We start from the raw sequence: 56018 nt of genomic DNA on the forward strand, positions 1-56018 counted from the left end.
CCCTGTTCCAGTCGGTCACGCAGATCCAGGAGGTCACGCTCTCCTTCGTGCCGAAGGCCGTCGCCGTCGCGATCGCGCTGGTCGTCTGCGGCAACTGGATGATCTCGGAGATGGTCGGGTTCACCCACGCCGCCTTCGACATGATCCCCAAGCTCCTGGGGTCCGGCTGATGGAGCTGTCGATCGATGCCGACCGCCTCGAGGCGACCATGCTCGCCGGCGTGCGCCTCGTCGCCTTCTTCGTGATCGCCCCGCCGTTCTCGTACCGTGCGTTCCCGGCGACGGTGAAGGTGATCCTCGGCATCGGGCTGGCGATCGGCGTCGCCCCGCGGGTCGCGGCCGGCTACGAGTCGCTCGCGATCGGGCCGTTCCTGCTCGCGCTCCTCACCCAGCTGCTCGTCGGGCTGGCCCTCGGCTTCCTGGTGTTCCTCGTGTTCGCCGCGGTGCAGTCGGCCGGCGCGCTCGTCGACCTGTTCGGCGGGTTCACGCTCGCGCAGGCGTACGACCCGCAGTCCCAGGTGAACGGCGCACAGTTCACGCGGCTGTTCCAGATGGCGGCGCTGGCGCTCCTGTTCGCCTCCGGCGGGTACCAGCTCATCGTCGCCGGGCTCGTGCGGTCCTTCGACGCGGTGCCGCTGACCGGCACGTTCGACCTCGGTGGCCTGGCGTCCGTGCTCGTCACCGCCCTGACCCAGATGTTCCTGTCGTCGCTGCAGATCGCCGGCCCGCTCGTGGTCGTGCTGTTCCTCGCCGACGTCGGGCTCGGGCTGCTCACTCGTGTGGCCCCGGCGCTCAACGCCTTCCAGATGGGCTTCCCGATCAAGATCGGCCTGACCGTCGTCTTCGCCGGGGCGCTCTTCATGGCCCTGCCGTCCGTCGTGTCGTCGCTCACCGGCGACGCGGTGGCCGCGATCACCGGACGGGGGTGACGACGTGTCCGACAGCGGGGAACGGTCCGAACAGGCCACCCAGAAGCGCATGCGCGAGGTCCACCAGAAGGGCCAGATCGGTCGCTCGCAGGACCTCGGCGCGTGGATCGGCATCGCCGTCGCGGCGCTCATGATGCCGTCCGCGATCGGCAACGCCGCCGCCGCGGGCTCGTCGCAGCTCCGGTCCGTGCAGCGCGTCATCGCCGACCCCACCATCGGCACGATGAACGCCGTCTTCCACGAGGCCCTCGCCTCGCTCGGCAGAACCCTCGGCCCGATGCTCGCCGTCGTCGCCGTCGCCGTGCTCGCCGCGGCCGTCGCGCAGGGCGGCGTGCACATCCGGAAGCTGACGCCGCAGCCCGAGCACTTCGATCCGATCCAGGGCCTGAAGCGGGTGTTCGGCACCCAGGCGCTCTGGAACGGGTGCAAGGCGCTCCTCAAGACGGCCGTCGTGGGCCTCGTCCTCTGGACGGCCGTGCAGGCGCTCGTCCCGGTCCTCATGACGAGCGGATCGCTCCCGCTGTCCGCGGTGCTGGACGCCGCGGCCGCCGGCACGGGCACGCTGCTGCGGGCCGCGATCGTCGCCGGGCTGGTCCTCGCCGCGCTCGACGTCTTCGTCGTGATCCGCCGCAACCGCAAGCGCACGATGATGACCAAGCGCGAGGTCAAGGACGAGAACAAGCACGCCGAGGGCGACCCGCTCGTGAAGTCGCAGCGTCGGTCACGCCAGCTCGCGATGAGCCGGAACCGGATGGTGCAGGCGATCGGCACGGCGGACGTCGTCATGACCAACCCGACGCACTACGCCGTCGCCCTGTCGTACGAGCCGGGCAGGTCCGCGCCGCGCGTCGTCGCGAAGGGCGCCGGACCGGTCGCCGCGATGATCCGCGACAAGGCGCTCGAGGCCCGGGTGCCGATCGTGCAGGACGTGCCGCTCACCCGGGCGCTGCACGCCGCGTGCGAGCTCGGGCAGGAGGTGCCGGTCGACCTCTACACGCCGGTCGCCCGTGTCCTGTCGTTCGTCATGGCGCTGAAAGCCAGGGGAGCGGCGGCCGGCACCCACGCCCCGCCGCGGCCGACCACCCCGGACGAGGTCGCGACGGTCATCGACCCGGCCACCATCGGCGGCGACCTCCGGCCCCGGAAGCTCCGCACGCCACGACCCGATCCCGTCCCGTCCGCCACCACCACCGCCACCGAGGGAGTCCCCGCATGAACCGCACGGACCTGCCGAAGCTCGCCGTCCCGGTCTTCATCGTCGGCATCATCCTGCTGCTGATCCTGCCGGTGCCGTCGTTCCTGCTCGACTTCCTCATCATCTGCAACATCCTGCTGGCGCTGGTGATCCTGCTCACGACGCTGTTCGTGAAGAAGCCGCTCGACTTCTCGGTGTTCCCGTCGCTGCTGCTCGTCGCGACGCTGTTCCGGCTCGGCCTCAACGTCGCGTCGACCCGCCTCGTGCTCGGCGAGGGGTTCGCCGGCGACGTCATCCAGGCGTTCGGCCACGTCGCCGTCTCGGGGTCGATCATCATCGGCGCGGTGATCTTCCTGATCCTCGTCGTCATCCAGTTCGTCGTCGTGACGAAGGGTGCCGAACGCGTCGCCGAGGTCGGGGCGCGGTTCACCCTCGACGCGATGCCCGGCAAGCAGATGGCGATCGACGCGGACCTCAACGCCGGGCTCATCACCGACGCCCAGGCCAAGGAGCGCCGTGCCGCGGTCTCCGCCGAGGCCGACTTCTACGGCGCGATGGACGGTGCGTCGAAGTTCGTCAAGGGCGATGCGATCGCCGGCATCCTGATCATCGTCATCAACCTCGTCGGCGGCATCGCGATCGGCATGGTGCAGAACGGGCTGTCGATCACCGACGCCCTGTCGAAGTACGGCATCCTGACCATCGGCGACGGGCTCGTCACGCAGATCCCCGCGCTGCTCATGGCGGTGTCGACGGGCATGATCGTCACCCGCTCCGGTGCGGAGACCGAGATCGGCGCGTCCGCGACGACGCAGCTCACCCAGTCGCGGAACGCCCTCGCGATCGCGGGCGTCGCCGCGATCGCGATGGGGTTCATCCCGGGCATGCCGATCGTCCCGTTCCTCGTCATCGGCGCGACCCTGCTCGTCGTCGCGTGGCGCCTCGGGCAGACCGCGAAGCGCGAGGCGGCGGCACTCGCCCAGCAGGAGGCCGCCGCGTCCGCCGCGCCGAACGCCGACACCCCCGAGGACCTCATCGAGCAGATGCGCGTGCACGCCCTCGAGATCCTGCTCGCCCCCGACCTGGTCGACATGGTCTCCGGCGCCTCCGACGACCTGCTCGGCCGGGTGCGGGCACTCCGCCGGAAGATCGCGATCGACATGGGGATCGTCGTGCCGCCGGTCCGCACCCGCGACAGCATCGAGCTCCCGCCGTCGACGTACGCCATCCGGATCGCGGGCGTCGAGGCCGGCCGGGGGACCGCTCCGTCGCGCAGCGTGCTCGCCCTGGGAGACCACCTCGAGGGACTCCCCGGTGAGACCACCGTCGAACCGGTCTTCGGGCTCGCCGGCAAGTGGGTGCCGGCCGAGCTCCGGCACGCCGCCGAGATGACCGGCGCGACCGTGATCGACCGCGTCTCCGTGCTCGTCACCCACCTGCAGGCGATCATCGGCGACAACGCCGCGAGGCTCCTCACCCGCGAGGACGTCAAGGTCCTCACCGAGGGGGTCAAGCAGGTCAACCCCGCGGCCGTCGAGGAGCTCGTCCCGGGGATGCTCTCGCTCGCCGAGCTCCAGCGGGTGCTGCAGGGACTCCTCGTCGAGCGGGTCCCGATCAACGACCTCGGCCGGATCTGCGAGGGACTCACGCTCCGCGCCAAGGTGTCGACCGACCCCGAAGGGCTGGTGGAGGCCGCCCGCGCATCGCTCGGCCCGGCGCTCCCCGCCCGCTACCTCGACGCCGGCACGCTCCGGGTGATCATGATCGACCCGCTGCTCGAGCAGTCGATGCTCGAGGGGCTCCGACCGTCCGAGCACGGGACCCAGATCGTCCTCGACGCGCACCGCATCGAGCAGGTCCTGGGGTCGCTCCGCGACGCCGTGCGCTCGGTGGAGGACCAGGGGCTGTCCGCCGTCCTGGTCTGCGCCCCGCAGCTCCGACCGGCCGTGCACCGCATGGTCTCGGCCCAGTCGAACGGCCTGCCGGTGCTCTCCTACCAGGAGGCCACCGCCGCGGGCTCCACCATCGAGACCGTGGGAGTGGTCCGTGCCGCCGACCCGATTGCAGCGTAACGGCGCCACGCTCGACCAGCTCCGTGACGCCGTCCGCGCGGAGTTCGGTCCGGCGGCGCGCATCGTCGCCGCCGAGCGCGTGACGACCCCCGGCATCGGCGGCCTCTTCCGCAAGGCGCACGTCGAGGCGACCGTCGAGGTCCCCTCGCCCGAGGACGTCCCGACCGCGCGCGTCGCCATCAGCGACTCGCCGGTGCAGCGGGTGGGGATCGCCGCGCTCCTGGCCGACGCCGAGGCCGCCGAGGCGCGCATCGCCGGGCACGACGGGACCGCCTCGACGCGCGCTGACGCGTTCGCGTCGGTGCTCGACGGTTTCGTCGCCGACGGGATCACGGGGAGCGCTGCGCACCCGACGCGTGGACTGCCGGAGGCGGGGACCGGCGAGCCGGGTGGGTCGCGCCTCCAGGACGACACCGGCCTGCCGGTCGCGTCGGTCCTGCCGCTCCAGCCCGTCACGTCCGTCGAGACGGGAGGCGCGGCGCGGCGCCTCGACGAGGCAGTCGCCGAGCAGGCGGTCGCCGCCAGGGCGATCGTCCGGCCCGTCCCGTCGGTGCGGTCCGCCGACGGCGACCTCGTGCTCCTCGTCGGACGGCCGAACGACGTGGACGCGGCCGCCGGGCTGTTCGCGGCACGGTACGCACTGCGCCCGACCGACGCCGCCGACCGTCGGAGCGGGATCCTCGCGCGCGCCGAGGGCGTGCGCGACGGCTCCGCGCTGCTCGCGGTCGCCGCGTGGGACGATGCCCGGACCACCGACGGGCTCGCACCCGACCAGGTCTGGGTCGTCGTGGACGTCGGACGGAAGCCCGAGGACGCGGCACGCATGCTCGCCACCGTCGCCGAGCGGGCGCCCGTGGCGGGGGTCGTGGCGATCGGCGCGGGGGAGACCGCCACGCCGGAGTCGGTCGACCTGCTGGGAGTACCCGTCGTGTCGCTAGGCTGAACGGGTGCTGGTACTCACGCGGAAGGTCGGCGAGCGGATCCTCGTCGGTGACGACATCGTCATCACGGTGCTCGACAGCCGCGGGGACGGCGTGCGCATCGGCATCGACGCGCCGCGCGGGGTGAAGATCCAGCGCGAAGAGGTCGTCCGTGCGGTGACCGAGGCGAACGCCGAGGCGGCCGCCGCGGCCGGAGCCGGAGACGACGCCGAGGCGCGGCTCCGCCGGGCGCTCGGCGACCGCGGCGCCACCGGCGACGCCTGACGCGGGGCCCGAGGCGCGCCTGCGCGCTGCTCGCGTGGTCGCTTGCGCGCCGGCTCTCGCGGTCGCTTGCGTGCGCGTGCTCGCGCTCTCGAAACGCGCCCCGTGTCGAACAGTGCGCCCCGACCATCCGGGGCGCAGTGTTCGACACGGGGCGCGGTCGTGCCCGATGCTCGGCGAGGACTAGGCCCGGGGCTTCTTCTCCTGCTCGGGCAGGCGACCCGCTGCGGCCTCTGCGGCGAACCACGCGCGCGCCTCGTCCTGGCGGGTCTGCTCGGCGCCGAGGGCGATCGGCGCCCGGACGTGACCGGGCTCGTAGCCGAACGAGTCGAGCAGCTGCGGGATGACCGGTCGGACCCGGGCCACGAGCCGGTCGATGTACGCCGACACCGCCCGCGCGCGCTGCGCCGTGATCCGGCCGTGCATGAGGTACCAGTCGAGGTGCTGTTCGAGCAGCCCGAGCGCGAACAGGTCGCGGAGCCAGACCAGCACGCGGCGGGTGTCGCCGGGCGGGACCTCGTCGATGGCCTCGGTGAACGCCTCCCACTGCATGAGCTCGGCGTGCGCCTTCGCGGCTTCGATCAGCTCGTGCTGGGACCGGTTCAACAGTCGTGCTGCGCGTGCGCGGTCCTTGCCCGCCGACGCCAGCCGCATGCCGATCTCCGTGACCATCGTGTCGACGCGTCCCGCGAGCAGGTCCCGCTGGGTCGACGCGTCCTGCAGGTCGGTGACGGAGGCGGCGAGGGAGCCGCGGTCGGCGACGGTCTGGCCGAGACGCCGGATGCCCGTGGCGTCGGCGAGCTTCGTGGCCGCCTGGGCCGCGACGAACTTCGCCGTGGAGGCCGCGTCCTTCGGGGCCTTCGCGCGGAAGTCGGTGAGCAGGCGCTTGCCGACGAGCTGGAGCAGGACGGTGTTGTCGCCCTCGAACGTCACGTACACGTCGAGGTCGGCGCGCAGCCCGGTCAGACGGTTCTCGGCGAGGAACCCGGCGCCGCCGCAGGCCTCGCGGCACTCCTGGAGCGTGTCGAGCGCCGACCACGTCGACATCGACTTGAAGGCCGCCGCCTGGGTCTCGAGGTCCTCGCGGCGCTGCGGGGTGTCCTCGCGCCCGCTGAACACGTCGTCGAAGGTCCGCAGGAGCTTCTCGTGGGCGAACGACTGCGCGAACACCGTCGCGAGGCGCGGGATCAGCCGACGCTGGTGCCGGCCGTAGTCGAGCAGGACGCCCTCGGTGCCGTCACCCGTGGGGAACTGGCGCCGCTCGGCCGCGTAGGTCAGCGCGATCTGCAGGCCGATCTTCTGCGCGACCACCGCGGCGCCGTCGAGCGACACGCGGCCCTGCACGAGGGTGCCGAGCATGGTGAAGAACCGGCGACCGGGGGAGGCGATCGGCGAGGAGTAGGTGCCGTCCGCGGCGACGTCGCCGTAGCGGTTGAGCAGGTTCGTCCGGGGGACCCGGACGTGGTCGAAGTGCAGGCGGCCGTTGTCGATGCCGTTCAGGCCGCCCTTGTAGCCGTCGTCCTCGCCGCCGACGCCGGGCAGGAACGCGCCGTCGGCGTCACGGAGCGGCACGTAGAACGCGTGGACGCCGTGGTCGACGCCCTTCGTCACGAGCTTCGCGAAGACGACCGCCGCCTTGCCGTGCAGGGCGGCGTTGCCGATGTAGTCCTTCCACGCACCGCGGAACGGCGTGTGGATCTCGAACTCCTCGGTGTCCGGGTCGTACGTGGCGCGCGTGGCGATGCTCTGGACGTCCGACCCGTGTCCGGTCTCGGTCATCGCGAAGCACCCGGGCACCTCGAACGAGACGATGCCGGGCAGGAACTCGCGGTGGTTCCGCTCGGTCCCGAGGTGGTGGACCGCGGAGCCGAACAGCCCCCACTGCACACCGGCCTTGATCTGCATCGAGGGATCCGCCGTCGTGAGCTCCTCGAACGCTGCGAGGTTCCCGCCGTGGTTGCTCGAGCCGCCGAACTCCTCGGGGTAGGGGCGCTGGATCGCACCCGCGTCGACGAGGATCCGGAGCTGGTCGAGCGTCCGGGCGCGGGCGTCGGCGTAGGGCATGCCCTCGACCTTGTGCATCGCCGGGTCGAGTGCGAGGCGACGCGAGATGCGGCGGTCCTCGGCCCACCGACCGAGCAGGTGCTCGCCGAGGAGGTCCACGTCGATCCGGACGTCGGTGTCCGTCCCGCCGACGGGGGTGCCCGCTGCGGGGTCGCCCGTGGCGTCGGCCTTCGGCGTGTTCGTGCTGTGGGCGGGTGCGGTGTCGACCATGGTCGGAGCCCTCCTGAACTGCTCTGTCCCGTGTTGCAGAACCCACGCTATTGAGCCGACCCGCGAGTCGGGTGAACGCCGTCAGGGCGGCACAACGAGCGGGCCGCTCGTGTCGGGTGCGGTGGTGGGAACCCTCCAAACCACCGGCCGGTGAATTCCTGAGCAGGGCTAGACGATTGTGCGCGACGGTCCCGCCGAGGGCAGACTGTCCGGCATGTCAGGTACCACCACACCCGAACGCCAGCGGACGTTCTTCGGGCAACCGTTCGAGTTGTCGACGCCGTTCGCCGTCGAGCTCTGGGAGCGCTTCTCGTTCTACGGGATGCAGGGCATCGTCCTCATCTACATGTACTACACGCTCTCGCAGGGCGGGCTGGGCATCGACAAGGGCGTCGCCACCGGCATCATGGGCGCCTACGGCGGCGCGGTGTACCTGTTCACGATCATCGGCGCGTGGATCGCCGACCGGCTGCTCGGCGCGGACCGGACGCTCTTCGGCAGCGCGATCGTCGTGATGCTCGGACACATCGCCCTCGCGCTCATCCCGGGGGTGGCGGGGGTCGGCGTCGGCCTCGTGCTCATCGCCCTCGGCTCCGGCGGGCTCAAGGCGACGGCGACCACCATCGTCGGCGGCCTGTACAGCCGTGACGACCCCCGTCGGGACGCCGGCTTCTCGCTCTACTACCTCGGGGTCAACCTCGGCGCGTTCTTCGGGCCGCTCCTGACCGGTCTGCTGCAGAGCTCCCTCGGGTTCCACTACGGCTTCGGTCTCGCCGCCGTGGGCATGGCGGCCGGGCTCGTGCAGTACGCGATCCGACGCCGCAAGCTGCCGGACGAGGTGCGCCACGTCACGAACCCCGTCGACCGCCGTCGGCTCCCGCTCGTCGGCGTGCTCGTCGTCGTGGCGCTCGTGGTGATCGTCGCGGCCGTCCTGACCGGGCTGCTGAACGTCGACAACCTGCCGACCGTGGTCGTCGCCATCGTCATGGTCGCGACCATCGGGTACTTCGTCGTCATCCTCTCCAGCGGGATCACCGCGAAAGAGCGGTCGCGCGTCCTCGCCTTCATCCCGCTCTTCATCGGCAGCGCGGTCTTCTGGTCGCTCTACCAGCAGCAGTTCACCGTCGTGACCGTGTACTCCGACGAGCGCCTCGACCGGTCCCTGTTCGGCTGGGAGATGCCCGTCTCGTGGGTACAGTCGATCAACCCGGTCTTCATCATCGTGCTGTCGGGCGTCTTCGCCGCGATCTGGACGAAGCTCGGCGGCCGGCAGCCCTCCACCCCGACGAAGTTCGCCCTCGGCACCGGCATCATGGGCATCGCGTTCCTGCTCTTCCTGCCGTTCGTCGGCACGGGGCAGAACGGCACGCCGCTGGTCGCTCTCGTCGGCATCCTGCTCGTCTTCACGATCGCCGAGCTCCTGCTCTCCCCGGTCGGGCAGTCCGTGGCCACCAAGCTCGCTCCGCCGAAGTTCCAGACGCAGATGGTGGCGCTGTTCTTCCTGTCGGTGTCGCTCGGCACCGCCGTCACGGGCGTGCTGTCGCAGTACTACGACCCGAAGGACGAGGCGCCGTACTTCGCGGTCCTCGGCCTCGTCGCCGTCGCGGTCGGGGTCGTCCTGCTCGTGCTCGTCAAGCCGGTGCTGAAGCTCATGCGCGGCATCCGCTAACCTGAGGGCAGCCAGACCGGCCCCGGAACCAAGGAGTCACCAATGCTCGAACTCATCGCAGGCATCATCATCGGCATCGGCGTGCTCGGCGGCGTCGGGACCTGCATGGCCTTCGCGGCCATGATGAAGAGCGGCAGCGAGGAGTACTAGCCCTCGGTGTCCGGTGCCGGCTCGACCGGCACCAGCTGACGACTCAGGACGGTCGCGCGCTCGAACGGGCCGCGGCCGTCCTTCGTGTAGACGGGCTCCTCGAACGCGACGGTCCACGTGCGCTGCGTCCCGCCGAGCTGGCTGCCACCGGGGGCCACGACGACGCCGATCGGCTCGTCGGCCCACTGCTCGCCGCCGTGGTCGGTGTCGACGACCCGCACGAGGGCGCCGATGCCGAGACCCGGCTGGTCGTCGTGGCGGGGGTTGGGGGAGCGGCGTCCGAACACGCGCCCACCGTACCGCGCCGCTCCCGCCGCCCGCTCCCGGTGGTCGTGTGACGGCCGCGCCGAGCGGTCGTGTGACGGCCGCGCCGAGCGGTCGTGTGACGCCCGCGCCGGGTCAGTCCCAGATCGAGATCCAGTCGACGGAGACCGTGCCGGCCGCACCCGCCGGGACGGAGCCGTGGTCGGTCCACGTCTCGCCCTGCAGGGTGACCCGCATCGGCGTGGTCGGCACGGCCGTGGTGGTGGAGGAGACGAGCTCGCCGTCCCAGTAGAACCGGACGATGCCGTGGTCCCACTCGGTCGTGGCGACGTGGTACTCGGTGGTGTCCGTCTTCGCGTGCACCTGCACCGAGCGGTCGTACCGCACGTGACGGTTCGCGTACGTGCCCGGGATCGCGGACGCGGGGCGCGGCGATGCCCCGAGCGTGAGTGACTCGGGCCAGTCGATCTCGCCGTCGTTCCACTGGTCGGAGGACGGCCACAGCATGCCGACGAACTTGTACCCGGCCGTGACCGAGGTCTTGTAGCGGATGCTCACGCGGGCGGTGGTGTGCGGGGCGTACCCGTCCGGCATGACGGCCGCGACGAGGGGTCGGCCGTCCTCGGCGTGGAAGTCGAAGTCGAGGTTGCCGTCCGCGACGGAGAGCACCTTGGTGGGGGCGTACGTCCCGAGTCCGCTGGTGTCCTGGAATCCGTCGTAGAAGCCCATGCCGGGGTAGACGGCGGCAACCTGGCCGAGCGCGGCGGGCTTCGTGAAGTCCTCGGCGTACGTCTGGTGCCACGTCCGGCCGTTCGAGGTGACGTCGCCGACGGGGAGCGGGGTCGTGTCCGGAGTGGGCGTCGGCGTCGGGGTGGGCGTCGGCGTCGGCGTCGACGTGGGCGTGGCCGGCGGGGTCGCAGTTGCGGTGGCCGACGCCGTTGTCGACCCCGGCGCCGTCGAGGACGGGACACACGCAGCGAGCGTGCCCACGACGAGGAGCCCGGTGACGATCGCGCCTGCGGTGCGTGTGCGAATGGTCACGGTACGGTCCTTGCTGGAGTCGGTGGAGCTCCTGGCGATCGTAGTCAAGGGATGTCCGCCATCCTGCTGCTGGCGGGACCCCAGTCCGGGGGTGGTGGCGAGGTCCGACCCGGTCGCACGACATGCCGCGCGCCCACCGTCACGGTCGCACGAGGTGCCGCCGGGGCCGGCGCGGGCGGCAGTTCGTGCGACCTCGGCAGCCCGCGACCTCGGCGGACCGCGAACCCCGCGACCTCGGCGGCCCGCGAACCCCGCGGCCCGCGACCCCGGCCCGCGGGCGGGACGGACGCGCCTACGCGTCCGACGCCACGCGGGCGATCTCGGTGATCGAGGAGTGCCCGGTGTCCGGGTGCTTCCGCATCGACAGGAGCCGCTCCATCGAGGGCTCGAGGGCGGTCACCTTGTCGAGCGGCGCACTGACGACGAGCTGGAACCCGAGGCGCAGCCACGCGGTGACGGCCCGGCCGGCGAACTCCGAGTCGGCCTTGATGAACGCCTCGTCGAGGAACACCGGCGCGAACCGGGGCCGCGGTCGGGTCTCGTCGCCGAGCTGGTACCGGAGTGCCGCGCCGACGATGAACGCCACGAGCTCCTGCGTCTCACCGCCCGACTTGTCCCCGAGCGACGAGTACACGCCGAGGTCGTCGCCGGACGTGTCGTACCGGACGGCCGTGATCTCCATGTGCCGGCGGACGTCGAGCACGGCGTCGCGCTGGGTGGTCCGGCCACCGCGCGGGACGGACGGGTCCGGACGGATGACGGCCATGAAGCGCCGGAGCCGGCGGAACCGAGTCTCCAGCACGTCGTCGGTCAACTCGGTGTCGACCGACGCCGACAGCGCCCGGAGTTCGCGGCGGAAGGCCGTCACCTCTTCTCGGGTGACCCGGCGGATCTGGATCTTGAGCCGGTCGCGGTTGGCACCGAACGGCAGCTCGCGCAGGATCTCGTTGACGGGCTCGAGTCGCTCCTCGATCTCGACGACGGCACGGTCGAAGGCGCCGGCGAGGGGGACGAGGTCCTCGCCGCTCCACTGCGACAGCCGTCGACGCCACTCGCTGCGCCGGGAGTGCAGCCCGGTCGCGACGATCTGGTCGAGGATGGCCCGGTAGTCGGGGTAGGACGCGACGCCCGTCCCGAGGTTGGGGTCCGGCCAGGCGTCCTGGTAGCGCTGGAACGTCAGCGTCAACGCCGTCGAGGCCGAGGCCGCACCGTCGAGCGCCTGTGACAGCCGTTCCTCGAGGCGGCGCTTCAGGCGGCGGGTGGCGTCGTCGAAGCCGTCGACCCCGTCCGGTGCACCGACCTCGGCGAACGTCTCCTCGAGCAGTCGGGCCTGTTCGACGTCGGGCAGCGACTGCGGGGTGTCCTCGAAGCGCGACAGGATCTCGGCCGCGGCGTCCTGACCGTCCACGAGCACGGCGTGCCGCTCCTCGAGCCGGGCGACCGACTGGCGGGCGGCGGCGCGACGGTCCGACGCCTCGTCGAGGGCGGCGCGGAGCCGACCGACGGCCGTGCGCAGGGTGCGGAGGCCGTCGTCGGCGGCGAGGAGCGCCTGGCGTTCCTGGTCGAGCCGGGCGAGCGAGTCCTCGAGGCCGGCGACGTCGATCGCCTCCCACGTGACGTCCACGACGTGCTGGTGCGCCTGGCGCAGGACGTCCAGGGCGGTGATGTCCTGCGCGACGTCGGTGCGGCGGGCCTCGAGCGTGGCGAGGTCCTGGGCGATCGCGGCGAGTTCCTGCTCGACCGAGGCGACCCTGGCCTCGTTCGTGAAGCCGATGACGTTCGCCTGGCGCCGGTCGCCGTGTGCGCCACGCCGACCGTCACGGAGCTGGCCGGACTCGGTCACACGACGGCCGCCACCGCCGAGTTCCGAGGCATCGGCGACGCACCGGGCGTCGGTGCGGTCGGACTCGATCCGCTCCCGCACCCAGGTGCTGAACGGCGAGGGCTTGATGGCGAGCTTGCCGGACACCATGGACGGGTCGCCGTCGACGTCGATGTGCGGCCCGGTCGGCACGCCCTCGAACTGCACGCGCACGGGCAGGCGGAGTGCGTCGATCGCCTCGCTGAAGTCGGCGAGGCGGTCCTGGTCGACGAGCAGCGTCCGGGCGACGGGCGCCAGGACGGACTCGATCGCGGTGCGCCAGCGCTCCTCGCCGGGGAGCACGTCGAGGAGTTCGGCGACGAAGGGCAACTCGGACGGGTCGATGCCGGCCGCGCGGGCCATGGCCAGCCGAGCCTCGTGCATCGGGAGCGGCATCGCGCCCTGACGGTGCTCGAGCGACTGGCGCTCCTGCCGTAGGGTCCGCTCGCGGTCGAGGAGCGGGTACTCCTCGCGCGTCAGTGCGTCGCGACGGTCGTCGAGGTCCGAGCGCTCGGCGGCGTAGGTCCCGAGGAAGTCGTGGGCGGTCCGCTGGGCAGCGGTGAAGGCCCGTTCCGAGTCGACCGTCGTGCCGAGCACGGCGGTCCGCTCGTCGAACGTCGCCCGGGACCGGACGACGGCGTCCCGCTCGCGGGTCCGGCGGTCGATGCGGTCCTCGAGCTGCGCGAGGGCGTTGCCGCCCTGGTCGCGGAGCCGGGCCTCGGCGTCGCGGAGTTCGATCTCGACCGCGGCGTGCCGGGCCTCGGCGGCGGCGACCTCGGCGCGCGCCGCCGTGCGCTCCCGCCCGTTGCGGTCGACCTCGGCGTCCAGCAGCGACCGCTTGCGCGACGCCGTCCAGTGCGCGAAGGGCGAGACCTCGGCGCCGGGCGCGATGCCGTCCAGGGCCTCGGCCGCCGCCTTCGACCGGGCGATCTCGGCGTGCAGCTCCGTGATGGGGGAGAGGATGCGGACCTTGCGCTCCTCGGTGTCCATCGCCTCGTACGCCTCGTCGAGGGCGGAGAAGTGGGCGAGGGCACGGTCGGCCGCCTCGTACGTGCCCGGGGTCTCGAGCACGAGCGACTTGTAGAGCGCGTCGACGGTCGGCAGGTGCTGGCCGGCCTGGATCCGTGCGAGCAGGCGCATCGCCCGGTTGCCACCGCCGGAGTCGCCGATCCCGAGCCGGGTCTGCAGCGTGTACGCGAGCTCCTGGTAGGTGTCGCGGATGACGAGCCCCGGCACGCGTCCGGTCAGCTCGAGGTGGTGGAACCGCGACGGGACGAACTCCTCGAGCCGGCGAAGGTCGAACGTGTCGTCGACCGTCGCCATGGTCATCTGGATGTCGCCGACCCCGCGCGCACGCTTCGGCACGATGTACGTGCGCAGCACCGTGAAGCGCCGCTCGTCGTCGTTCCGGAAGGTCACCGCGACGGCGCCCCAGGTGGTCTGGTCGTCACCGCGCAGGTTGACGTCGCGCAGGCTCCCGGACTCGGGGTCGCGACGGGTGTCCACCTTGCCCCGCAGGTACGTGAGCAGGTTGCGCTGGTCGGCGCTCCGCGCGCGCCCGGTGGTCGCGTCGTTCGACGCGCCGTTGAACGGCACGTCCGACGGCATCATGACGGCGAGGTACGCGTCCATCAGCGTCGACTTGCCGGTGCCGGACGCGCCCGAGATGAGCGTGGCGGTGCCGGAGAGCTCGACCTGGCGGTGGCCGTGGAACCCGCCCCAGTTCACGACCTGCATGGACTCGGCGCGCCACTGCGCGACCGTGTCGAACAGGGCGGGGATGCCGAAGGAGTCGGTCGCGGTGTCGGTCATGCGTCCGTCTCGCCTTCGTCGTCGGTGTCGGTCTCGTCTGCCGGGAGGGACGGGTCGTCCCCGTCGGTCGGCTCGCCGTCCGGGGTGGTCGCGTCGGCGTGCGCGGTGGTGGTCCGGAGCGCCGTGTTCGCCAACCACGTGTCCAGGTCGCGCAGCCGCTCCAGCGGGAGCAGCACCTCGACCACGCTGGCGATCCGGAACCGGTCCGGGTCGCTGGTCTTGAGCAGGATCCGGGCGGTCACGAGGCGTTCGACGGCCTTCGCCACGCGGCCCTCGTCACGGGTGCGGTCGGTCGCCGTCGCGGGACGGAACCCGGCGACGTGGCCGAGGATCTCGGAGCGGTCGACGACGACCTGGTCCGGACCGGGACGGGTGTCGGCGCGCAGCCGCATCCGCAGGTAGACGAGGACGATCGTCTCCTCGCGCGTGTACGGGACGTCGCGGAGCAGCGTCGGGAACCCGCGGCGCTGGCTCTCGGAGCGGGCCTGGCGCTTCCACGCCACCTCGCGGTCGCGGTCCACGTGCAGTTCGAGGAACAGGTCGTTGAGCCGCGACCGGAGCTGGTGTTCTGCGTCGAGCACCGCGCGCCACTCGTCGGTGTGGGTGCGTGCACTCACGTAGGGGCTGCGGAGCAGCGCCACGAGGGCGCGGCGCTGCCGGTCGTCGAGACGGCCCTCGTCGCCCTCGAAGAGGGCGAAGCTCGTCTCGTCCCGTTCGTCGTCCTGCTGGACGGCTGCGGGGTCGTCGTAGGGGACCGTCTCGTCGACGGGTGCCGGTGTCGTGTCGCTCACCGCGCCTCCTGTGCGTGTTCGTCGTTCGTCGTGTCCGGGGCCGGGCCGCGCCGCTCGTCGGTGAGCGCTGCCGTCGGCATGTGGAAGGTGACCGGGCTGCCGTCCGGGCGGACCGTCCGGTGCTCGGCGAGGTGCGCTGCGGACTCGAAGTCGTCGTGGCCGGTGAGCAGGTGGGCGAGGCCGAAGAGCTCGACCGGGCGCCGCTGTTCCGGCGGCAGCCCGTGGAAGGCGTCCACGCTGGAGTCGGCCGAGGCCGAGCGGAGCGCCGCGCGCAGTTCGGTGAGCAAGGGGCCACCGTGTCGCCGGATCGTCTCGACGTCGAGCTCCTCGAAGACGTCGTCGTCCGGCTCCTCGATCGCGGGCGGGACCGACTCGGCGTCCGGGTCGTAGAACCGTTCGCGCAGGGTGCCGACCTCGGCCGTCGCCGGCAGCAGGCCGAGCGGCAGGCGGTCCCGTGCCGATCCCTGGTCCATCCACGTCGCCAGGCCGCGCTCGACCGAGCGGAGGACGGCGTCGAGCTCGCGGTCGCGGGCGACGTCGTGCGCCACGATCTGGTCGCGCAGCGTGGCCGTGAGCTGCCGGCGCTGGGCGAGGACGTCCTCGATGCCCTGACGGAGGATGACCACCGTGTTCCGGAACGCCCGACGCTCCGCCGCCCCGAGGCCGTCCGCGAACGGGTGGGCGAGGATCGTCTGGATGTCGTCGCGGAGCCGGAGCAGCAGCGCGTCGTCGCGGAGCAGCTCGAAGGCACCCTCGAACGCGCGGCCCTCGGGCGTTGCCTCCATGAGGTTGTCCGTCCGCGCGAGGTAGTCGTCGAGGATCTCGCCGATCGGCCGGACCTCTTGCCGGAAGTCCTCGACGATCGACCGGTGCATCGCCGCAACCGCCTCCTCGACGCGCTTGAAGTCGCTCGGGAGCTGCCGGATCAGGTCGGAGATGTTCGTGTAGCCGTCGCGCATCCGGGCGTCGTCCACGGTGTCGACCTCGCCGTGCTCGAGCCGGTCGCGCTCGGCCTGCAGTTCGGCGATCTGCGCGTCGATCCGGCGGACCTGGATCGCGGGGTCCGGCTCGGCGCGTGCCGCCCAACGGTGCACGGCGTCGACGATCATCGCGAGCCGGCTCTCGCTGATGAGTGCGCGGTCGGACGAGAGGGCGTCGACGAGGGACAGGGCCTCGAGCGCGTGGCTCGTCAGGGAGTACTGCTCGTCGCCGTCGGGGGAGTTCGACCGGACGAGCCACTGCGCGGCCACCCACTCACGGCAGAGCGCGCGGCCGTTCGGTCGGGCGTCCGGTTCGCCCTGCTCGGACGCGATGCCCGCATCCGGGGCCGCCGAGCGGGCCTCGTTCGCGGGCGTGCGCGCGCCGGCGGCCTGCAGGCGGGCGACGTGTTCCTCGACCTGCAGGTGCATCCGGTCCGCGGGGACGTACTGCACATCGCGGTCGAACACGGTCCGGAACACCGCGAGCACGACGGCGCTCGTCGGGCGGGACATCAGCCGCAGGGTCGGACGGTCGAGGACCGCCCGGACCCGGGCGAACTCGAGGTCGACGTCGGTCATGCGCCCCTTCGTCCTTGCTCTGCTGCGTGGTCTGCGGTGTCGTCCCCGTCGCGTGGTCCGCGGGTCGTCGGCGGGGGAGATGCGAAGAGCCCGACGCTGCTGCGTCGGGCTCTTGCGGGTGGGTGGGCGATACCAGACTCGAACTGATGACCTCTTCGGTGTGAACGAAGCGCGCTACCAACTGCGCCAATCGCCCCTGCACTGTGCGTGCCAGTCGATAGTAGCGGATGCCGGGGCGTGCACCGAACACGGCGCGCGTCCCGGGTGTGGCGTCGGGGCTCGACCCGGCCCGATCCGCATGAACACGGGGGACACGCCCGGTGAACGAGGAGGATTTTGGTGGATGCCCTCGGGTTCGTATAGAGTTTACGTCGTCGCCGCGACAGCGGGTCGGACAAATGCGGATGTGGCGCAGTGGTAGCGCATCACCTTGCCAAGGTGAGGGTCGCGAGTTCGAATCTCGTCATCCGCTCGAGTGTGGTCTTCTCCGGAAGACCACGACTCACCAGAGGGTATCCCACCGTTCGGGTACTCACGGAGACGTGAACCTCGATGGTGGGGTGGCCGAGAGGCTAGGCAGCGGCCTGCAAAGCCGTCCACGCGGGTTCGAATCCCGTCCCCACCTCCAGTTCCACACTCCTCTGGGCGATTGGCGCAGCGGTAGCGCGCTTCCCTGACACGGAAGAGGTCACTGGTTCGATCCCAGTATCGCCCACAGCAGAGAGCCCCCGGGAAACCGGGGGCTTTCGTCGTCCCCGGGCTCGGACCGCGAGGATCCGGGCGCCGCGCGCACGACCGGCGCCGCTGCAGTGGGGTGACCACCGAGCGGACGGGAGGCGCAGTGCGTGCCCGCACTGCGCCTCCCGTCCGGTGGTCATCCCCTGGGTCAGCCTGCTGCCCCGGGGAACAGGGACCGGTTGGCGATGTCGATGACGAACTGTCCGCCGTACTCCGGGTAGCGCTTCGTGATGGCCGCCTTGTAGGCCGCGCCGTCGTCACCGAGCAGCTCCGCGGCGTCGGCGAGGTAGCGCTCCAGTTCGCCGAAGACCGCCGGGGTGGTGGGCAGCCCGTGACCGGCGAGGACCGTGTCGTACCCCTCCGCCTGCGCGAGGAGCGACACGGCTCGCTGCCACCCGTCGATGTCCCGCTCGCCGAAGTACAGGTGCACGTCGTGGTAGACGAGGTCCTGGGCGATCAGGACGCCGTGGTCGGGCAGCGCGATCAGGAGCTGGTCGTGCGCCTCGCCGCCGACGACGTGCTCGAAGGTCAGGAGGACACCGTCGACGACCTCCTCGCCGACCCGCACGGACCCGTCCGGCGTGACGTCGGCCACCGGGACCAGGCCGCCGGTCGGCAGGTGGACGTCGCCTCGGGCGAGGATCGCGTCGCGGACCTCGGGCAGCGACACGAGCGGGGCACCCCACCGGGCCGCCGCCGCGTAGTGGTCCGGGTGTCCGTGGGTGATGACCAGTCGGTCGATCGGCTTCCCGAGGGACCGGGCGTACTCGGCGGCCTCGTCGGCGAACGGACCGAGGAACTGCCCGTCCACGACGATCAGCCGCTCCGGGGTCTCGATGATCTGCGACGTGACGTTGACGCTCTTCTCGGGCGCCATGTAGCTGTGGATGCGGACTTCGCCCTTGTCCAGGACGGTGACGGTTCCGTTCATGATTCCTTCTCTCCGGCCGCTTGCTGCTCGCGGCCACGGATCGATACTCTCCTCACGGAGTTCCGGCATCGAGGGCACTGCTGGACTCGTTCGGATCAATCCGGGACAGGTGGTCGGTGTGGGGCAGATGCAGCAGCTGGCGTTCGGGACGACCGTCGTGCCGGGCATCGAGGTCGTCGGGATCCGCGACCTGCGGCGTCGCATGCGCTTCGGCGCCGACGGACGGCAGCACCGGGTCGACTTCCACGTCCTCACGGTCGTCGCCGAGGGCGCCGGCCGGCGAGAGGTCGACTTCGAGGACTTCCCGCTCGATCGTGACCGGGTGCTGTGGGTGCGGCCTGGGCAGGTGCAGCGGTTCGAGGACGGCGACCTCGACGGACTCCACCTGCTCGTCGCCGACGAGTTCCTGGCGAGCCTGCCGGCCGCCGACGGGATCGGCGTGCGCCAGCCGGTGTCCGTCGCGGACCCGGAAGCCGCCGCCGCGATCCGTGCGGTCGCCGGCGAGCTCGCGCGCGAGCACGACCGCGAGGTCCCGTCCCGGATGGTGCTGCAGCTGCTGCTCCGGGCGGTTCTCGTCCTGCTCGAGCGCGGCGCGGCAGCGGCCGCCGACGGTGGGGTGGAGGACCCGGTCGCGGCCCGGTTCCGCAGGGAGGTGGAACGGCGGTTCACCGAGCTGCACACCGTTGCCGAGTACGCGCAGGTCCTCGGGCACAGCATCCGGACGATCTCCCGCGCCGTGGCCCAGGCGAACTCCACGAGTCCGAAGCAGCTCATCGACCGGCGGATCGCGCTCGAGGCACAGCGCCTGCTCGGGTACACCGACCTCCCGGTCGCGCGGATCGCGGAGCGTCTCGGGTTCACCGAAGCGACGAACTTCAGCCGGTTCTTCCAGCGGACGACCGGGATCAGCGCGACGCGGTTCCGGACGGAGCGTCGGCCACCCGTACGGCGCTGACCGGCGCTGGTGTCTCCCGAGGAGCAGGGCCCGGGCGGGGAGCTCCACTCCGTGGTGGAGCCCCGCGGCGAGCGCCGTCGCGACCACGAGGGCGAGCAGCGCGTGCAGCACCGCCGCGCGGCCTCTGGGGTCGACGGGGAGGACGGTCGGGAGCCGCTGCAACACGAGCAGGTGCACGAGGTAGAAGGCGAACGAGAGCTCCCCGAACCAGCGCATCGGCGCGCTGGCGAGCGGACTCCGGCGGCCCGACAGGTCGATGCGGGCCAGCGCCGTCACGAGCAGCCCGTACCCGACGACCGTGAAGCCGCTGAGGTGCCACGGGCTCGAGGGTTCGGCGGTCGCAGCCGCGTACCCGACGGCCGCGAGCGGGACCGCCAGCGCGAGCGGTGCGCCACGCCACGCTCCGGTCCGCATCAGTCGTGCGACCGCGACGCCGAGGAGGAACTCCGGGAACCGTGCGATCGGCGAGTGCCCCGCGTCGACCGGGATCGGGAGCACGGCCTGGACCGCGTGCAGGCCGAGCAACGGCTCAGCGAAGGTGGCCACGACCGCCGCGACCGCGACGACCGCCAGCGCCGTCGTCGACACGCGCCGGAGGACCAGGGTGAGCAGCGGGAAGGTGGCGTAGAACGCGGCTTCGCAGACCAGGGACCAGCTCACCGGGTTCCCGGCCTGCCACCAGTCGGGCCGCCACGCGCTGATGAGCAGGGCGTTCGCGACGACCGAGCCCCGCGACGGACTCACGATCTCCGGGACGACGGGGGCCACCACGGCGACCGCGAGGGCGAGCGCGGTGAGGTGCAGTGGGGCGATCCGAGCGATGCGCGCCCACCAGAACCGTTGTGGGCTCGTCTCGTCGCGGTGGGACCAGGCCAGCACGAACCCGGACAGGACGAAGAAGAGCGACACCCCGGTGTCGCCACCGCCGACGACGCGGGAGAGGAGCTCCTCGGACCGGCCGGAGAAGAAGCCGACGTTCCGCAGGTGGTAGGCCCAGACGGCGAGGGCTGCGCACCACCGCAACCCGGTCAGGGAGGACAGCGCGCGCGGTGTGAGGGTGACGGACATGCCGCGAGTCCACCGGAGCCGGTGTTGCGAGCGCGTCCGTCCGACCCCTTACGTTCGCCTTACCCCGGCGCTGGAGGCCGTCGACGTGCACGCGTACGACGTCGTCGTGCTCGATCGTGACCTGCCCCTCGTGCACGGTGACGACGTGTGCCGCGCGCTGGTCGCGATGCCGGAGCCGCCGCGCGTCCTCATGCTCACCGCGGCGACCACGGTCGGGGACCGGGTGTCCGGGCTCGCCGTCGGCGCGGATGACTACCTCGGGAAACCGTTCGACCTGGCGGAACTCACCGCCCGCGTCACGGCGCTGCACCGCCGACCCTCCGCGGTCGTCCCGCCGACCCTGCACCGCGCCGGCCTCACGCTGGACCCGTTCCACCGCGAGGTCTTCCGCGACGGCCGTGTCCTGCACCTGTCCCGCAAGGAGTTCGCCGTCCTCGAGGTCCTCATGCGCGCGGGCGGCGGCGTGGTCAGCGCCGAGCGACTGCTCGAGAAGGCCTGGGACGAGCACGCCGATCCGTTCACCAACGCCGTGCGGGTGACCGTGTCGACACTCCGCAAGAAGGTCGGAGCCGACCGGATCGAGACGGTCCCAGGGGTCGGGTACCGGATCGCTCGGGTCACGTCGTGACGCGGGAGCGGCTGCGGCGACCGAGCGGGATCCGACTCCGGATGACGCTGCTCGGCACCGCGGCGGTCCTGGTGGGCGGGATCGCGGTGCTCCTCGTCGTCGTCTGGATCCTCACGATCATCCCCGGGTTCACGATCACCGCGGGGCCGTTCCCCTACGGCACGACGCACGACGTCTTCACGGTGCACGGGCGGCAGGACGTCCTCACGCTGTTCTGGTTCTGCTCCGTCGTCGTCCTCGTGCCGTTGACCGTCCTGGGTGGCGTCGTGAGCTGGCTCGTCGCCCGGCGCACGGTGCGGCCGCTCCACGACGTGATCGCCACCGCCGACGGACTCGACGTCGACGACCTGCGGGCGCGGGTCCCCGTCGCGGCCGCGCAGGACGAGACCCGAGCCGTGGCGATCGCGCTCAACGCGCTCCTCGACCGGCTCGAAGCCGGCGTCGCGGCACGGAGCCGCTTCGCCGCGAACGCCTCCCACGAGCTCCGGAACCCACTCGCCACCGTCCGTGCGATCGCGCAGCTCGCCCAGCGCCAGACCGACGACCCGGTCATCCAGCGGGCGCTCTCCCGGATCGTCGCGACCAACGACCGGATGAACGAGACGACGGCGGCCCTGCTGACCCTGGCGCGCGCCGACCGTCCGGCCGACCCGGAGCGGTTCACGGTGCACGCACTGGTCGACGACGCCGTCGAGGGCCTGCAGGTGCCGATGCGGGCTCACCGTGTCGCCTTGTTGAACGTCGTCGACCCGGCGCTCGAGGTCGACGGCGACCGGGTGCTCTTCGGGCAGCTCGTGCGCAACCTCGTCGACAACGCCGTCCGGTACGCGACGCCCGGGTCGACGGTGCGGGTGTCGGGGACGCCGGACACCGCGGGCCCGCTCCTCGCGGTGGAGAACGAGGGCGCTGCGATCGACGATGCCGACGTCGCGCTGCTGGCGGAGCCGTTCCGCCGACGGGTCACCCGGGTGCGCACCGATGCCGAGGGCGCCGGTCTGGGGCTCGCGATCGTCACGACGATCGCCCGCGTGCACGGCGCCGAGCTGGTGCTGGCCGCCCGTCCCGCTGGTGGCCTGCTCGCCCAGGTGCGGTCCACCTCGACCGGGTCGCCCTGATCGGGCCGTCCGGCGGGTCGCCGAGCGGGGTCGGCCCGGTCGGTGACGACGGCCGTGGCCTTGTGTAGTATCTGCGTGTGCACGTAGACAAGCAGCCCTGCGGACTCAGCCCGGAGTCCGAGTACGTCGAACTCGCGGTCGAGGTGTTCGCGATGCTCGCGGACGCCACCCGGGTGAAGATCATCCTCGCGCTGCGGAACGCCGAGGAGATGAGCGTCAACCACATCGCCGATGTCGTCGACAAGAGCCCGGCCGGGGTGTCCCAGCACCTGGCGAAGCTCCGCCTGGCACGGATGGTGTCGACCCGTCGCGAGGGCACCACGGTGTTCTACCGGTTGACGGACGAGCACGCGTCGGAGCTGGTGATCGACGCGGTGAAGCAGGCGGAGCACGTCGTCGGCCAGGCGCCGCACCACCATCGGGGGCAGGAGTCCACGTGACGGCACACACCCACACGCACAGCGATCACCACGACCACGGCGACCACGGCCACGACCACGACCATCAGGACGATCACGGTGCGCACGGGCACTCGCATCCGCACGGTGGTGTGCGGGGGTTCCTGTACGACCTGTTCGTGCCGCACACGCACGACGCAGCGGACTCGATCGACGACGCGATGGAGGCCAGCACCGCCGGCGTTCGCGCGCTGAAGACCAGCCTGTTCATCCTGTTGGGCACCACGGTCCTGCAGGCGGTGATCGTCGCGTTCACGGGGTCCATCGCGCTGCTCGCGGACACCGTCCACAACTTTGCGGACGCCCTGACCGCCGTGCCGCTGTGGATCGCGTTCATCCTCGGCCGTCGCGTGGCGAACCGCCGCTACACGTACGGGTACGGCCGTGCGGAAGACCTCGCCGGCATGTTCATCGTGTTCGTCGTCGCACTGTCGGCCGTCGTCGCCGGGTGGCAGGCCATCGACCGGTTCATCACCCCTCGACCGATCGAGAACCCCTGGCTGCTCGTCGCCGCCGGCCTGATCGGCTTCGCCGGGAACGAGGCGGTCGCGATCTACCGCATCCGCGTCGGCCAGCGGATCGGCTCCGCCGCACTGGTCGCGGACGGCGTGCACGCTCGCCTCGACGGGTTCACGTCCCTGTCGGTCGTCCTCGGTGCCGTCGGCGTGATGCTCGGCTTCCCGATCGCGGACCCGATCATCGGGCTGCTCATCTCGGTCTCGATCATGGTCCTGCTGTGGGGGACCGTTCGGTCCGTCGGCGCCCGGCTCATGGACGCGATCGACCCGACTCTCGTCACCCGCGCCGAGCAGGCGCTCGAGCACACGAGCGGGGTCGAGGTGGTGCGCGATCTCCGGCTCCGGTGGGTCGGGCACCGGCTGACCGGTTCCGCCACCGTCGAGGTCGCCGCCGCCTCGCTGCACGACGCCGAGCACATCGCCGAGCACGCCGCGGAGCACGTGCACGAGGCGATGGGCAACGTCGATGCCTTCACCGTCACCCCCGTCGTCCACCCGCACGAGCACTGACCACCATCGAGAGGAACCCGCCATGTCCGTCGTGAAGATCAACGCCATCACCGTCCCCGAGGGCAGGGGCGCCGACCTCGAAGCACGCTTCGTCGGACTGGCCCACGACGTCGAGCAGCAGCCCGGCTTCGAGCGCTTCGAGCTCCTCCGACCCACCGCCGGTGGCACGCGGTACTTCGTCGTCTCGACCTGGACGGACGAGGACTCGTACCAGGCGTGGCGCACCGGTCAGGCGGGCGCGCACCACGGCGGGAGCAGCCCCGTCGCGACCGGTGCCGAGCTCCTCGAGTTCGAGACCGTCATCCTCTGATCCGAGCTCGGTGCACGGGTGACGGTCGATCCTCGCGTGCGCAGTGCTCCTCGGTGTCCCGCTCGAGAGCCTGCTCGGGTGGGGGTGGACCGATCCCGTCGTCGACAGTGGCGCGTCGCCACGGATCGTCTCGCGTGCGGCGTCGAGCACGTGCGCACCGGGCACCTTCCGGCGTTCGCCAGACCCAGCCCCGTGGTCCGGGCGCCGATTCGATGCACCCTGCTCGCGGTCGCGCGAGCGAGGCGGTCAGGGGACCGACTGCCGCGGCGACTGCTCGGGTCCGCGCGGTGCCCGGCGATCGATCGCGATGATGCCGAGGGCGACCAGCCCGGCGAGGACTGCCCCGACGGTGTTCATGAACCAGTCGTTGGTGTCGCACGCTCTCCCGAGGGACGGGACGAGCGCCTGCAGCAGTTCGACGGCAGCGGAGAACCCCGACGCCGCGGCCACCGCCCAAACCGGACGAGTGGTGCGCAGCCCGGCGAAGAGCGTCACGGGGAACAGGAGTGCCACGTTCGCGAGCGTGTCGATCCCTCGGAACGGGACCGAGAACTGCACGGTGCAGAAGGTTCCGTTCCCGCCATTGCCGTCGGGCGTCATCGTGAGTGCCACCGCTCCGACGACGCTGACGACGGTGAGCGTGGCGAGCAGCCACCGTGTTCCGCGGCGGTACACGAACCAGCCGAGGGCCGCGAACCCGATCAGGGCCACCCAGAAGAGGACCCGCACGGCGGCCGCGTGGTTGACGAGGAAGGTCGTGATCACGGAGTGATCCTCGCACCTGTGCGCGATGTCGAGCGCCGTACGCATCCCACGCGGTCCGGCCCGTTCGTGGGTCGCGGCCGGACAGGACGGTCCGGTGTGTGGATCGTCGCCGGATCGGGAACACCGAGGGCGCGCTCGCGTTGCACCACATGGTACCCCCGGGGGGTGTACAAGAGTCGTCGGCGCCAGCCACGTCAGATCGGAGCAGCATGGACACGCACGAGCACCACCGGACGAGCGAGCACGAGCGGGCCGGCCACGGCAGGGCATCCGGACCCGGCTCGACCACCTGGGCGATGGCGGCACAGGCGACGCTGCACTGCCTCACCGGCTGCGCGATCGGCGAGGTCCTCGGCATGATCATCGGCACCGCCGCCGGCGTCAACAACGCGGGCACGATCGTCCTGTCGATCGTCCTCGCCTTCGTCTTCGGCTACGCCCTCACCATGCGCGGCGTCATCCGGTCCGGCCTGACGCTGGCGGCCGCGTTCACGGTCGCGCTCGCTGCGGACACCGTCTCGATCGCCGTCATGGAGGTCATCGACAACACCGTCGTCGTCGCGATCCCGGGCGCCATGGACGCACAGCTCGACCAGTGGCTCTTCTGGGGTGCACTGGCACTCTCCCTCGCGCTCGCCTTCGTCGTGACGACGCCGGTCAACCGCTGGATGATGAGCCGCGGGCTCGGTCACGCCGTCGTCCACGCCCACCACTGAGCATCAGCAGCCGGGTGGTGTCCGGGCGTGGCCTCCCGCCGGGTCTCCGTCCTTCGGCAAGGCGTCGTAGAGTTCGTCGGAGACGGCCTCGAGCCACTCGTTGCGGACGCCCTCGCCGGGGGTGATGAACGCCAGGTGCGAGAACCACGAGTCGGCCTTCGCCCCGTGCCAGTGCTTCGTGCCGGCCGGGACGCGGACCGCTGTGCCGGGCGTGAGGCTGATCGGGTCGGACCCGTCAGCCTGGTACCAGCCAGAGCCGGCGGTGCACAGCAGGACCTGGTCGCCGCCGCCGTCCTCGCCGTGGTGGATGTGCCAGTCGTTCCGGCAGCCGGGTTCGAAGGTGATGTTGTGCACCGGGGTGTCGCCGCCGACGATCGGGGCGTTCCAGCTCCGGCCGGAGAAGTACTGCGCGAATGCCTCGTTCGGTTCGCCCGTGGGGAAGGGCTGGGAGAATCTGGAGTCGTTCACCGCTGTCCCTCGCGCTCGTCCTCGATGACCTCTCGCAGGACGCTGGTGGCGCTCATCCCGTTGGGCCATCCCGAGTAGAACGCCAGTTGCAGGAGGGCCTCCTGCAGTTCCTCGTCCGTGACGCCGTTGCTGCGGGCGAACCCGAGGTGGAACCGCAGCTGGTCGGTCTTGCCGAGCGCGGTCAGCGCCGCGACCGTCACCAGGCTGCGGTCGCGCTTGCTCAGGCCGTCGCGCTCCCACACCTCGTCGAACACCACCGCGTCGGTGTAGTGCACCAGCCCCGGCGCGAAGTCGCCGAACGCTTCCTTGCCGCCGGTCCAGCCGGACTGTCGATCGGAATCCGTCATCGTCTGCACGTTCCTCGGTTCGTCGTCGTGCACGCGCGTGCTCGCGCGGCGGAGCAACGGGAAGGTGGCTCCGACGGCCATGCAACCGCGCAGACCCGGCCGGAGCCAGGTGCCGCCTTGACGGGGTCCCGCAGAACCTCTCTGCCGAGCGGACCACCGTCCTACGGTGGACGGCATGGACAACCGAGCCGAGGTGCGAGCCTTCCTCTCGTCACGCCGGGGGCGCATCACGCCCGAACAGGCTGGCGTGCAGCAGTTCGGCACCCGTCGCCGCGTGACGGGGCTCCGCCGAGAAGAGGTCGCGCGGCTGGCGGGGGTCAGCGTCGACTACTACACGCGCCTCGAACGTGGGAACCTCACCGGCGCGTCCGACAGCGTCCTCGACGCGATCGCATCGGCACTCTGCTTGGACCGCGCCGAGCACGACCACCTCCACGACCTCGCGCGCGCCGCGAACACCAGCCCGACGCGGACGCGCGCGAGGCCGTCCGGCTCGGCACGGCTCCCCGCGACGGTGCAGTACCTGCTCGACGCGATCTCCGACGCGCCCGCGATCGTCGGCAACAACCGCATGGACATCGTCGCGGCGAACACGCTCGGCTACGCGCTGTACTCCGACATGTACCGGGGGAGCGCGCGACCCGCGAACCACTCTCGGTTCATCTTCCTCGACCCGCGCTCGGGCGACTTCTACCCCGACTGGGACCGTGCAGCGAACGTGAACGTCGCGATCCTCCGCCGTGACGCCGGACGCTTCCCCCACGACCCCGGGATCGCCGCGCTCGTCGGTGAGCTCTCCGTCCGCAGCGACGAGTTCCGCACCCGGTGGGCCGCCCACGACGTCCGCCGCCACTACTCCGGGGCCAAGAGCTTCCGGCACCCCGCCGTGGGCCTGCTCGAACTGCCCTTCCACGGCATGGAACTCGAGGACCTCCCCGGTCACACGCTCACCGTCTACCCCGCGGTCCCCGGCACCCCGACCGCCGACGCGCTGCGCTTGCTCGCGACCTGGGCGGTCAGCGAGCAGATCACCGAACGCGCCCGCGCCAGCACCCCGTGACGCCGCCGTACGCCTCGGTGACGTCCCGTCGCGCCGGTGACCGTGACGACCCCGGAGCGGGACCCCACACGCCCCCCGGGACCGCACGATGACCGAACCCGAAACGACCCGCGGGACCGCACGATGACCGAACCCGAAGCGACCGACGGGACCGCACGATGACCGAACCAACGACGGTCCGCGAGGCGACCCCGAGAGCAGCCCGCGCACAACGTCTGCCGATCGTCGTTCCCGTGCTCGCCGTCGGCACGTTCCTGATGATCACGACCGAGTTCGTCGTCGCCGGCATCCTCCCCGAGGTCGCTGCCGACCTCCACGTCACGCTCGGCCGCGCCGGACTCCTCATCACCGTCTTCGCGATCGGCATGATCATCGGTTCGCCGCTGGTGACGCTGCTGACGATCGGGCTCCCGAAGCGACTCGCGCTCCTGCTCGCGCTGGCGCTGTTCGTCGCCGGCCACGTCGTCGTCGCCCTGGCAGAGGACTTCACCGTCCTGCTGCTCGCACGGTTCGTGACCGCCTTCGCCACCGGGGCGTTCTGGTCGGTGGCATCCGTCGTCGCGGCTCGAGCGGCCGGCCCGCGTCTCGGCTCGCGCGCGCAGGGAGTCGTCGGGGCCGGAGGGTCCCTCGGCACCGTGCTCGGCGTGCCCCTCGGCGCGTTCCTCGCACAAACAGTCGGATGGCGAGGCACCTTCTGGGCGATCGCTGCTGCCGCGGTCGTCCTCGCCGTGCTCGTCGCCCGGTCCGTGCCGAACGACACCGCGAGCCGCGGGAGGACCACGATCCGCAGCGAGTTCACCGGACTCCGCTCGGGACGGCTCTGGCTCACCCTGCTCGCCTGCGTCACCACCAGCGGCGGCGTCGTCTCGGCGTACTCGTACATCGCCCCGCTGCTGACCGAACGCGCCGGCGTCGCGACGACCGTCGTCCCGGTCGTCCTCACCGCGTTCGGCGTCGGGTCCTTCGTCGGCACACTGCTGGGCGGTCGGCTCGGCGACGCCCGTCCCGGGCTGGTCACCATCGTCACGCCCGCCGCGAGCGCGATCCTGCTCCTCGCGATCGGGGCCGTCACCGACCAAGCCGTCCTCACCGGGGTCCTCGTCGCCGTCCTCGGCCTGTTCGGGCTCAGCGCGAACGGCGTGCTGATCCACACCGCTGTCCAGGCGGCCGGCACGGCAGCACCGCTCGGATCCGCGTTGACCGTCTCCGCCTTCAACCTCGGCACCGCGGTGGGGACCGCGATCGTCGGTGGACTGCTCGACGTCACGGGCGTCGCGGGCCCGGCACGCATCGGTGCTGTCATCGTGGCACTCACCCTCGTCCCCGTGGTCCTGCTGACGACCACGCGGAGGAGGCCGCCGGCCTGACGGCGGGTGATGCACACGGACCCGGGCGCCCTGGCACAGGTGGGCAGGCGATCGGCGGGAGACGCTGATTGTGCGAGGGCGGGCCGCCGGACCGGACCGACGACGGACGGGAGGCGCGGTGCCAGCTGGCACCGTGCCTCCCGTCCGACGGCCGCTCGCGCCACACGCGATGACCGTCCGCCGGCCCCGCGGAGCGGGATCCGCTACCGGGCGCCGGCCGTCCGCAGGGGCGAGCACGCCGCGACGAGGACGGCGGCGACGAAGACGACGGTCACCGCGGCCAGGGCGACGCCGTCACCTGCGACGGTCATGACGGCACCGCCGCCGATCGCTCCGACGGCCGCGAGGGTCCGGTTCGCACTCCGCACCGTGCCGTTCGTACGACCGAGGAGCGCATCCGGCGTGGCGCTCTGGCGGAGGCTCATCTCGTTCGCGTTCTCGCACCCGGCGGCCGCGCCGTGCACCGCGAAGGCGACGAACAGGACCGCGACGGTCGCCGGGCCCGTCGTCGCAGCCACGGCCGCGAGGGTGACCGCGGCCCAGGCCACCGGGTAGGCGGCTCGTGCGGCGATGATCGTCCGTCCGGCACCGAAGCGGGTCCCGAGCCAGGGCGCCGCGGTGGCGCCGAGGAGCGTCGCGACGCCGCCGACGGCGATGATGCCGCCGTACACGGCCGCGGGCAGGGCCAGGGTGCGCAGCGCGAAGGTCGCGAAGACGGTGAGCGCGGCGGCGTTGGCGAGGAACCAGAGGTGTGTGGAGAGCGCCAGCGGGGCGAGCGTCGCGTGGCCGTAGGTCCAGCGCAGGCCGTCGGCGATGTCACTCCGCAGCTTCGAACCCGGCCGCCTGACCGCGGTCTCCTCGACGACCCGGATCCGGGCGACGAGGACGGCGTCGACGAGGTAGCTGATCGCGTCGAGGGCGATCGCGACCGGTGCGGTCACGATGCTGACGAGTACGCCGCCGAGCGCCGGACCCACCGTCTGGGCCGCTGCGTCGCTCTGGTCCACGCGCGCGTTCGCCGCCGTGAGGAGCGGGCGCGGCACGATCCGGGGGAGCAGTGACTGGGTGGCGGCGAACCCCGCGACGGACGCGACACCGAAGAGGAACAGCACCGCAGCCGTCACCCAGAGGTCGAGGAGCCCCGCCCACCAGAGGAGCGGGATCGTCCCGAGGCAGACGCCGCGGAGGATGCTCGCCCAGACGAGCAGCGGCTTCCGCGGGACACGGTCGACGGACGCGCCGATGAGCAGGCCGAAGAGCGCGTAGGGGACGAACTGGGCAGCGTTCACCAGGCCGACCTCGACGGGCGTGGCGTCGAGGACCGTCACGACGAGGACCGGGATCGCGACCGCACTGACGGCCGATCCGAACGCCGACACGGTCGCGGCGGTCCAGTAGGGGCGGAACCCGGGGACGCGGCGCAGTGTGGTCACGTCGTCGCCCATGCGCCAACGCTCGCAGACCGCTGTCGCGCGGGCAACCGGGCGCGCTCGGTGGACGGGGCCCGGAGGCGCGGGTGACGCCCGTCGGTCGGGTCACCCGAGTCCGGTGCAGTGCGCCATGACGGCCTGCTGCACCGGGAGCAGGGACGCCTTGAAGGCGTGCCCGACGAACGCCGGGTGCGCCACCGCGTCGTCGCTGACCTCGCGGCCGCGGACGAACGGCGGGCACGGTGCGAGGCGGACGCCGGCCGGCGCGGTGTCGAGGAGGGCCGCCGTGATCCGGAAGGATTCGAGTGCCTCGGCATGCCGCCCGGGGCCGTCCGTGAGCACGACGTCCGCCGTCCGGATCGCGGTCGCGAGATCGTCGGTCCACACCGCTCCGGGGGTCGCGAGGCCGTCCGGACAGCACTGCACGAGGTCGAGCCGCAGCACGCGTGCGGCCTCCTGCCAGGCCCTGGAGATGTTCCCGTCCGCTCCCACGAACAGGAAGCGCAGGGTGCCGAGGTCCGCGCCCGAGCTCCGGAGCGCGTACAGGTCCGACAGGACCTCGCACGGGTGGTTCTCGTCGGTCATGGCGTTCACCACGGGGAGCACGCCGGCGTCGGCCAGGCCCTCGATCACGGCGAGGTCGTGGTGGCGGACGACGAGGACGTCCGCCCACGAGGCCAGGTAGCCGGCGACGTCGGCCAGGGCCTCGGGCTTGTCGAGCGTCGTGTCCGGGAAGACGATCGGCTGGAGGCCCATCGCCGCGGCACCCCGCTCGAAGGTCACCCGGGTGCGCAGGCTCGTCGCGGGGAAGAACATCACGGCCGAGCCGTCGGTCGTCGGTCCCCGGCCGTCGCGGTAGGCGTCCGCGAGGGCGAAGACCTCGGCGACGTCGTCCACCGTCCAGTCGTCGAGCCGGGTGAGGGAGCGCATCCCACCAGCGTAGGGAACGGTCGGGTCGGAGCGGGTCGGTGCTGCCGTTCAGGGCTCGCCGAGTGCCGTCAGCACCCGGGCGCGGAGACCACTCGGATCACCGGTCCGCCGGTCGACGAGGACCGCGTGCATCCCCACCGACCGGGCACCGGCGCCGTCCCGCACGGGGTCGTCGCCGACGAAGAGGCACGCCGTCGCGGGTACGCCCAGTTCGTCGGCGAGCACGAGGAAGGCGCGCGCGTCCGGCTTCTGGACACCGATGCGCTCCGAGGTGCACACCACGTCGAAGGCGGTGTCGAGACCCGTCACCCGCAGCTTCTCGGACTGCTGGGCGGTGGTGCCGTTCGTCAGGAGGCCGAGACGGTGCCCCCGGGAGCGGAGCTCCCCGAGGAGCGGCAGGACGTCCGGGAAGACCCGCCAGGCGGCTCGGTAGGCGCCGAGGTACTGCTCGAACACGACGTCGAGCCCACGGTCGTCCCGGGGGAGCGCGATCCCGATCAGGGGCAGGACGGTCCGGAGCCGTTCGCGCCGCTGCTCCTGGAAGCCGATCTCGCCGGAGCGCCAGCGCTCGAACTGCGTGTCCTCGGCGTCCGACCAGGCGTCGAGGACGGACGGGGTGACGGTGACGCCGAGTCCGGCGAGGAAGGCGGCGGCACCGGCACGCGCGGCGCCACGATGGTCGAAGAGGGTGTCGTCGAGGTCGAAGCCGACCGCTCGGGGCGCGCGCACGTGGCAAGGGTACGGCGGCTCCGGCCGACCGTACGATGGCCGGGATGGACAGGACGGACGACGTGACGGCGGCCTACGGGCGTCGCGCTGCGGAGTACGCGGAGCTCCTCGGCTCGATGGCGTCCGTGCACCCGTCCGACGAAGCGCTCGTGCGGGCGTGGGCCGCGACCGTCGACGGCCCCGTGCTCGACGCCGGGTGCGGGCCCGGGCACTGGAGTGCGCACCTCGCCGCCCTCGGCCACGACGTGCGCGGGATCGATCGGACCCCGGCGTTCGTCGACCACGCCCGGCAGGCGCACCCGGGCGTCGCGTTCGCGGTCGCGGACGTCGACGCGCTCCCCGACGAGCCGGAGCGCCTCGGCGGGGTCCTCGCGTGGTACTCGCTGATCCACCACGAGCCGGATGCGCTCGGGCGTCCCCTGGCGGAGTTCGCGCGGGTGCTGCGACCGGGCGGGCAGCTCCTCGTCGGGTTCTTCGCCGGCGAGCGGGTGGAGCCGTTCGACCACGCCGTCACCACCGCGTACCGCTGGTCGGTCGGCCACCTGGTCGGCGAGCTCACCGCCGCCGGCTTCGAGGTCGTCGCCACGTCGACACGGGATGCCGACGCGCAGACGCCCAGGCCGCACGGAGCAGTCTCGGCGCGACGCCGGGGCGGTCCGTCCGCGCCGCGCTGACCCGGGCGGTCAGAGTTCGCCGGGAGGCCCGGACTGCCAGCGGACCCAGGCCTCGAGCTGTGCCTTCGCGCTCTCGAGGCTCGTGTGCGACCCCGCGAGGTCGCCGTGTCGGAGCCGCACGACGTACCGCGACCCGAAGACGACCGTGCCGATCACGTGGGATCCGCAGCGTGCCTCCCAGGTCCGCGCGTCCACCGAGGCCCAGCGGACGTCATCGGTGTCGGACTGCTCGGAACTGGAGAGGGAGGTCATGGTGCTTCCGGTCGCTGGACGATGGGATCGTTCCGGCGGCCGTGGACTGGGGTCACCTCGTCGAACGCTAGTCCCCGACGGCTGAGCGGTGGACCGTGCACCCGCCGCCACCAGCCCGGGACCGGCGCTCAGGGGAGGACGAGTCGCCGTTCCACGACCGCGCGGGCGACGTCCGCGAGCAGCAGCTGGTGGGAACGGGCGTACGCGCGGAGCATCGCGAACGCGTCGTCCATCTCCACCTGGTGGGTGTGCGCGACGAAGCCCTTCGCCTGTTCGATGACGACCCGGCTGTCGAGCGCGCGCTGGAGCTGCTGCTGCGTCAGGGTCGCGTGCTCGAGGGACCGCTGCTGCAGGATGCTGATGGTGGCCACGTCGGTGAGCGCCTGGGCGGCGAGCGCGTCGTCCCGGTTGAGGGCACCCTCGGCTTCGCGGAAGAGGTTCAGCGACCCGAGCGTGGTCTCGCGGAGGCGCATCGGGATCGAGTGCACCGAGGCGTACCCCGACTCGGCCGAGGCGCGTGCGAAGGTCGGCCACCGACGCTGCATCTCGGCGGGGTCGCGGCCGGAGACGGTCGTGCCGGTGGCGAAGCACTCCACGCAGGGCCCCTCGCCGGAGTCGAGCTGGAGCAGGCCGAGGAAGCTGGACCGTTCGCTCGTGGACGCGAGCACCTCGAGCTGCTGCTCCTGGTTCACGAGAAGGATGCCGGCCGCGGAGGCATCGAAGATCTCGACGACGCTGTCGACGAGGTTCTGCAGGAGCTCGACGACGTCGTAGTCGTCGACGAGGGTGTCGGTCAGGGCGACGAAGGTGTCGACGAGTCGGTGCTCGCGAGTCGGTGCCATGGTGCGTGCTCCCTAGGTCTCGGAACCGTACGGCCGGGCGAGGTCGAGTCGGCGTGCGATGACGTCCGCGGCGACGTCGCGGACCGGTCGTTCGGTGGCGAAGGCGTGCGCGCGGAGGACCATCAGCGCATCCTCGACGCTCACGCCGAGTTGCGCGGCGGCCATGCCCGTGGCCTGGTGCACCTCTCGCCGTGAGTATCGTCCGTTCTCGGTCGCGGTGTGCTCATCCGCGGTCGCGGCGACGAGCGCGCTGCGGAGGACGCGGCGGGCGGCGACCTCGGTGAGTTCGACCGCGCCGCGCACCTGGGCGGCGGTCAGGGTCAGGTCGTGGCCGATCGACAGGTCGACCGCGCCCACCGGGATCGTCCCGATGCGCATCGGGAAGGAGAAGATGGCGCCGACCCCGGCGCTCAGCAGCCCGTCGAGCGCGAGGGGCCACCGTTCGACGGGCGTCACCCGCAGATCGGGTTCGAGGACCGGCCGACGGGTGTCCAACGCCTCCCAGCACGGGCCTTCGCCGAGGTCGAACTGGATCTCGTCGACGCGTTCGGCGAGGGCGTCGCTGGCGAACACCGTGGCGGTGCCGAACGGGTCCCCGAGCGTCGAGATCCCGACGGTGGTCACGGGCAGTGTGGCGAGGAAGGGCGGACACAGGTCCGAGCCGTCCGGCGCCGCCTGCATGGCGGACGCCGCGGCCGCGTAGTCGTCCATGGGCGGGCACCGCTCTCTGTCGGGTGTCCGGGCGGCGGTCGGTCGCACGGTCCACACCGGGCGCTGATCCGTTGCCCACACCCCCGACGCTAGTGCACGCCGGGCGCCGCCGGGACGAACCGGATGCGTTCCGCAGCGCGTGTCACGTCACGCGGTCGGGCACCGACGGTCCAGGAGGCGCGGGTCGGCTCAGCCGACCGGCCGGTAGATCGCGATGGGGGGCGCCTGGTCGTCGCCGTCGTCGTGGCTCTCGCCGGAGGACAGCCAGGTGCGGCCCTCGTGCTCGATCGTCGTCGGCAGGTCGCCGTGCACGAGGATGCGCACCGCGGGCCGGTCGCCGTCGACGAGGTCCACACCGTGGGCCTCGGTACCGCCGGGGTTGTCGTGCACGTAGCTCATGGTGCGATCGAACTCCCTCGGCCTGGTAGAGTTCTCGTGTACGCGGATGTGGCGCAGTGGTAGCGCATCACCTTGCCAAGGTGAGGGTCGCGAGTTCGAATCTCGTCATCCGCTCGGTACACGAAGGCCCCGGTCACCCGACCGGGGCCTTCGTCATGGGGACGGCAGCCGTTCCCGGTCCGGGGGCGCAGGCTTCGGGTGCCCGCGCCCCTCGGACGCGCGGGCCACCGTGCCCACTCGAGCGCCTGCGGATGGGTGATCCGGTCGGCGCCCATCGAGTGATCCGGAACGGGGCGTCGTCCGGATGGGTCGACTTCCGCCAGCATGCGGTTTCCCGCACGGATCCCGCACGTCCGCGCGCCGACACGGCGTGGCGCTCGCGCTCCGTTCGCCGAACGCCCTCAGTCGTCGCCGGGGGTGACGCGCGCGCCCGGGATGCCGATCCAGGGCCCTCCCGGGACGTCGACGACCGTGACGAGCACGTCGTCGCAGTGCGGGCACCGCGCGACGACGCCCATCGGACTGGCGTGCACCCGCGTGACCGCGAGTGCCCCGACCGTCCGGCACCCGGAGCACCGGAGCGTGGCCACGGTCGGGTCCGGTCCGAGGAACCCGGCGAGCGCCCCGGCCAACGCGTTGCCGTCGAGCATCGTCATGCGCTCCCTCCGAACCGTTCGGCGCGGACGTCGGTCGTGTCGTGACCGAGCTCGCCGAGCCAGGTGAGCACCTGCTCGACGAAGGGCGTCGACCCGCAGACGTAGACGAGGGCGCCGGCGTCCGGCGGGAACACCGCGGCGGCGAGGGCGTCCCGGGTGAGCCGTCCGGCGGGGGTCGTCGCACCGTCCGGGGCCCGGCGGCTGTACACGACGGTGGTGTCGACCCCTGCGGCCTGGGCACGGTCGAGCTCGGTGCGGAAGAACACGTCGTCCGGGGTGCGCACGGCGTAGAGGAGCCGGAACGGTGCCGGGTCCTCGGCCTCGGCGTGCGCGGTGGCGATCGCGGCGAGCGGGACGACCCCGGATCCGCCGGCGACGAGCTGCACCGGGCGGTCCGACACGCCCGGGCGCCAGACGAACCAGCCGCCGAGCGGACCGTGCACCTCGAGGGCGTCCCCGACCTCGACGGCGTCCACGAGGAAGGGGGAGACCTCGCCGTCCTCGACCCGGTCGACCGCGAGCACGACCGAGGTCGCCGTGCCCGACGAGGCGATCGAGTAGGAGCGTGACGCCTGGTAGCCGTCCTCGGCCGTCAGGCGCAGGTCGAGGTGCTGTCCCGGGTCGTTGCCCGGCCAGGTGGGGACGTCGAGGACGATCCGTCGGGCGTTCGGCGTCTCGGGGGAGACGGCGGCGACCGTCGCGGCGTGCCAGGCCGGCCGCCTGCGTGCCGGTGCCGACGTCGGCGGGGCGAGCCGTGCCTCCAGGCCCTCGACGGCGCTCACCAGTACCGCTCCTCCTTCCACGGGTCGCCGTGCAGGTTGTAGCCCGCGTTCTCCCAGAACCCGGGCTCGTCCTCGGACTGCATGACGATGCCGCGCACCCACTTCGCGCTCTTCCAGAAGTAGAGGTGGGGGACCAGCAGGCGGGCCGGCCCGCCGTGCTCGGGGGTGAGGGGCTCGCCGTCGGCCTCGAACGCGATCCACGCCTGGCCGTCGAGCAGCTCGTCGAGCGGGACGTTCGTCGTGTAGCCGCCGAAGCTGTGCACCATGCAGAAGTCGAGCGATGTCTCGACGTCCTCGAACAGCCGGTCGAGCGGGACGCCCCGCCACGGCATGTCGAGCTTCGTCCAGTGCGTCACGCAGTGGATGTCGACGGTGACGTCCTCGACCCCGAGCGCGTGCACCTCGTCCCACGTCCAGGTGTGCAGCCCGGACTCGGTCCGGATCGAGAACGCCCAGTCGGTGGGCGCGATGTCGGGGGTGGCGCCGGCGGACAGCACGGGCCAGTCGCGCACGAGCGTCTGGCCGGGCGGGATGCGCGGGTCGTCGCGGTCGTCACGGCGACCGCCGAAGCCTCGGGTGAAGGTCGCCATCGATGCTCCTCGCTCGCGCGTCCGGTGACCGCGTGGTCGCCGCTGTCGTCGATCATCCCGCCTCCGACCGGCCCTCGTGTAACGGCTTGGTAAACGTTCCCGCGCCCGTGGCGGGGCCGCACGGGACCGCTCGATCGCCCGCAGCCCGCGGATCCGGGGCTGTCCGGCGTGCCGTGCGGTCCCGATGACGGGCTTGGCCGCAGGCGATCCGCCCTCTATCGTTCACCGGAACGATTACCAGGAGGGGTCACCCCGAATGCCACCCATCGTCCACGAACCCCGGAACGCCCGCGGCCCGAGCCGTCGCGCGGTCCTCACCGGCGCCGCCGGACTCGCCGGCCTCGGCCTGCTGACGCTCACCGGGTGCAGCTCCGGCGCCTCGGCCGGCACCACCGACCTGCCCGAGGCCGCCGCCACCGGGACCGCCCGGCGCGGCGGTCGGCTCCGGATCGCCCGACCCGCCGCGTCGGCCGCCGAGACCCTCGACTCGGCGAGCTCCCTGTCGGCGTACGAGTACCTCGGCGCGCTCTACAACCGGCTCGTCAAGCTCGACCAGCAGGGCCGGACCGTGCCCGACCTCGCCGAGGAGTGGTCGGCGAACCAGGACGGCACCGAGTGGACCTTCCGCCTCCGCCGGGGCGTGCGCTTCCACGACGGGTCGCGCTGCACCGCGGACGACGCGATCGCGAGCATCCGGCACATCCTCGACGAGAAGACCGGCAGCCCGCAGGCCGGGGTGCTCGGCGAGGTGATGGACGCGCGCTCCATGACCGCCGTGGACCCCTACACGCTGCGGTTCGCGCTCACGAAGCCGAACGCCGAGTTCCCGTCGCTCCTCACCGCCTACCAGTGCTACATCGTGCCGGCGAACGCGATCACGGACATCGGCCGGACCGGCATCGGGACGGGGCCGTTCCGGCTGTCGTCCTTCACCCCGGCGGGCGCCGGCAGCGTCGAGGCCTTCGACGACCACTTCGCCGGTCGCCCCGCGCTCGACGGGATCGACTTCTTCTCGATCCAGGACACCACCGCCCGGGTGAACGCGCTGCTCGCCGGGCAGATCGACCTCATCTCGCAGACGAACCTCGACTTCGCGACGGCTCGGGTCGTCGCCGCCTCCGACCGCGCGACCATCGCCCGCTCGAAGAACGCGCAGTGGTACACGATCCCGATGCTCGCCACCTCCGAGGAGTTCCGCGACCCGCGGGTCCGGCAGGCGATGAAGCTCGCGTACGACCCCCGCACGATCGTGGACACCGCCCTGCAGGGCACCGGCTCGCCCGGCTGGGACAACCCGGTGCCGCCGCAGCTCGCCGCGTTCGTGGACGACCACCGCGAGTACGACCCGGACAAGGCGAAGGCGCTGCTCAAGGCCGCCGGCCGGTCGGACCTCCGTACGTCGATCTACACGTCGAGCTACGAGTCGGTGTTCACCCCGATGGCGGTCGCCTACCGCGACGCCGTCGCGGACGCGGGCATCCGCCTGACCGTGCAGAACGCCAGCTCGGACTCGTACTACACGCAGATCTGGATGCAGAAGCCGCTCATGGTGAGCTACTGGTTCACGGGCCGTCCGATCGACCAGCTCCTCAACCAGATCTTCCGGTCCGGCTCGTCGTACAACGAGAGCGCATGGTCGAACGAGCGGTTCGACGGGCTGCTCGACGACGCCCGTGCCGAGATGGACGACGCGAAACGCCTGACCCTCTACCAGGACGCCCAGCGGCTCGTGGTCGAGGACGGTGCGGACATGACCCCGATGTTCGGCGACCGCCTGGTCGGGCTGTCCCGCGACGTCGTGAACTACTCGGAGTACGGCTTCGAGTTCGACTACCTCCGGATCGGACTGCGCCGATGACCCCCACACCCCGGCGCACCGCGCCGTCGGACGTCCTCGTCCCCGTCCTCCGCCGCCTCGGCATCGCCGTCCTGACGGTCGTGCTCGCGTCGCTGTTCGTGTTCCTCGCCGTGCAGGCGTTGCCCGGCGACGTCGCGCAGCAGCTGCTCGGCCAGAACGCCACACCGGACGCGGTCAAGCAGCTCCGGGAGTCGCTCGGGCTCGACCAGAACGTCTGGCTCCGGTACCTCGAGTGGCTCGGCGGCGCGGTGCACGGCGACTTCGGCACCTCGCTCGTGAGCGGGGAACCCGTCGCGCCGACCCTCTTCACCGCGTTCCGGAACAGCATGCTCATCGCCGTCCCCGCGATGCTCGTCGGCGTCACCCTGTCGCTCACGCTCGGGGTCGTCGCGGGGGTCCGCCGCGGCCGCGCGTCCGACCGGGTCATCTCGATCGTCAGCCTCGTCGTGATGAGCGTGCCGGAGTTCATGGTCGCCACCGTGCTCGTGCTGCTGTTCGCGATCGGGCTGCCGCTGTTCCCCGCGGTCGTGCTGCGGGGGAGCGACGCCACGGTGGCCGAGCTGCTGCCGACCATCTGGCTGCCGATCATCGTGCTCACCCTGGCGATGGCGGCCTACATCGTCCGGACCGCACGGTCCTCGACGATCGACGTGATGGCGTCCGAGTTCGTCACGACCGCCGAGCTGAAGGGCCTCACCATGCGGCGGGTGGTCTGGAAGCACGCGGTCCCGAGCGCGCTGCTGCCCACGCTCAACGTCGTGGCGCTCAACGTCGCCTGGCTCCTCGGCGGGGTGGTCGTCGTCGAGAACGTCTTCAACTACCCCGGCATGGGCAAGCTCATGCTCGAGTCCGTCTTCAACCGCGACCTGCCGACGATCGAGGCGATCGCACTCCTCAGCGCCGTCGTCTACGTCGTGTGCAACCTGGCGGCCGACCTCACGGCGCTCGCGCTCGACCCGAAGCTCCGCACCCGACAGCGTCGGACGCGCACCCGGACCCGCGCCGGGTCGCGCGGCACGCGCTCCGCCCGGAAGGCAGCAGCATGACCGCCATCGCCCCGCGCACCCGGACCGTCATCGGCGCCGCCGTCGCCCCCCTGCGCGGCTCGACCGCGCTGAGCATCGGCCTGGGCCTCATCGCGCTGCACCTCGTGCTCGCGGTCCTCGCACCGCTCATCGCCGGGCACGACCCGGTCGCGACGAACTCCGCCGACGTGCTCGCCGGTCCGACCTGGACGAACTGGCTCGGCACCGACCAGTACGGCCGCGACATCCTCTCGCGGACCCTCAACGGCGGTCGGTACGCGCTGCTCGTCACCTTCCTCGCGACGACCATCGCCGTGGCGATCGGCACCGTCCTCGGGTGCGTCACCGCGTACGCCGACAACTGGTTCGACGAGGTCGTGATGCGGGTCGTCGACGCGCTCCTCAGCGTGCCGTCGATCCTCGCGCTCCTCGTCGTCGTCACGGTCTTCGACGCCGGCCTCTGGGTCATCGTCCTCGCCGTGACCGTGGTCTACGCGCCGGCCGTCACCCGTGTCGTCCGCGGCGCGGCACGGACCGTGATCACGCAGGACTACGTCACCGCCGCCCGCGCCCGCGGGGAGCGCGCCCTGTCCATCGTGTTCCGCGAGATCCTGCCGAACGTGCTCGACGTTGTCCTCGTCGAGTACGCGATGCGCGCCTCCTGGATCGTCCTGCTCGTCGCCTCGCTGTCCTTCCTCGGCTTCGGTGCGAACCCGCCGACGCCGGACTGGGGGCTCATGGTGCAGGAGAACCGCACCGCCCTGACGGTCGTGCCGCTCGGCACGCTCGCCCCGATCGTCGCGCTCGCGACCCTCGTGATCGGGCTCAACCTCGCTGCCGACGGACTGGCGAAGTCCCTCGGTGTCGACCGTGCCACGCAGGGGGTCAGCGCATGACGCACACCGACCAGACCACCGCCCCGGACGTCGCCGCCCGGGCGACCGGAGCGGGCACGGACCCGATCGTCCGGGTCACCGACCTCGCCGTCTCGTACGCCGCCGGCCGACGACTCGTCCCGGTCGTCCGTGGTGTGTCCTTCACGATCGCGGCCGGTCGGACCCTCGGCCTCGTCGGGGAGTCCGGCAGCGGCAAGTCCACCGTGGCCCGCACCCTCCTCGCGCACCTCCGCGCCGGGTCGCGGATCGAGCGCGGCTCCGTGCGGGTCGCCGGCGACGACGTGTTCGCCCTGTCGCCGGCCGGTCGACGGTCGCTCCGGGGCGGTACCGCCTCGGTGGTCGCGCAGAACGCCGGTCAGGCCCTCACCCCGTCGATGCGCGTCGGCGAGCAGATCCGCGAGGCCCTGCGCGCCCACGGCGAGCCCGACGGCCCCGAGCGCGTGCTCGAGCTCGTCCGGCTCGTCCGACTGCCGTCGCCGGAGACGATCGTCCGCCGGTACCCGCACCAGCTCTCCGGCGGCCAGCAGCAGCGTGTCGCGATCGCGATGGCGGTCGCCGCGCGGCCCCGGGTGCTCGTCCTCGACGAACCCACCACGGCGCTCGACGTCGTCACCCAGGCGGCCGTCCTCGACCTCGTCGCCGACCTCGGGCGCGAGCTCGGCATGGCCGTCCTGCTCGTCAGCCACGACCTCGGCGTCGTGTCGGCGATGGCGGACGAGATCGCGGTGATGCGCGACGGCGAGGTCGTCGAGCACGCCGCCACGGCGGCCCTCTTCGCCGCGCCGCAGCACGAGTACACGCGCGCCCTGCTGGCCGCGGTGCCGGACGGGCGACGGCCGGGAGGGACGGACCAGGCGCCCGAGACGGCGACCGTCTCGTCGACGGTCGCCTCCAGGGCCGGCCGCACCGTTCCTCCCGAACCGCTCGTCCGCCCCGTGGTGACCGCCGAGGACCTGGTCGTCCGCTACGCGAGCGGCCTGCCCGCCGCCGTCGACGGGGTGTCCTTCACGATCGCGCCGCGCGAGACGCTCGCCGTCGTCGGCGAGTCCGGGAGCGGCAAGTCGACGCTCGCGACGGCCCTCGCGGGCCTGGTGCCCGCCGAGTCCGGCACGTTCGCGTTCGACGACGGCACCGTGTCGGGCGACCTCCGCGAGCCCGTCGCCGGACGCTCCCCGGAGCTCCGCCGTGCCGTGCAGCTCGTCTTCCAGAACGCGGACACGTCGCTCAACCCCCGGCGGACCGTCGGCGCGGCGATCGCCCGCCCGCTCAAGCTCTTCACCGGCTCCTCGTCGGCGGAGCGGGTCGGCGAACTGCTCACGCAGGTCGGGCTGGGGCCGGCGTTCGCCGACCGCCTGCCCGCGCAACTGTCCGGCGGGCAGCGCCAGCGCGTCGGCATCGCCCGGGCGCTGGCCGCCGAGCCGCGCCTCGTCATCGCCGACGAGATCACGACGGCACTCGACGTGCAGGTGCAGGCCGGGATCCTCGCGCTCCTCGCCGAGCTGCAGCGTTCGCGCGGGCTCAGCTGCCTGTTCATCAGCCACGACCTCGCCGTCGTGCGCGGCGTCGCCGACCGCGTCGCCGTGATGACCGGCGGTCGCATCGTCGAGATCGGCCCGACCGAGGCCGTCTTCGGCGGCCCGAACCACCCGTACACGGCGACGCTCCTCGCGGCGACGCTGGAACCCGGCAGCACCGTGCTGCCGGACGTCGGCGACGGCGTCCCACGCTGGCGGCACGCCGAGGGCTGGACAGACCGCGGCGACGGACACCTGACCCGGAACTGGGAGGACGCATGACCGGCTCCACCGCACTCGGGGTGGACCCCGTGCTGCCCGAAGGCGTGACCGTCCGCGACGAGTGGATCCCGATGCCCGACGGCGTCCGGCTGCACACCCGGATCTGGTCACCGTCGTCGCCCGACGGTCCGGTGCCGGTGCTGCTCGAGTACCTGCCGTACCGGCTCGACGACTGGACGGCGCCCCGCGACTCGGAACGGCACCCCTGGTACGCCCAGCACGGGTACGCCTCGGTGCGGGTGGACATCCGCGGGACCGGCTCGTCGGACGGGTTCTTCGACGACGAGTACAGCGAACAGGAGCTCCGCGACGGCGAGGCCGTGATCGCTTGGCTCGCCGAGCAGGAGTGGTCGACGGGTGCCGTCGGCATGTTCGGCATCTCGTGGGGCGGGTTCAACGCGCTGCAGCTCGCCGCCCGTGCCCCCGAGGCCCTCAAGGCGATCGTGACGGTGTGCTCCACCGACGACCGGTACGACAACGACGTGCACTACGTCGGCGGTGCGGTGCTCGGGATCGACATGGCGGCGTGGGGCGCGACGATGTTCGCCTTCAACTCGCGCCCGCCGCGGCCCGAGGTCGTCGGTTCCGGCTGGGTCGACCAGTGGCGTGACCGTCTCGATCGGAACCGGCCGATGACCCCGGTGTGGCTGTCGCACCAGGAGCGCGACGACTACTGGCGGCACGGCAGCGCTGCGGAGGACTACGACGGCATCGGCGCCGCGGTCCTCGCGGTCGGCGGTTGGGCGGACCCGTACCGCGACGCCGTGCTCCGGCTCGTGGCGAACGTGGACGCCCCGGTCAAGGGCATCGTCGGTCCGTGGTCGCACCAGTACCCCGATCGGGGGCTCGCGCCCGGGCCGTCGATCGGCTTCCTGCAGGAGACCCTGCGGTGGTGGGACCGCTGGCTGCGGGGGATCGACACCGGCGTCGAAGCGGATCCAGCGCTCCGTGCCTGGATCAACGAGGGCGAGCCGCCCGCGACGTACTACGAGTCGCGCCGCGGCCGGTGGGTCGGCGCCGAGGCGTGGCCGTCGACCGCGACCGTGGCACGCAGGGTGGGGTTGACCGCGCTCCGCGGCGGAGCAGACGGCCCGGTCGTCGTGCGGTCGCCGCAGCACACCGGCGCCGACGCGGGCCGGTTCTTCCCGTTCGGGAACGCCACCGACCTGCCGCCGGACCAGCGCGCCGAGGACGGCCGCTCGGTCTGCTTCGACCTGCCGCTCGACGAACCGCTCGACGTGCTCGGCAACGTCCTCGTCCACCTCGCGGTCACGAGCGACCGACCACGGGCGACGCTGACGGTCCGGCTGTGCGACGTCGCCCCGGACGGCTCGTCGACCCTCGTCACGCGTGGTGTCCTGAACGCCGCGAAGCGCGACGGGGCGGACCGGAACGACCCGCTCGAGCCCGGGGTGCCCGCGTCGCTGCCGGTCCGCCTCGTGTCGACCGGACACCGGTTCGCCGCCGGGCACCGGCTCCGGATCGCCGTGTCGACGGCGTACTGGCCGTGGGTCTGGCCGCACCCGGACGCGCCGACCGTGACGCTCGACCCCGCGGCGTCGACCCTGGAGCTGCCCGTCTGGACGCGTGGCGCCGACGACGGCGTCCGGTTCGAGCAGCCCGAGCGGTCGACACCGCTCGCGATCGAACGGGTCGCGCCGACCGAGGCGCTCCCGCAGCGCACGGTCACGCACGACGTCGAGACGGGGGAGTGGACCCTCGACGTCGACCCCGGGTACGGCGGCGGACGCGTGTACCCGGACGGCCTCGTCTTCAGCGAGGACGCCCGCGAGACCTACCGGATCCGGTCCGACGACCCGACGAGCGCCAGCGCGACGTCCCGTTGGTCGATCGGGTTGGAGCAGCCCGGGTGGGCCGCACGGATCGAGACCGCGTCCGAGGTCACCGCGGACGCCGACGCCTTCCACGTGCGGAACACCGTGCGCGCCTGGGCACGCGACGGAGGCCCCGACGTCCCCGAGGTCCCCGTCGCCGACCGGACCTTCGTCGACGACGTCCCGAGGACCTCGGCGTGAGCGGCGCAGGACCGGCCCGGGTCCGACAGCGCCCGGAGGTCCGCCGCGCGATGATCGTCGAGGCCGCGCGGGCCGTGATCGTCCGGAACGGTGTCGGCGCCACCGGCCTGCGCGACATCGCCGCCGAGGCGGACGTCTCGGTCGGGACCGTCACCTACCACTTCGGCAGCGTCGCGGAGATCCTCAACGAGGTCGTCGTGCTCGAGACCGAGCGCTTCTACGGGGCGATCGTCGCCGCCGTCGACGCCGAACCCGACCCGGTCGCCGGCATCCGCATGCTCGTCGAGCCGCTCTTCGGCGACACCGAGCAGGTCCGGCAGCACTGGCGGATCTGGTCGGACTACTGGACCGCGGTCGTCCGTCGTCCCGAGGTCGCCGCGGAGTACGCCGAACGCATCCGCGTCTGGGAGGCGTGCCTCGTGCGGGTCGTCCGCCGGGGCACGGACGCCCGGGTGTTCACACCGGAGGGGACGGCCGAGGTCGTCGCGCTCAAGCTCGCCGCGTACAGCGACGGGGTGGCGACGCAGATCGCGCAGGGTGTCCCCGGGCTGACGAACACCGTCGCGCTGTCGTGGATGTGGACGTTCCTCGCCCACGAACTCGGTGTGCCGGCTGAGCGTCTCGCCGGAACCGTGTCGGTGCCCTTGTGATGAGGTAAGGCTTCCCTTACCGTTGCCGTATGGCACGGACCCGGCGACAGCCCAGCGAACGCATCCTCCTCGCCGGTGGCGTCGACGACCTGCCCGAGATCACCCGCATGCTCGAGGACCTGCCCGCCAACGCGTACGGCCAGGTCTTCGTCGAGACGGCCCTGCCGGAACAGGTGCACACCCTCCCGGCGCCCCCGCGCGTCACCGTGACCTGGCTGGTCCGGAGCGCCCGCCCCTCGGCGGTGGCGTCCCTCGTCTTCGCCGACCACGGCGAGGCCCTCGCGAGCGCGGTCACGGGGTGGGCCGCCGAGTGGTGCGTCGCCGACTGCGAACCGCGCACGACCGTCTGGATCGGCTGTGCCGACAGCCCCTGGGTCGAGCGGGCGCGCTCCGTCGTGCAGATCGAGCTGGACGAGGCCGGCTTCGACACCCTCGTCGGCTGACGGGGCGAGGCCAGCCTTCGCTTCCTTGTGGCGCACGAGCGGAGCGGGCACTGTTGTCACCATCGGACCCACCCCACTCGGGTGGGACCACGAGGCAGGAGGAAACGACATGACCGACACCACCAGCACCAGCACCACGTCGCCGTTCTCGACCACGCCGGAGCTCGCCGCCGGTGTGGCGCAGTTCCTCGCCCCGGTCGTCATCGACCTCGAGGCGCTCGTCGTCAACGGCAAGCAGGCGCACTGGCACGTCCGTGGCCGCAACTTCGTCGGCGTGCACGAGCTGCTCGACACGATCGTCGAACACGCGCAGGAGTGGGCCGACCTCGCCGCGGAGCGCATCGTCGCACTCGGCCTGCCCGTCGACTCGCGCATCGCCACCGTCGCCGCGAACACCACGATCCCGCCGCTCTCCGAGGGCTTCCAGAACTCCGACGTGACCATCACCGAGGTGATCGCCGAGATCGACGCCGCGCTGCTGCAGGTCCGCCGTGCGGTCGAGGGCCTCGACGAGGTCGACCTCAACAGCCAGGACGTCGTCATCGAGATCGAGCGCGGGCTGACCAAGGACCGCTGGTTCCTGCAGGCGCACCTCGCCGCGTAGGCGCGACTGACGGGAGGCGCGGTGCCAGCTGGCACCGCACCTCCCGTCTCGCTGTCACCGCGTCTGTTCATCCACCAGACCGGGCCAGTTCACCCGCCTGTACCCACGCACAGCCATCCTCGGATGGCACCCGTTCGGGGGCACAGACGAGGGGAACAACCGATGCAGCACACTCCCGAGCGACGCCGCCGGACGGCGCTCGCACTCTCCGCCGCGCTCATCGCCGGCGCCGTGGCACTGCCGGGCGCGGCCGAGGCGGTCGGGCAGCTCGCGCTCGACCAGCACGGCGGCGCCCAGCGCCACCAGGGCGACCAGACGCGCTCGGTCCAGCAGGAGATCGAGCGCGCCGGCGCGAAGAACGTCATCCTGCTCATCGGCGACGGCATGGGCGACTCCGAGATCACCATCGCCCGGAACTACCAGTACGGCGCGGCCGGCCGGCTGCCGGGCCTCGACGCCCTGCCGCTCACCGGGTCGTACACGACGTACTCCGTGGTCAAGGACGGCGCGGACAAGGGCAAGCCCGACTACGTGACCGACTCCGCGGCGTCGGGCAGCGCGTGGGCGACGGGCACGAAGACGTACGACGGCGCGATCTCGGTCGACGTCGACGGGAAGCAGCAGCAGACGCTCCTCGAGCTCGCCAAGGCCAACGGGCTGCGCACCGGCGACGTGTCCACCGCCGAGATCCAGGACGCCACCCCGGCGGTCCAGGTCGCCCACGTCGGCGCCCGCTCCTGCTACGGCCCCGACACCGCGTCGTGCGGCACGGACGCGCTGCAGAACGGCGGCCTCGGGTCGATCAGCGAGCAGCTGCTGAACACCCGACCGGACCTCACCCTCGGCGGCGGTTCGGCGAGCTTCCAGCAGACCGCGAAGGCCGGGCAGTGGCAGGGTTCGACCCTGTTCGACCAGGCCGAGCAGCGCGGCTACCAGGTGGTCTCCGACGCCGACGGCCTCGCCGCCGTCCGTCGCGCCGACCAGTCGAAGCCGCTCCTCGGGCTCTTCACCCCCGGGAACTTCCCGACCCGGTACGCCCCCACCACGGCGACCGTCGGCGGGGCCGACCAGGCACCCGTGCAGTGCACGCCGAACCCGGCACGCCTGTCGACCGGGCTCTCGCTGCAGTCGCTCACGAACAAGTCGATCGACCTGCTGAACCGTGACCGCGCGAAGTCCGGCAAGGGCTTCTTCCTGCAGGTCGAGGGCGCGAGCATCGACAAGCAGGACCACGCCGCCGACGCGTGCGGCCAGATCGGCGAGACGATCGACTTCGACGAGGCCGTGCAGGCGGCGCTCGCGTTCGCCAAGAAGGACGGCAACACGCTCGTGATCGCCACGGCGGACCACGCCCACTCGAGCCAGATCGTCGACAACACGCCGCCGACCTCGCTCTCCACGGCGCTCCGCACGGCCGACGGCACCACGATGAAGGTCTCGTACGGCACCTCGGCCGCCGGCAGCTCGCAGCAGCACACCGGCACGCAGGTCCGCATCGCGGCGTACGGCCCCGGCGCCGCGAACGTCGTCGGGCTCTCGGACCAGACGGACACGTTCTTCACGATCCGCGACGGCCTGAACCTGCACGAGGACCTCGCGGCGCTGTCCCGCGGCGCCCGCGTCGACCTGTCGGTCGGGGCACCGCGTCCGGGCCAGCGCGTGATGCTCACGGGCTCGCGGTTCGCCGGCGACCGCCAGGTGCGGGTCGCGGTCGGGTCGACCGACCTCGGCACGGTCGACGTCATCGACGGCACCGCCACGGTGGAGTGGAAGGCGACGCCCGGCAAGTCGACGATCACCTTCACGGGCGTGCAGTCCGGCAAGCAGGCGTCGAAGCAGGTCCGGGTCCGCTAGCACCCGATACGGACGACGTCCACGGCGCGCCCTGCCGGACCGGCGGGGCGCGCCGTGCCCCTGCGTCAGCCGCCGGGCGTCACCAGGCCCGTCTCGTACGCCAGCACCACCGCGTGCACGCGGTCCCGCAGCTGCAGCTTCGCGAGGATCCGTCCGACGTGCGTCTTCACGGTCTGCTCGGCGATGAAGAGCTCCGCGGCGATCTCCCCGTTCGACCGGCCCCGTGCGAGCAGCAGGAACACGTCGCGCTCCCGTTCCGTGAGCACCTCGAGCACCTCGGTCCGGGGCGCGACCGGCAGCGGGCCCGCGACGAACGCCTCGACGAGGTGCCGGGTCACGCGCGGAGCGAGCAACGAGTCGCCGGCCGCCACCGTCCGGACCGCCTGCACGAGCTCGTCGGCACTGGCGTCCTTGAGCAGGAAGCCGCTCGCACCGGCGCGGAGGGCGTCGAACACGTAGTCGTCGATGTCGAAGGTCGTCAGCATGACGACCCGGACCGGTTCGGTCGCGGGTGCGGCCGTGATCCGGCGGGTCGCCTCGATGCCGTCGAGCGCGGGCATCCGCACGTCCATCAGGACGACGTCCGGCCGGAGCCGCAGCGCCTCGACGACCGCTGCGGCGCCGTCGGCGGCCTCGCCGACGACCTCGATGCCGTCCTGGGCCTGGAGGATCGCCACGAGTCCCATGCGGAACATCTGCTGGTCGTCGACCACCATCACACGCGTCATCGGGCTCCTCGGTCGGCCTGCGGACGCAGGGTGGTGGTGCCGGGGTGGCAGGGCAGGGTGACCCGGACGCGGAAGCCGCCGGACGGCAGCGGTCCGTGGTCGATCGTCCCGCCGAGCGCCGCGACGCGCTCCCGCATGCCGGTGAGCCCGAACCCGCCGTCGTCGGGCGGGACGATCGCGACGGTGTCCCGCGGTGGTGCCGCGTTCACGACCTCGACCGCGAGCACCGCGTCGTGCCGCGCGACGGTCACGGCGGTCTCGGCACCCGGGGCGTGGCGCGCGACGTTCCCGAGGGCCTCCTGCACGACCCGGTAGGCAGCGAGTCGGGCCAGCGGGTCGATCGTGCCCCCGGAGGCCCCCTCGTCGAGCTGGAGCGCGACCGGGATCCCGGCGGCCTGCGTGGCACGGACGAGTGCGGGCAGGTCGTCGAGCCCGGGTTGCGGAGCCCGTTCGGCGGCGGTGTCGGCGCGGAGCGTGCCGAGCAACTGGCGCATCTCCCGCAGGGCGGTCCGCGAGGTCTCGGCGATCGCGGCGAACTCGGCGCGTGCGGCCGGTGGCAGGTCCGCCACGCGGAAGGGTGCCGACTCGGCCTGCATGTGCACGACCGACATGCTGTGCGCGACGACGTCGTGGAGCTCGCGGGCGATCCGGGAGCGTTCCTCGACCGAGCGGCGTCGGGCCTGCTCGAGCTCGACGTCCCGACGGGCCTCGGCGAGCTCGACCCGGACCGCCCGACGCTGCCCGACGGCCACGGCCGTGCCGGCGAGGAGCAGGGAGCTGCCCGCGGAGACGACGAAGGTGGCGGCCCAGACGTCGGCCGGCTCCCAGCGTCCGGGTGCCACCGCGACGAGGGCGAGAGTCAGCACCGTGGCCGCGGTCCAGACGGCTGCGGTGAGCCGCCAGTCGGTCCGGACGCCGAGCACGACCAGGAGCGCGCCGACGCCGATGATCGCGGTGACCGGGAGCGGCCACGGACCGGCGGGCGACCCGGCGGTGAGGAGGCCGAGCGCCGCCACCGCCGCGAGGTGCGCCACCGAGGAGGTCCGCGGCAGGACCGGGGCGAGCCCGAGCGAGACCGAGAGGACCGCGGTGACGAGCAGTGCGAGGGGGACGGGCACGTCGTACACCGCCACCGTCACGGGGGCCGCGACCGCGAACAGGGTCGCGGCGACCACGACGAGCACGATCCGAGCGACGACCACGGGCCAGGTCGCCCACTCCCGACGCGTCGACCACGGCCGGCGTCGGCGGGGCGTCACGGGTGGGACGTGGGCGGTCACGGTCGAGCGGTCCCTCCGGCGTGGGCGAGCTGCGGGGCGGGTGGTGCCGTGTCCATCTCGGCCGCACGGGCCGCGGCGCGGGCGTCCCGCTTCCGGCCGACTCTACCGAGGACGCGGTCGACGGCGATGCCGAGCCCGGCGGCGACCACCATCGAGACGAGCGCGGCGACGACGGGTTCGTGCAGCACGCTCGACGTCGCGAGGGCGATCCCGATCGAGGTGGCCGACCACGCCAGTCCGGCGATCGAGCTGATCGCGAGGAAACGGCGGTACGGCAGCCGGGTGGCGCCAGCGGTCATGTTCACCGCGACCCGTCCCACGGGGATGTACCGGCCGACGAGGACGAGGCTCGCGGACCGCCGTCGCATCTGCCGCTCGGCGAAGGCGAACGCCGAGGCGATCCGTGGGCGGCGGGATCGCGCGAGCCGGTCCAGTCCGATCCGACGGCCGATCCAGTACGCGACGGAGTCCCCGGCGACCGCGCCGAGCGCGGCGGCCACGAGCACCCCCGCGAGGAGCGGCTGTCCGGAGGTCGCGGCGACGGCGGCGACCGCGACGAGGGCCGTCTCGCTCGGCACCGGCGGGAAGAAGCCGTCCACCAGGCAGAGCACGAACAGGACGACGAAGACGAGCGGGCTGGTCGCCAGCTCGACGACGAGCGGGGTGATCTGGTCGAACACGGTGGCTCCCTCCGCCGACGGACCTCGTCGACGGTCCCGACGTTACGGAACCGCGCGCCTGCTGCCATCCCCCGCGGGTCTCGACCACCCCCTACCGTGGTGTGACGTCGCCCGACCGGTCAGGCGGCGCCGTCCGACCCGTCGGCGGCCGTCGCCTCGCGCGCGATCGTCTCGGTCGCCGCGGCTGCCTCGGTCGCCGCGGCTGCCTCACGGATCCGTCGGACCACGGCCGTCGTGGAGTGCTCCGGGACGTAGTCGACCATGACGACCTCGCCGCCGTAGCCGCGCACCACCGCGGTCTCCCGCAGCATCTCGGGGGAGTAGTCGCCGCCCTTGACGTAGACCTCGGGCCGCAGCCGTTCCAGCAGGGGGATCGGGGTGTCGGTGGCGAAGACGGTCACCAGGTCGACGCACGCGAGCGCCGCGATGACACCCGCCCGGTCCTCGGCCTGGTTGATCGGACGCTCCGGGCCCTTCAGCCGCCGGACGGAGTCGTCGTCGTTGAGCGCGACGACGAGCAGGTCGCCGAGGTCGCGGGCCTGCCGGAGGTAGGTCGTGTGTCCGCGGTGCACCACGTCGAAGCAGCCGTTCGTGAACACGACCCGCCGACCAGACGCCCGCGCGTCCGTCACCGCAGCGGCGAGCTCCTCGTGGTCGACGACCGTGGCCGCCGGCGCCGTCACGGACTCCAGGAGCGCCGCGGCGGTGCAGACGGACGTCCCCGCCTCACGGACGACGACGTCCGCGGCGGCCTGTGCGACGGACACGGCGTCGCGGAGCGGTGCGCGCACCGCGAGCGCGACCGTCACGGCGGCGCAGAAGGTGTCGCCGGCACCGGACGCCTGCTGCTCGGACGCCGGAACGGCACGCGTGCGGAAGGCGTCGGCGGTGCCGTCCTCGACGAGGACGGTGCCGTCGCGGTCCAGCGTGACGACGGCAGCGCGCGCGCCGGTGCGTCGGAGGACCTCCTGCCGGGCGTCCACGACCGCCGAGGCCCGGTCGCTGCCGGTCCCGAGCGACGCATCGAGCAGTGCCGCGGCCTCGCCGGCGTTCGGCGTGACGAGGTCGGGTCGGAGCTCCGACCAGCGGGTGAGGTCGTGCGCGTCGACGACGACCGCGGCGGGACGGTCGGCGTCGAGCACCGGGACCACGTCGGCCGGGTCCACGCCGAGGCCGTAGTCGCAGACGACCGCGGCGTCCGCGCACCGGAGCGCACGGGCGACGGCACCGGCGAGACGCACACCGTGCTCGGCGGTCGGCTCGGCGGCGATCTCGTCCACGCGGACGACGACCCGGTCGCCGCCGACGACGCGCGACTTCGTCGTGGTGCGGGTGCCGGGGACGACGACCATGCAGGACGTGTCCACCCCGGCGGCGTCGAGGCGTTCGCGGAGCACGACACCGGCCTCGTCGTCGCCGAGCAGCCCGACCATCCGGACGCGTGCGCCGAGCGCGCGGGCGTTCACGGCGGTGTTCGCCGCGCCGCCGGGGACCGCGACCGTCCCGGTGACGCGGACCACCGGCGCCGGTGCCTCGCGCGAGACCCGTTCCGCCTCGCCGACGGTCCAGCGGTCGAGGATGCAGTCGCCGATGACGACGACGAGCGGTTCGCGGTCGTCGACCGCGGCGACGAGCTCCCGGACGAGCCGGACGTCCGCGCTCACCGTGCGCCCCCGGCGGGCGGTGCCGCCTCGAGGTGCACGACGGTCGTGGTGGTCAGCTCGTCGAGCAGGTGCGGGCCGTACCCGAACCCGGCACCCGAGGCCCCCCGGGGCTGGGCGCTGCCGCCCGGGGCGCCCCCGAACACGGCGTTCACCTTCACGGTGCCGACGGGGAGCTCGGCCGCGGCGCGCAGGGCGCGCCCGGTGTCGTTCGTCAGCACCGTGGCGGCGAGCCCGTACCGGTCGGCGGCGGCGAGCCGGAGGCCCTCGTCGAAGTCCTCGACGACGCGGACGGGGGCGATCGGCCCGAAGGTCTCCTCGGTCATGACGAGCATGTCGTCGGTGACACCGGTGAGCACGGTCGCGGGGTAGAAGGTGCCAGGGCCGTCCGGTGTGGTCCCGCCGGTGCGTGCCGACGCACCACGCTGAAGGGCATCGTCGACGTGCGACTGCACGGTGCGCCGGAGCCGGTCGTCGACGAGCGGCCCGTACTCCGCCGCCGGGGCCGAGGTGCGCCGCTCGGCCTCGGCGACGAGTGCGGTCACGAACGGCTCGGCGACCGCGCGGTGCACGTAGACCCGCTCGACGCTCGTGCAGATCTGGCCGGTGTTGGCGAAGGCTCCGAGGGCGACCTGGGCCGCGGCCCACACCGGGTCGACGTCGCCGTCCACGACCACGGCGTCGTTCCCGCCGTTCTCGCGCACGACGTGGGCGCGGGTCCGCACGGCCGCCTCGGAGAGCCGGTCGCCGGTGGCGGTCGACCCGACGTGGGCGTAGACGTCGATGCCGTCCTGTTCGAGGAGCAGCTCGCCGGTGGCGGCGTCGCCGTCGACCCCGACGAGGACGCCGTCCGGCAGGACCTCGGCGAGCAGGGCGTTCAGGCGGGCGATCGTCGCGGGGGAGCGCTCGCTGCCCTTGTGCACGACCGTGTTGCCGGTGACGATCGCGGCGCCGAGGATCCCGCACGCGACGGCGACCGGGTCGTTCCAGGGAGTGAGTGCGAGCACGACGCCACGCGGGTGCGGCACCGACCAGTCGGCAGCGCCGAACGCACCGCGCAGGGCCTCGCCGCGGTGCACGGGTCCGAGCTCGGCGTACTGCACGAGGGTCCCGATGCCCGCTTCGACCCCGCCGATCGCGTCGCCGGGGACCTTGCCGGTCTCGCGGGTGTTGAGGTCCGCCAACTCCTGTGCGTGCGCACGGACGTGCTCGGCCGCGCGGTGGAGCAGGGCTCCGCGTCCCGCAGGCGCGGTGCGAGCCCAGGCCGGTGCAGCCGCGCGGGCACGCGCGACTGCTTCCCGGACCTCGTCCTCGGTGGCGCGCCGCACGGAGCTGGCGAGGGCCCCGGTGGTCGGGTCGGCCACGACGATGTCGTCGGTGGCGGGGGGTGCGATCGTCATGGTGTCCTTCCGAGGGGCTGCCGGGCGTCCGACGCTCCTCGCGCGGTGCTGGGCACGTCCACGGCATCGCGTTTCTCGTCCATCCGGCGTCGCTGCTGGACGCCCGGGCGGCGCACGGTCGGTAGACGGGACGGGTGCAACTGATCGGCAACGGTGGAGAACCCTTCGACGACGTCCGCGAGATCGCGGTGCTCCGGGGCGGTGGACTCGGCGACCTCATGTTCGCCGTCCCTGCGATCGAGGCCCTCGCGGCGGCCTACCCGGCGGCGCGGGTCACCCTGCTCGGCACGCCGATCGCACCGGCGGTCCTGCGCGGTCGGACCGACGCCGTGCACGCGTTCGAGGAGCTCCCGGTCGTGCCGGGCGTCTGGGAGGCCGGTGCCGGTGCCGGTGCCGGTGCCCCGACCGTCGAGGCCTTCGAGGCGCGGACCGTCGGCCGCTTCGACCTGGCCGTGCAGCTGCACGGCGGCGGCCGGAACTCGAACCCGTTCCTGCTCCGCCTCGGCGCCCGGCACACGGTCGGCACCGCCACCGAGGACGCCGAGGTGCTGGACCGCTGGGTCCGCTACGTCTACTACCAGCACGAGGTCCTGCGGGCGCTCGAGGTCGTCTCGCTCGCCGGTGCAGCACCGGTGGTGCTCGATCCTCGCGTCCGCGTCACCGACGAGGAACGCCTGGCGGTCCGCGACGGACTCGGGGTGACCGACCGGCTCGTCGCGATCCACCCGGGCGCCACCGACCCGCGTCGACGGTGGAGCCCGGAGCGCTTCGCCGCCGTCGCCCTGGCCCGGCTCCGTGCCGGCGACGACGTGGTCCTGGTGGGCGACGCGACCGACGTCCCCGCGGCCCGCGCGATCCGGGCGGCGCTGCCGGACGAGGTCGTGGGCCGGCTGCACGACGTGACCGGATCGCTCCCGCTGACCGAGCTGCCCGCGGTGCTCGCCGCCGCCGACGTCGTGGTCGGGAACGACTCCGGCCCGCGACACCTCGCGGTCGCCGTCGGGACGCCGACGGTCGGGGTGTTCTGGTTCGGGAACGTCGTGAACGCCGGTCCGTTCGACCGCGGCCGGCACCGCGTGCACCTCGCCTACGTGACGCGGTGCCCGGTCTGCGGCATCGACGTCACGCAGGTCGGGTGGACGGCCGAGCGCTGCGCGCACGACCCGTCGTACGTCGACGAGGTCGATCCGCAGGCGGTCCTGGCCGACGTCGAGGACCTGCTCCGCACCACGTGACGGGAGGCGCGGTGCGAGCCCGCACCGCGCCTCCCGTCACGCATTCGGTGCGGTCTACGGCCAGCTCGGCTCCGTCGCCGGCATGATCGACATCTCGCGGATCTCGCAGCCGGCCGGCTGCGACAGCGCGAACAGGATCGCGTTCGCCACGTACTCGGGCTCGATGAGCTGCGCGTCCGGACCGGGCTTGTACTGCTCGGTGCGGTCCGCGAAGAAGTTCGTGCGCATCCCGGCGGGGATGACGTTCGTCACGCCGACGCTGCCGCCGGTCTCGGCGGCGAGCGCCTGCGAGAACCCGCGGACACCGAACTTCGACGCCGAGTAGGCGGTGCCGTCCCCGACCCCGCGCAGGGCGAGCGAGGACGAGATCGTCACGACCCGGCCGTGCGAGGCCTCGAGCGCCGGCAGCGCCGAACGCACGACCGCTGCGGTGCCGAGCAGGTTGACGGCGACGATGCGCTCCCAGTCCCCGGAGGAGATGCCGCCGATCGGCGCGGGCTTGTCGATCCCGGCCGCGGTGACGACCGCGTCGAGACCGCCGTGCCGCTCGGCCGCGTCGCGCACGGCACGCTCGGTCGCCTCGGTGTCGGTGACGTCGACCGCGACCGCGTCGGTGCCCTCCGGGACGGCGTCGACCCGCAGGTCGAGGACGATCGGGGTACCGCCGGCCTCGGTGACCGCGGCGACGACGGCGGCTCCGAGGCCGGAGGCGCCGCCGGTGACGAGGACGCGGCCGATGGGGGTGGTGGGGACGGGCATGGATTTCCTTCCGTGGTGGTGGTGCTCGCGCGCGGTCCGCGCGCGAGCGTCGTGGGACGTCGAGGCTCAGCCGACGTGCTCGAGCGCGGCCGCGAGGCGGGTCGTCGAGCGGCCGGGGTGGAACGGGACCGTGACGACGCGGCCACCCCACTCGGCGAGGGTGGCCGTCTCGGGCAGCTCGCTCGCGGTGTAGTCGCCGCCCTTCGCCCACACGTCGGGCCGGAAGCGTCGGAGGGCCTCGTCGGGTGTCTGCTCGTCGAACACCACGACGGCGTCGACGCAGTCCAGCGCGAGCAGGAGTTCGACGCGGTCGTCCTGGGTCATGATCGGTCGTTCGGGACCCTTG

The 56018-nt window shown here is 72.7% G+C and carries 53 protein-coding genes, 5 tRNA genes and 2 pseudogenes (2 of these 60 cut by a window edge); 31 read left to right on the forward strand and 29 right to left on the reverse strand.

Features of this window, described 5'->3' with window-relative positions; translation table 11 throughout:
- The 6 genes in view from fliQ to csrA are tightly spaced (at most 4 nt apart) and all read left to right on the forward strand, a layout consistent with a single transcriptional unit that may run on beyond the window.
- Positions 1-170, forward strand: partial view of a flagellar biosynthesis protein FliQ gene (gene fliQ / locus ACIQUC_RS02160; protein ID WP_022907977.1) — the 3' portion only. Its footprint begins 106 nt before the window's first position; only the last 170 of its 276 coding nucleotides appear in the window; its start codon lies off the left edge, out of view; its stop codon occupies positions 168-170.
- Positions 170-928 (forward strand): flagellar biosynthetic protein FliR, encoded by a 759-nt coding sequence (locus ACIQUC_RS02165; RefSeq protein ID WP_402262733.1) that lies wholly within the window; start codon positions 170-172, stop codon positions 926-928. Before fliQ ends, ACIQUC_RS02165 begins: the two co-directional genes overlap by 1 nt.
- A 4-nt stretch (positions 929-932) precedes the next feature.
- On the forward strand, positions 933-2144 hold the full coding sequence (locus ACIQUC_RS02170; protein ID WP_402262735.1) for a flagellar biosynthesis protein FlhB: 1212 nt from the start codon (positions 933-935) through the stop codon (positions 2142-2144).
- On the forward strand, positions 2141-4195 hold the full coding sequence (locus ACIQUC_RS02175) for a flagellar biosynthesis protein FlhA (RefSeq protein WP_402262738.1): 2055 nt from the start codon (positions 2141-2143) through the stop codon (positions 4193-4195). Before ACIQUC_RS02170 ends, ACIQUC_RS02175 begins: the two co-directional genes overlap by 4 nt.
- The gene (locus ACIQUC_RS02180) at positions 4170-5138 is read left to right on the forward strand and encodes a hypothetical protein (protein ID WP_402262741.1); all 969 of its coding nucleotides are present in this window, start codon (positions 4170-4172) and stop codon (positions 5136-5138) included. The genes ACIQUC_RS02175 and ACIQUC_RS02180 overlap by 26 nt, the downstream gene beginning before the upstream one ends.
- A gap of 4 nt (positions 5139-5142) precedes the next feature.
- Complete coding sequence (gene csrA, locus ACIQUC_RS02185) at positions 5143-5400, forward strand: carbon storage regulator CsrA (RefSeq protein WP_402262744.1); 258 nt, start codon at positions 5143-5145, stop codon at positions 5398-5400.
- Positions 5401-5580: 180 nt separating this feature from the next.
- On the opposite strand, the gene ACIQUC_RS02190 is transcribed toward csrA, so the two are convergent.
- Positions 5581-7671 (reverse strand): acyl-CoA dehydrogenase, encoded by a 2091-nt coding sequence (locus ACIQUC_RS02190; RefSeq protein ID WP_402262747.1) that lies wholly within the window; start codon positions 7669-7671, stop codon positions 5581-5583.
- A 214-nt stretch (positions 7672-7885) separates the two neighbouring features.
- On the opposite strand from ACIQUC_RS02190, the gene ACIQUC_RS02195 reads away from it, so the two are divergent.
- Complete coding sequence (locus tag ACIQUC_RS02195) at positions 7886-9340, forward strand: peptide MFS transporter (RefSeq protein ID WP_402262750.1); 1455 nt, start codon at positions 7886-7888, stop codon at positions 9338-9340.
- A gap of 146 nt (positions 9341-9486) precedes the next feature.
- Here ACIQUC_RS02195 and ACIQUC_RS02200 read toward each other — a convergent pair whose 3' ends face one another.
- The 6 genes from ACIQUC_RS02200 to ACIQUC_RS02225 form a co-directional block, all read right to left on the reverse strand.
- Entirely contained in the window at positions 9487-9777 is a 291-nt protein-coding gene (locus tag ACIQUC_RS02200; protein WP_402262753.1) for a hypothetical protein, read from the reverse strand.
- A gap of 112 nt (positions 9778-9889) precedes the next feature.
- On the reverse strand, positions 9890-10795 hold the full coding sequence (locus tag ACIQUC_RS02205) for a glycoside hydrolase family 16 protein (RefSeq protein ID WP_402262756.1): 906 nt from the start codon (positions 10793-10795) through the stop codon (positions 9890-9892).
- A gap of 292 nt (positions 10796-11087) precedes the next feature.
- Positions 11088-14468 (reverse strand): ATP-binding protein, encoded by a 3381-nt coding sequence (locus ACIQUC_RS02210; RefSeq protein WP_402262758.1) that lies wholly within the window; start codon positions 14466-14468, stop codon positions 11088-11090.
- Entirely contained in the window at positions 14465-15259 is a 795-nt protein-coding gene (locus ACIQUC_RS02215; RefSeq protein WP_022905539.1) for a DUF4194 domain-containing protein, read from the reverse strand. Before ACIQUC_RS02215 ends, ACIQUC_RS02210 begins: the two co-directional genes overlap by 4 nt.
- Entirely contained in the window at positions 15256-16818 is a 1563-nt protein-coding gene (locus ACIQUC_RS02220; RefSeq protein ID WP_402262761.1) for a DUF3375 domain-containing protein, read from the reverse strand. The genes ACIQUC_RS02215 and ACIQUC_RS02220 overlap by 4 nt, the downstream gene beginning before the upstream one ends.
- Positions 16819-16941: 123 nt before the next feature.
- A tRNA-Val gene (locus ACIQUC_RS02225) sits at positions 16942-17014 on the reverse strand.
- A gap of 204 nt (positions 17015-17218) precedes the next feature.
- Between ACIQUC_RS02225 and ACIQUC_RS02230 the strand changes: the two genes are divergently transcribed.
- From ACIQUC_RS02230 to ACIQUC_RS02240, 3 genes are all read left to right on the forward strand, one after another.
- Positions 17219-17290 (forward strand) — tRNA-Gly (locus tag ACIQUC_RS02230).
- A gap of 82 nt (positions 17291-17372) precedes the next feature.
- Positions 17373-17446 (forward strand) — tRNA-Cys (locus ACIQUC_RS02235).
- 15 nt (positions 17447-17461) lie between these two features.
- Positions 17462-17533: transfer RNA gene (locus tag ACIQUC_RS02240), tRNA-Val, on the forward strand.
- Positions 17534-17704: 171 nt separating this feature from the next.
- Here ACIQUC_RS02240 and ACIQUC_RS02245 read toward each other — a convergent pair.
- Entirely contained in the window at positions 17705-18487 is a 783-nt protein-coding gene (locus ACIQUC_RS02245; protein WP_022905537.1) for an MBL fold metallo-hydrolase, read from the reverse strand.
- Positions 18488-18689: 202 nt separating this feature from the next.
- Here ACIQUC_RS02245 and ACIQUC_RS02250 point away from each other — a divergent pair, with 202 nt between their 5' ends.
- Positions 18690-19442 carry a helix-turn-helix transcriptional regulator gene (locus ACIQUC_RS02250; protein ID WP_402263797.1) on the forward strand — a complete coding sequence of 251 codons (753 nt, stop codon included), beginning with the start codon at positions 18690-18692 and terminating at the stop codon, positions 19440-19442.
- Positions 19443-19511: 69 nt separating this feature from the next.
- Here ACIQUC_RS02250 and ACIQUC_RS02255 read toward each other — a convergent pair.
- Positions 19512-20510 (reverse strand): annotated as a pseudogene (locus tag ACIQUC_RS02255) (acyltransferase family protein); the annotation flags it as partial.
- Positions 20511-20577: 67 nt separating this feature from the next.
- Here ACIQUC_RS02255 and ACIQUC_RS02260 point away from each other — a divergent pair.
- The 5 genes and pseudogenes from ACIQUC_RS02260 to ACIQUC_RS02280 form a co-directional block, all read left to right on the forward strand.
- Positions 20578-21138 (forward strand): annotated as a pseudogene (locus tag ACIQUC_RS02260) (response regulator transcription factor); the annotation flags it as partial.
- Positions 21135-22253, forward strand: coding sequence for a sensor histidine kinase (locus ACIQUC_RS02265; RefSeq protein WP_402262764.1), 1119 nt, complete (start codon positions 21135-21137; stop codon positions 22251-22253). The pseudogene ACIQUC_RS02260 and the gene ACIQUC_RS02265, both read left to right, overlap by 4 nt.
- 77 nt (positions 22254-22330) lie before the next feature.
- Complete coding sequence (locus ACIQUC_RS02270; protein WP_402262766.1) at positions 22331-22693, forward strand: ArsR/SmtB family transcription factor; 363 nt, start codon at positions 22331-22333, stop codon at positions 22691-22693.
- Positions 22690-23739, forward strand: a complete 1050-nt coding sequence (locus tag ACIQUC_RS02275) for a cation diffusion facilitator family transporter (protein ID WP_402262769.1) — start codon at positions 22690-22692, stop codon at positions 23737-23739. The genes ACIQUC_RS02270 and ACIQUC_RS02275 overlap by 4 nt, the downstream gene beginning before the upstream one ends.
- Before the next feature lie 22 nt (positions 23740-23761).
- Complete coding sequence (locus tag ACIQUC_RS02280) at positions 23762-24049, forward strand: antibiotic biosynthesis monooxygenase family protein (protein ID WP_402262772.1); 288 nt, start codon at positions 23762-23764, stop codon at positions 24047-24049.
- A gap of 246 nt (positions 24050-24295) precedes the next feature.
- On the opposite strand, the gene ACIQUC_RS02285 is transcribed toward ACIQUC_RS02280, so the two are convergent.
- Complete coding sequence (locus ACIQUC_RS02285; RefSeq protein ID WP_402262775.1) at positions 24296-24814, reverse strand: VanZ family protein; 519 nt, start codon at positions 24812-24814, stop codon at positions 24296-24298.
- A 209-nt stretch (positions 24815-25023) separates the two neighbouring features.
- Between ACIQUC_RS02285 and ACIQUC_RS02290 the strand changes: the two genes are divergently transcribed.
- A complete protein-coding gene (locus ACIQUC_RS02290; RefSeq protein ID WP_402262778.1) occupies positions 25024-25530 on the forward strand; it encodes a DUF4396 domain-containing protein in 507 nt (168 codons plus the stop codon).
- A gap of 3 nt (positions 25531-25533) precedes the next feature.
- Here the strand turns inward: ACIQUC_RS02290 and ACIQUC_RS02295 are convergent, their stop codons facing one another.
- A complete protein-coding gene (locus ACIQUC_RS02295) occupies positions 25534-25998 on the reverse strand; it encodes a cupin domain-containing protein (protein WP_402262780.1) in 465 nt (154 codons plus the stop codon).
- The gene (locus tag ACIQUC_RS02300) at positions 25995-26345 is read right to left on the reverse strand and encodes a carboxymuconolactone decarboxylase family protein (RefSeq protein WP_402262783.1); all 351 of its coding nucleotides are present in this window, start codon (positions 26343-26345) and stop codon (positions 25995-25997) included. Before ACIQUC_RS02300 ends, ACIQUC_RS02295 begins: the two co-directional genes overlap by 4 nt.
- A gap of 175 nt (positions 26346-26520) precedes the next feature.
- Here ACIQUC_RS02300 and ACIQUC_RS02305 point away from each other — a divergent pair, with 175 nt between their 5' ends.
- Together ACIQUC_RS02305 and ACIQUC_RS02310 are read left to right on the forward strand one after the other, a co-directional pair.
- A complete protein-coding gene (locus ACIQUC_RS02305; RefSeq protein WP_402262785.1) occupies positions 26521-27405 on the forward strand; it encodes a helix-turn-helix transcriptional regulator in 885 nt (294 codons plus the stop codon).
- A 158-nt stretch (positions 27406-27563) separates the two neighbouring features.
- Positions 27564-28772 carry an MFS transporter gene (locus ACIQUC_RS02310; RefSeq protein ID WP_402262788.1) on the forward strand — a complete coding sequence of 403 codons (1209 nt, stop codon included), beginning with the start codon at positions 27564-27566 and terminating at the stop codon, positions 28770-28772.
- 203 nt (positions 28773-28975) lie between these two features.
- On the opposite strand, the gene ACIQUC_RS02315 is transcribed toward ACIQUC_RS02310, so the two are convergent.
- From ACIQUC_RS02315 to ACIQUC_RS02325, 3 genes are all read right to left on the reverse strand, one after another.
- On the reverse strand, positions 28976-30217 hold the full coding sequence (locus tag ACIQUC_RS02315; RefSeq protein WP_402262791.1) for an MFS transporter: 1242 nt from the start codon (positions 30215-30217) through the stop codon (positions 28976-28978).
- 90 nt (positions 30218-30307) lie between these two features.
- The gene (locus ACIQUC_RS02320) at positions 30308-31132 is read right to left on the reverse strand and encodes an ornithine carbamoyltransferase (RefSeq protein ID WP_402262794.1); all 825 of its coding nucleotides are present in this window, start codon (positions 31130-31132) and stop codon (positions 30308-30310) included.
- A gap of 48 nt (positions 31133-31180) precedes the next feature.
- The gene (locus tag ACIQUC_RS02325; protein WP_402262797.1) at positions 31181-31861 is read right to left on the reverse strand and encodes an HAD family hydrolase; all 681 of its coding nucleotides are present in this window, start codon (positions 31859-31861) and stop codon (positions 31181-31183) included.
- Between the two features lie 44 nt (positions 31862-31905).
- On the opposite strand from ACIQUC_RS02325, the gene ACIQUC_RS02330 reads away from it, so the two are divergent.
- Entirely contained in the window at positions 31906-32535 is a 630-nt protein-coding gene (locus ACIQUC_RS02330) for a class I SAM-dependent DNA methyltransferase (protein WP_402262800.1), read from the forward strand.
- 9 nt (positions 32536-32544) lie between these two features.
- On the opposite strand, the gene ACIQUC_RS02335 is transcribed toward ACIQUC_RS02330, so the two are convergent.
- The 4 genes from ACIQUC_RS02335 to ACIQUC_RS02350 all read right to left on the reverse strand — a co-directional run bounded on the left by ACIQUC_RS02335 (position 32545) and on the right by ACIQUC_RS02350 (position 34739).
- Positions 32545-32787: a hypothetical protein gene (locus tag ACIQUC_RS02335; RefSeq protein ID WP_402262803.1), complete on the reverse strand. Its 243-nt coding sequence runs from the start codon at positions 32785-32787 to the stop codon at positions 32545-32547.
- 128 nt (positions 32788-32915) lie between these two features.
- Positions 32916-33629 carry a GAF and ANTAR domain-containing protein gene (locus tag ACIQUC_RS02340; protein WP_022905792.1) on the reverse strand — a complete coding sequence of 238 codons (714 nt, stop codon included), beginning with the start codon at positions 33627-33629 and terminating at the stop codon, positions 32916-32918.
- Positions 33630-33641: 12 nt separating this feature from the next.
- The gene (locus ACIQUC_RS02345) at positions 33642-34340 is read right to left on the reverse strand and encodes a GAF and ANTAR domain-containing protein (RefSeq protein ID WP_402262806.1); all 699 of its coding nucleotides are present in this window, start codon (positions 34338-34340) and stop codon (positions 33642-33644) included.
- A 189-nt stretch (positions 34341-34529) separates the two neighbouring features.
- Complete coding sequence (locus tag ACIQUC_RS02350) at positions 34530-34739, reverse strand: hypothetical protein (RefSeq protein ID WP_022905794.1); 210 nt, start codon at positions 34737-34739, stop codon at positions 34530-34532.
- 42 nt (positions 34740-34781) lie between these two features.
- Between ACIQUC_RS02350 and ACIQUC_RS02355 the strand changes: the two genes are divergently transcribed.
- Positions 34782-34853, forward strand: a tRNA-Gly gene (locus ACIQUC_RS02355).
- A gap of 287 nt (positions 34854-35140) precedes the next feature.
- On the opposite strand, the gene ACIQUC_RS02360 is transcribed toward ACIQUC_RS02355, so the two are convergent.
- From ACIQUC_RS02360 to ACIQUC_RS02370, 3 genes are read right to left on the reverse strand one after another with little or no spacing between them, the layout of a single operon-like run.
- Complete coding sequence (locus tag ACIQUC_RS02360) at positions 35141-35395, reverse strand: DUF6510 family protein (protein ID WP_022905795.1); 255 nt, start codon at positions 35393-35395, stop codon at positions 35141-35143.
- Positions 35392-36177, reverse strand: a complete 786-nt coding sequence (locus tag ACIQUC_RS02365; RefSeq protein ID WP_402262810.1) for an FAD-binding oxidoreductase — start codon at positions 36175-36177, stop codon at positions 35392-35394. Before ACIQUC_RS02365 ends, ACIQUC_RS02360 begins: the two co-directional genes overlap by 4 nt.
- Positions 36174-36767 carry a molybdopterin-dependent oxidoreductase gene (locus tag ACIQUC_RS02370; protein ID WP_402262813.1) on the reverse strand — a complete coding sequence of 198 codons (594 nt, stop codon included), beginning with the start codon at positions 36765-36767 and terminating at the stop codon, positions 36174-36176. The genes ACIQUC_RS02365 and ACIQUC_RS02370 overlap by 4 nt, the downstream gene beginning before the upstream one ends.
- 256 nt (positions 36768-37023) lie before the next feature.
- On the opposite strand from ACIQUC_RS02370, the gene ACIQUC_RS02375 reads away from it, so the two are divergent.
- The 9 genes from ACIQUC_RS02375 to phoA all read left to right on the forward strand — a co-directional run bounded on the left by ACIQUC_RS02375 (position 37024) and on the right by phoA (position 47929).
- The gene (locus tag ACIQUC_RS02375; protein WP_402262816.1) at positions 37024-38625 is read left to right on the forward strand and encodes an ABC transporter substrate-binding protein; all 1602 of its coding nucleotides are present in this window, start codon (positions 37024-37026) and stop codon (positions 38623-38625) included.
- On the forward strand, positions 38622-39671 hold the full coding sequence (locus ACIQUC_RS02380; protein WP_402262818.1) for an ABC transporter permease: 1050 nt from the start codon (positions 38622-38624) through the stop codon (positions 39669-39671). The genes ACIQUC_RS02375 and ACIQUC_RS02380 overlap by 4 nt, the downstream gene beginning before the upstream one ends.
- On the forward strand, positions 39668-40546 hold the full coding sequence (locus ACIQUC_RS02385) for an ABC transporter permease (protein WP_022905800.1): 879 nt from the start codon (positions 39668-39670) through the stop codon (positions 40544-40546). The genes ACIQUC_RS02380 and ACIQUC_RS02385 overlap by 4 nt, the downstream gene beginning before the upstream one ends.
- Positions 40543-42342 carry a dipeptide ABC transporter ATP-binding protein gene (locus ACIQUC_RS02390; protein ID WP_402262822.1) on the forward strand — a complete coding sequence of 600 codons (1800 nt, stop codon included), beginning with the start codon at positions 40543-40545 and terminating at the stop codon, positions 42340-42342. Before ACIQUC_RS02385 ends, ACIQUC_RS02390 begins: the two co-directional genes overlap by 4 nt.
- On the forward strand, positions 42339-44378 hold the full coding sequence (locus tag ACIQUC_RS02395) for a CocE/NonD family hydrolase (protein WP_402262825.1): 2040 nt from the start codon (positions 42339-42341) through the stop codon (positions 44376-44378). The genes ACIQUC_RS02390 and ACIQUC_RS02395 overlap by 4 nt, the downstream gene beginning before the upstream one ends.
- Positions 44375-45028, forward strand: coding sequence for a TetR/AcrR family transcriptional regulator (locus ACIQUC_RS02400; RefSeq protein ID WP_402262827.1), 654 nt, complete (start codon positions 44375-44377; stop codon positions 45026-45028). The genes ACIQUC_RS02395 and ACIQUC_RS02400 overlap by 4 nt, the downstream gene beginning before the upstream one ends.
- A gap of 29 nt (positions 45029-45057) precedes the next feature.
- Complete coding sequence (locus ACIQUC_RS02405) at positions 45058-45471, forward strand: SIP domain-containing protein (protein ID WP_022905803.1); 414 nt, start codon at positions 45058-45060, stop codon at positions 45469-45471.
- 109 nt (positions 45472-45580) lie between these two features.
- Positions 45581-46075 (forward strand): Dps family protein, encoded by a 495-nt coding sequence (locus tag ACIQUC_RS02410; protein ID WP_022905804.1) that lies wholly within the window; start codon positions 45581-45583, stop codon positions 46073-46075.
- A 162-nt stretch (positions 46076-46237) separates the two neighbouring features.
- A complete protein-coding gene (gene phoA / locus ACIQUC_RS02415) occupies positions 46238-47929 on the forward strand; it encodes an alkaline phosphatase (RefSeq protein WP_402262831.1) in 1692 nt (563 codons plus the stop codon).
- Between the two features lie 65 nt (positions 47930-47994).
- Here the strand turns inward: phoA and ACIQUC_RS02420 are convergent, their stop codons facing one another.
- The 5 genes from ACIQUC_RS02420 to ACIQUC_RS02440 form a co-directional block, all read right to left on the reverse strand.
- A complete protein-coding gene (locus tag ACIQUC_RS02420; RefSeq protein ID WP_022905806.1) occupies positions 47995-48657 on the reverse strand; it encodes a response regulator transcription factor in 663 nt (220 codons plus the stop codon).
- Entirely contained in the window at positions 48654-49937 is a 1284-nt protein-coding gene (locus ACIQUC_RS02425) for a sensor histidine kinase (RefSeq protein WP_402262834.1), read from the reverse strand. Before ACIQUC_RS02425 ends, ACIQUC_RS02420 begins: the two co-directional genes overlap by 4 nt.
- Entirely contained in the window at positions 49934-50617 is a 684-nt protein-coding gene (locus ACIQUC_RS02430) for a DedA family protein (RefSeq protein WP_022905808.1), read from the reverse strand. The genes ACIQUC_RS02425 and ACIQUC_RS02430 overlap by 4 nt, the downstream gene beginning before the upstream one ends.
- A gap of 119 nt (positions 50618-50736) precedes the next feature.
- On the reverse strand, positions 50737-52281 hold the full coding sequence (gene rfaE2 / locus ACIQUC_RS02435; RefSeq protein ID WP_402262838.1) for a D-glycero-beta-D-manno-heptose 1-phosphate adenylyltransferase: 1545 nt from the start codon (positions 52279-52281) through the stop codon (positions 50737-50739).
- Entirely contained in the window at positions 52278-53678 is a 1401-nt protein-coding gene (locus tag ACIQUC_RS02440) for an aldehyde dehydrogenase family protein (protein WP_402262841.1), read from the reverse strand. The genes rfaE2 and ACIQUC_RS02440 overlap by 4 nt, the downstream gene beginning before the upstream one ends.
- Before the next feature lie 134 nt (positions 53679-53812).
- On the opposite strand from ACIQUC_RS02440, the gene ACIQUC_RS02445 reads away from it, so the two are divergent.
- Positions 53813-54913, forward strand: coding sequence for a glycosyltransferase family 9 protein (locus ACIQUC_RS02445; RefSeq protein ID WP_402262844.1), 1101 nt, complete (start codon positions 53813-53815; stop codon positions 54911-54913).
- A gap of 54 nt (positions 54914-54967) precedes the next feature.
- Here the strand turns inward: ACIQUC_RS02445 and ACIQUC_RS02450 are convergent, their stop codons facing one another.
- Positions 54968-55672 carry an SDR family oxidoreductase gene (locus tag ACIQUC_RS02450; RefSeq protein ID WP_402262847.1) on the reverse strand — a complete coding sequence of 235 codons (705 nt, stop codon included), beginning with the start codon at positions 55670-55672 and terminating at the stop codon, positions 54968-54970.
- A gap of 66 nt (positions 55673-55738) precedes the next feature.
- Positions 55739-56018 carry the 3' end of a PfkB family carbohydrate kinase gene (locus ACIQUC_RS02455; protein ID WP_402263800.1) on the reverse strand. It continues 1088 nt past the right edge of the window, so 280 of the gene's 1368 nt are visible here — the last part of the coding sequence; its start codon lies off the right edge, out of view — the gene reads right to left on this strand; it ends in the stop codon at positions 55739-55741.

This window comes from Curtobacterium sp. NPDC098951, from assembly GCF_044759965.1.
Lineage (GTDB): Bacteria > Actinomycetota > Actinomycetes > Actinomycetales > Microbacteriaceae > Curtobacterium.

Bases quoted from the DNA above. Each gene is read 5' to 3' on its own strand.
- ACIQUC_RS02195 (WP_402262750.1), top strand. From the start codon at position 7,886: ATGTCAGGTACCACCACACCCGAACGCCAGCGGACGTTCTTCGGGCAA.
- ACIQUC_RS02190 (WP_402262747.1), bottom strand. From the start codon at position 7,671: ATGGTCGACACCGCACCCGCCCACAGCACGAACACGCCGAAGGCCGAC.
- ACIQUC_RS02315 (WP_402262791.1), bottom strand. From the start codon at position 30,217: ATGGGCGACGACGTGACCACACTGCGCCGCGTCCCCGGGTTCCGCCCC.
- ACIQUC_RS02385 (WP_022905800.1), top strand. From the start codon at position 39,668: ATGACCGCCATCGCCCCGCGCACCCGGACCGTCATCGGCGCCGCCGTC.
- ACIQUC_RS02210 (WP_402262758.1), bottom strand. From the start codon at position 14,468: ATGACCGACACCGCGACCGACTCCTTCGGCATCCCCGCCCTGTTCGAC.
- ACIQUC_RS02450 (WP_402262847.1), bottom strand. From the start codon at position 55,672: ATGCCCGTCCCCACCACCCCCATCGGCCGCGTCCTCGTCACCGGCGGC.
- ACIQUC_RS02395 (WP_402262825.1), top strand. From the start codon at position 42,339: ATGACCGGCTCCACCGCACTCGGGGTGGACCCCGTGCTGCCCGAAGGC.
- ACIQUC_RS02280 (WP_402262772.1), top strand. From the start codon at position 23,762: ATGTCCGTCGTGAAGATCAACGCCATCACCGTCCCCGAGGGCAGGGGC.
- ACIQUC_RS02290 (WP_402262778.1), top strand. From the start codon at position 25,024: ATGGACACGCACGAGCACCACCGGACGAGCGAGCACGAGCGGGCCGGC.
- ACIQUC_RS02345 (WP_402262806.1), bottom strand. From the start codon at position 34,340: ATGGACGACTACGCGGCCGCGGCGTCCGCCATGCAGGCGGCGCCGGAC.
- phoA (WP_402262831.1), top strand. From the start codon at position 46,238: ATGCAGCACACTCCCGAGCGACGCCGCCGGACGGCGCTCGCACTCTCC.
- ACIQUC_RS02320 (WP_402262794.1), bottom strand. From the start codon at position 31,132: ATGCGCTCCCTCACCCGGCTCGACGACTGGACGGTGGACGACGTCGCC.
- ACIQUC_RS02340 (WP_022905792.1), bottom strand. From the start codon at position 33,629: ATGGCACCGACTCGCGAGCACCGACTCGTCGACACCTTCGTCGCCCTG.
- ACIQUC_RS02420 (WP_022905806.1), bottom strand. From the start codon at position 48,657: ATGACGCGTGTGATGGTGGTCGACGACCAGCAGATGTTCCGCATGGGA.
- ACIQUC_RS02220 (WP_402262761.1), bottom strand. From the start codon at position 16,818: ATGACCGACGTCGACCTCGAGTTCGCCCGGGTCCGGGCGGTCCTCGAC.
- ACIQUC_RS02245 (WP_022905537.1), bottom strand. From the start codon at position 18,487: ATGAACGGAACCGTCACCGTCCTGGACAAGGGCGAAGTCCGCATCCAC.
- ACIQUC_RS02335 (WP_402262803.1), bottom strand. From the start codon at position 32,787: ATGACCTCCCTCTCCAGTTCCGAGCAGTCCGACACCGATGACGTCCGC.
- ACIQUC_RS02250 (WP_402263797.1), top strand. From the start codon at position 18,690: ATGCGCTTCGGCGCCGACGGACGGCAGCACCGGGTCGACTTCCACGTC.
- ACIQUC_RS02410 (WP_022905804.1), top strand. From the start codon at position 45,581: ATGACCGACACCACCAGCACCAGCACCACGTCGCCGTTCTCGACCACG.
- ACIQUC_RS02370 (WP_402262813.1), bottom strand. From the start codon at position 36,767: ATGGCGACCTTCACCCGAGGCTTCGGCGGTCGCCGTGACGACCGCGAC.
- ACIQUC_RS02405 (WP_022905803.1), top strand. From the start codon at position 45,058: ATGGCACGGACCCGGCGACAGCCCAGCGAACGCATCCTCCTCGCCGGT.
- ACIQUC_RS02330 (WP_402262800.1), top strand. From the start codon at position 31,906: ATGGACAGGACGGACGACGTGACGGCGGCCTACGGGCGTCGCGCTGCG.
- ACIQUC_RS02165 (WP_402262733.1), top strand. From the start codon at position 170: ATGGAGCTGTCGATCGATGCCGACCGCCTCGAGGCGACCATGCTCGCC.
- ACIQUC_RS02350 (WP_022905794.1), bottom strand. From the start codon at position 34,739: ATGAGCTACGTGCACGACAACCCCGGCGGTACCGAGGCCCACGGTGTG.
- ACIQUC_RS02380 (WP_402262818.1), top strand. From the start codon at position 38,622: ATGACCCCCACACCCCGGCGCACCGCGCCGTCGGACGTCCTCGTCCCC.
- ACIQUC_RS02390 (WP_402262822.1), top strand. From the start codon at position 40,543: ATGACGCACACCGACCAGACCACCGCCCCGGACGTCGCCGCCCGGGCG.
- ACIQUC_RS02175 (WP_402262738.1), top strand. From the start codon at position 2,141: ATGAACCGCACGGACCTGCCGAAGCTCGCCGTCCCGGTCTTCATCGTC.
- ACIQUC_RS02375 (WP_402262816.1), top strand. From the start codon at position 37,024: ATGCCACCCATCGTCCACGAACCCCGGAACGCCCGCGGCCCGAGCCGT.
- ACIQUC_RS02305 (WP_402262785.1), top strand. From the start codon at position 26,521: ATGGACAACCGAGCCGAGGTGCGAGCCTTCCTCTCGTCACGCCGGGGG.
- ACIQUC_RS02310 (WP_402262788.1), top strand. From the start codon at position 27,564: ATGACCGAACCAACGACGGTCCGCGAGGCGACCCCGAGAGCAGCCCGC.
- ACIQUC_RS02300 (WP_402262783.1), bottom strand. From the start codon at position 26,345: ATGACGGATTCCGATCGACAGTCCGGCTGGACCGGCGGCAAGGAAGCG.
- ACIQUC_RS02360 (WP_022905795.1), bottom strand. From the start codon at position 35,395: ATGACGATGCTCGACGGCAACGCGTTGGCCGGGGCGCTCGCCGGGTTC.
- ACIQUC_RS02440 (WP_402262841.1), bottom strand. From the start codon at position 53,678: ATGACGATCGCACCCCCCGCCACCGACGACATCGTCGTGGCCGACCCG.